Source organism: Methylobacterium sp. CCH5-D2 (assembly GCF_001556475.1).
Lineage (GTDB): Bacteria > Pseudomonadota > Alphaproteobacteria > Rhizobiales > Beijerinckiaceae > Methylobacterium > Methylobacterium hispanicum.
The window spans coordinates 1-47,383 of sequence record NZ_LSIX01000886.1 but is presented as its reverse complement, the minus strand read 5'-3'; the positions used below and the strand labels follow the sequence as shown (position 1 = coordinate 47,383).

At 67.3% G+C, this 47,383-nt stretch carries 42 protein-coding genes and 3 pseudogenes; 22 read left to right on the top strand and 23 right to left on the bottom strand.

All coding sequences use genetic code 11. The annotated features are described in order from the left end of the window. The first annotated feature begins 71 nt into the window (after positions 1–71). Together AX737_RS23765 and AX737_RS33555 are read left to right on the top strand one after the other, a co-directional pair. Complete coding sequence (locus tag AX737_RS23765; RefSeq protein ID WP_066925678.1) at positions 72–2,087, top strand: AAA family ATPase; 2,016 nt, start codon at positions 72–74, stop codon at positions 2,085–2,087. A gap of 1,021 nt (positions 2,088–3,108) precedes the next feature. Then, the gene (locus tag AX737_RS33555; RefSeq protein ID WP_156453922.1) at positions 3,109–3,258 is read left to right on the top strand and encodes a hypothetical protein; all 150 of its coding nucleotides are present in this window, start codon (positions 3,109–3,111) and stop codon (positions 3,256–3,258) included. Between the two features lie 378 nt (positions 3,259–3,636). On the opposite strand, the gene AX737_RS23760 is transcribed toward AX737_RS33555, so the two are convergent. Further along, positions 3,637–4,260, bottom strand: a complete 624-nt coding sequence (locus AX737_RS23760) for a hypothetical protein (protein WP_066925675.1) — start codon at positions 4,258–4,260, stop codon at positions 3,637–3,639. Between the two features lie 150 nt (positions 4,261–4,410). Here AX737_RS23760 and AX737_RS23755 point away from each other — a divergent pair, with 150 nt between their 5' ends. Continuing rightward, positions 4,411–4,899, top strand: coding sequence for a hypothetical protein (locus AX737_RS23755; RefSeq protein ID WP_066925671.1), 489 nt, complete (start codon positions 4,411–4,413; stop codon positions 4,897–4,899). 24 nt (positions 4,900–4,923) lie between these two features. Here the strand turns inward: AX737_RS23755 and AX737_RS23750 are convergent, their stop codons facing one another. From AX737_RS23750 to AX737_RS33550, 3 genes are all read right to left on the bottom strand, one after another. Next, complete coding sequence (locus AX737_RS23750) at positions 4,924–7,014, bottom strand: recombinase family protein (protein WP_066925667.1); 2,091 nt, start codon at positions 7,012–7,014, stop codon at positions 4,924–4,926. Between the two features lie 227 nt (positions 7,015–7,241). After that, a complete protein-coding gene (locus tag AX737_RS23745) occupies positions 7,242–7,745 on the bottom strand; it encodes a recombinase family protein (protein ID WP_197430702.1) in 504 nt (167 codons plus the stop codon). 212 nt (positions 7,746–7,957) lie between these two features. Continuing rightward, positions 7,958–8,158 carry a hypothetical protein gene (locus tag AX737_RS33550; RefSeq protein WP_156453921.1) on the bottom strand — a complete coding sequence of 67 codons (201 nt, stop codon included), beginning with the start codon at positions 8,156–8,158 and terminating at the stop codon, positions 7,958–7,960. A gap of 1,376 nt (positions 8,159–9,534) precedes the next feature. Between AX737_RS33550 and dgt the strand changes: the two genes are divergently transcribed. Continuing rightward, positions 9,535–11,127, top strand: coding sequence for a dGTP triphosphohydrolase (dgt, locus tag AX737_RS23740; protein ID WP_066925662.1), 1,593 nt, complete (start codon positions 9,535–9,537; stop codon positions 11,125–11,127). A gap of 85 nt (positions 11,128–11,212) precedes the next feature. Next, positions 11,213–11,992, top strand: coding sequence for a hypothetical protein (locus tag AX737_RS23735; RefSeq protein WP_156453920.1), 780 nt, complete (start codon positions 11,213–11,215; stop codon positions 11,990–11,992). Between the two features lie 57 nt (positions 11,993–12,049). Here the strand turns inward: AX737_RS23735 and AX737_RS23730 are convergent, their stop codons facing one another. The 3 genes from AX737_RS23730 to AX737_RS23720 all read right to left on the bottom strand — a co-directional run bounded on the left by AX737_RS23730 (position 12,050) and on the right by AX737_RS23720 (position 14,826). Further along, a complete protein-coding gene (locus AX737_RS23730; RefSeq protein WP_197430701.1) occupies positions 12,050–13,126 on the bottom strand; it encodes a three-Cys-motif partner protein TcmP in 1,077 nt (358 codons plus the stop codon). 24 nt (positions 13,127–13,150) lie between these two features. After that, on the bottom strand, positions 13,151–13,900 hold the full coding sequence (locus AX737_RS23725) for a phage Gp37/Gp68 family protein (protein ID WP_066925653.1): 750 nt from the start codon (positions 13,898–13,900) through the stop codon (positions 13,151–13,153). 212 nt (positions 13,901–14,112) lie between these two features. Beyond that, on the bottom strand, positions 14,113–14,826 hold the full coding sequence (locus AX737_RS23720) for a DNA-binding protein (RefSeq protein ID WP_066925650.1): 714 nt from the start codon (positions 14,824–14,826) through the stop codon (positions 14,113–14,115). Positions 14,827–15,118: 292 nt separating this feature from the next. Here AX737_RS23720 and AX737_RS23715 point away from each other — a divergent pair, with 292 nt between their 5' ends. From AX737_RS23715 to AX737_RS23705, 4 genes and pseudogenes are all read left to right on the top strand, one after another. Beyond that, a complete protein-coding gene (locus AX737_RS23715; RefSeq protein ID WP_066925647.1) occupies positions 15,119–15,730 on the top strand; it encodes a metallophosphoesterase in 612 nt (203 codons plus the stop codon). Continuing rightward, entirely contained in the window at positions 15,727–16,965 is a 1,239-nt protein-coding gene (locus tag AX737_RS23710; RefSeq protein WP_066925643.1) for an exonuclease SbcCD subunit D, read from the top strand. Before AX737_RS23715 ends, AX737_RS23710 begins: the two co-directional genes overlap by 4 nt. Before the next feature lie 26 nt (positions 16,966–16,991). Continuing rightward, a pseudogene (locus tag AX737_RS36310) lies at positions 16,992–17,567 on the top strand (AAA family ATPase); the annotation flags it as partial. Between the two features lie 258 nt (positions 17,568–17,825). After that, positions 17,826–20,744: an SbcC/MukB-like Walker B domain-containing protein gene (locus AX737_RS23705; protein ID WP_245293497.1), complete on the top strand. Its 2,919-nt coding sequence runs from the start codon at positions 17,826–17,828 to the stop codon at positions 20,742–20,744. A gap of 53 nt (positions 20,745–20,797) precedes the next feature. Here AX737_RS23705 and AX737_RS23700 read toward each other — a convergent pair whose 3' ends face one another. Continuing rightward, on the bottom strand, positions 20,798–21,121 hold the full coding sequence (locus AX737_RS23700; protein WP_066925637.1) for a hypothetical protein: 324 nt from the start codon (positions 21,119–21,121) through the stop codon (positions 20,798–20,800). Positions 21,122–21,336: 215 nt separating this feature from the next. Between AX737_RS23700 and AX737_RS23695 the strand changes: the two are divergent. The 6 genes and pseudogenes from AX737_RS23695 to AX737_RS23670 all read left to right on the top strand — a co-directional run. Then, positions 21,337–21,516 (top strand): annotated as a pseudogene (locus AX737_RS23695) (efflux RND transporter permease subunit); the annotation flags it as partial. A 65-nt stretch (positions 21,517–21,581) separates the two neighbouring features. Then, positions 21,582–22,058, top strand: a complete 477-nt coding sequence (locus tag AX737_RS23690) for a DUF411 domain-containing protein (RefSeq protein ID WP_066925634.1) — start codon at positions 21,582–21,584, stop codon at positions 22,056–22,058. A 127-nt stretch (positions 22,059–22,185) separates the two neighbouring features. Then, positions 22,186–22,908 carry a TIGR04282 family arsenosugar biosynthesis glycosyltransferase gene (locus tag AX737_RS23685; protein WP_082773261.1) on the top strand — a complete coding sequence of 241 codons (723 nt, stop codon included), beginning with the start codon at positions 22,186–22,188 and terminating at the stop codon, positions 22,906–22,908. Between the two features lie 23 nt (positions 22,909–22,931). Beyond that, positions 22,932–24,203, top strand: a complete 1,272-nt coding sequence (locus tag AX737_RS23680; protein WP_066925628.1) for a glycosyltransferase 87 family protein — start codon at positions 22,932–22,934, stop codon at positions 24,201–24,203. Continuing rightward, a complete protein-coding gene (locus AX737_RS23675; protein WP_066925625.1) occupies positions 24,200–25,273 on the top strand; it encodes a radical SAM protein in 1,074 nt (357 codons plus the stop codon). The genes AX737_RS23680 and AX737_RS23675 overlap by 4 nt, the downstream gene beginning before the upstream one ends. Beyond that, on the top strand, positions 25,270–26,013 hold the full coding sequence (locus AX737_RS23670) for a glycosyltransferase family 2 protein (protein WP_082773260.1): 744 nt from the start codon (positions 25,270–25,272) through the stop codon (positions 26,011–26,013). The genes AX737_RS23675 and AX737_RS23670 overlap by 4 nt, the downstream gene beginning before the upstream one ends. An 8-nt stretch (positions 26,014–26,021) precedes the next feature. Here the strand turns inward: AX737_RS23670 and AX737_RS23665 are convergent, their stop codons facing one another. The 5 genes from AX737_RS23665 to AX737_RS23645 all read right to left on the bottom strand — a co-directional run bounded on the left by AX737_RS23665 (position 26,022) and on the right by AX737_RS23645 (position 30,921). After that, positions 26,022–26,684, bottom strand: coding sequence for a hypothetical protein (locus AX737_RS23665; RefSeq protein ID WP_066925619.1), 663 nt, complete (start codon positions 26,682–26,684; stop codon positions 26,022–26,024). Positions 26,685–26,758: 74 nt separating this feature from the next. Continuing rightward, positions 26,759–28,354, bottom strand: coding sequence for an ABC transporter permease (locus tag AX737_RS23660; protein ID WP_230366168.1), 1,596 nt, complete (start codon positions 28,352–28,354; stop codon positions 26,759–26,761). Further along, on the bottom strand, positions 28,351–29,019 hold the full coding sequence (locus AX737_RS23655; RefSeq protein ID WP_066925616.1) for an ATP-binding cassette domain-containing protein: 669 nt from the start codon (positions 29,017–29,019) through the stop codon (positions 28,351–28,353). Before AX737_RS23655 ends, AX737_RS23660 begins: the two co-directional genes overlap by 4 nt. A 10-nt stretch (positions 29,020–29,029) precedes the next feature. After that, the gene (locus AX737_RS23650; RefSeq protein WP_082773259.1) at positions 29,030–29,917 is read right to left on the bottom strand and encodes a putative selenate ABC transporter substrate-binding protein; all 888 of its coding nucleotides are present in this window, start codon (positions 29,915–29,917) and stop codon (positions 29,030–29,032) included. Between the two features lie 158 nt (positions 29,918–30,075). Then, positions 30,076–30,921: a class I SAM-dependent methyltransferase gene (locus tag AX737_RS23645; protein ID WP_066925610.1), complete on the bottom strand. Its 846-nt coding sequence runs from the start codon at positions 30,919–30,921 to the stop codon at positions 30,076–30,078. Between the two features lie 94 nt (positions 30,922–31,015). Here AX737_RS23645 and AX737_RS23640 point away from each other — a divergent pair, with 94 nt between their 5' ends. From AX737_RS23640 to AX737_RS23625, 4 genes are read left to right on the top strand one after another with little or no spacing between them, the layout of a single operon-like run. Continuing rightward, the gene (locus tag AX737_RS23640) at positions 31,016–32,053 is read left to right on the top strand and encodes a radical SAM protein (protein WP_066925607.1); all 1,038 of its coding nucleotides are present in this window, start codon (positions 31,016–31,018) and stop codon (positions 32,051–32,053) included. Further along, the gene (locus AX737_RS23635; RefSeq protein WP_066925603.1) at positions 32,046–32,846 is read left to right on the top strand and encodes a hypothetical protein; all 801 of its coding nucleotides are present in this window, start codon (positions 32,046–32,048) and stop codon (positions 32,844–32,846) included. The genes AX737_RS23640 and AX737_RS23635 overlap by 8 nt, the downstream gene beginning before the upstream one ends. Before the next feature lie 46 nt (positions 32,847–32,892). Then, on the top strand, positions 32,893–33,960 hold the full coding sequence (gene selD / locus AX737_RS23630; RefSeq protein ID WP_066925600.1) for a selenide, water dikinase SelD: 1,068 nt from the start codon (positions 32,893–32,895) through the stop codon (positions 33,958–33,960). Between the two features lie 9 nt (positions 33,961–33,969). Next, positions 33,970–34,773 carry a nucleoside phosphorylase gene (locus AX737_RS23625; protein WP_066925597.1) on the top strand — a complete coding sequence of 268 codons (804 nt, stop codon included), beginning with the start codon at positions 33,970–33,972 and terminating at the stop codon, positions 34,771–34,773. On the opposite strand, the gene senA is transcribed toward AX737_RS23625, so the two are convergent. Then, a complete protein-coding gene (senA, locus tag AX737_RS23620) occupies positions 34,770–36,074 on the bottom strand; it encodes a selenoneine synthase SenA (protein ID WP_066925594.1) in 1,305 nt (434 codons plus the stop codon). The two genes, AX737_RS23625 and senA, sit on opposite strands and share 4 nt — an antisense overlap. Positions 36,075–36,101: 27 nt before the next feature. On the opposite strand from senA, the gene senB reads away from it, so the two are divergent. Next, a complete protein-coding gene (gene senB / locus AX737_RS23615) occupies positions 36,102–37,067 on the top strand; it encodes a selenoneine biosynthesis selenosugar synthase SenB (RefSeq protein WP_012457150.1) in 966 nt (321 codons plus the stop codon). A 394-nt stretch (positions 37,068–37,461) separates the two neighbouring features. Beyond that, positions 37,462–39,003, top strand: coding sequence for a CYTH and CHAD domain-containing protein (locus tag AX737_RS23610; protein WP_012457151.1), 1,542 nt, complete (start codon positions 37,462–37,464; stop codon positions 39,001–39,003). Positions 39,004–39,142: 139 nt separating this feature from the next. On the opposite strand, the gene AX737_RS36305 is transcribed toward AX737_RS23610, so the two are convergent. From AX737_RS36305 to AX737_RS23575, 6 genes are all read right to left on the bottom strand, one after another. After that, positions 39,143–39,298 (bottom strand): hypothetical protein, encoded by a 156-nt coding sequence (locus AX737_RS36305; RefSeq protein WP_230366166.1) that lies wholly within the window; start codon positions 39,296–39,298, stop codon positions 39,143–39,145. Positions 39,299–39,790: 492 nt separating this feature from the next. Beyond that, the gene (locus AX737_RS23595; protein ID WP_012457154.1) at positions 39,791–40,057 is read right to left on the bottom strand and encodes a hypothetical protein; all 267 of its coding nucleotides are present in this window, start codon (positions 40,055–40,057) and stop codon (positions 39,791–39,793) included. A gap of 201 nt (positions 40,058–40,258) precedes the next feature. After that, entirely contained in the window at positions 40,259–41,458 is a 1,200-nt protein-coding gene (locus AX737_RS23590) for a patatin-like phospholipase family protein (protein ID WP_082773265.1), read from the bottom strand. Positions 41,459–41,503: 45 nt separating this feature from the next. Further along, positions 41,504–42,742: an MFS transporter gene (locus AX737_RS23585; RefSeq protein ID WP_082773257.1), complete on the bottom strand. Its 1,239-nt coding sequence runs from the start codon at positions 42,740–42,742 to the stop codon at positions 41,504–41,506. Positions 42,743–42,769: 27 nt separating this feature from the next. After that, entirely contained in the window at positions 42,770–43,273 is a 504-nt protein-coding gene (locus tag AX737_RS23580) for a cupin domain-containing protein (RefSeq protein ID WP_063986894.1), read from the bottom strand. A gap of 133 nt (positions 43,274–43,406) precedes the next feature. Further along, positions 43,407–44,336: a LysR family transcriptional regulator gene (locus tag AX737_RS23575; RefSeq protein ID WP_063986895.1), complete on the bottom strand. Its 930-nt coding sequence runs from the start codon at positions 44,334–44,336 to the stop codon at positions 43,407–43,409. A gap of 160 nt (positions 44,337–44,496) precedes the next feature. On the opposite strand from AX737_RS23575, the gene AX737_RS23570 reads away from it, so the two are divergent. Further along, complete coding sequence (locus AX737_RS23570) at positions 44,497–45,330, top strand: 3-hydroxybutyrate dehydrogenase (protein ID WP_063986896.1); 834 nt, start codon at positions 44,497–44,499, stop codon at positions 45,328–45,330. 290 nt (positions 45,331–45,620) lie between these two features. On the opposite strand, the gene AX737_RS23565 is transcribed toward AX737_RS23570, so the two are convergent. The 3 genes and pseudogenes from AX737_RS23565 to AX737_RS36300 all read right to left on the bottom strand — a co-directional run. After that, positions 45,621–45,932, bottom strand: coding sequence for a hypothetical protein (locus tag AX737_RS23565; RefSeq protein WP_063986897.1), 312 nt, complete (start codon positions 45,930–45,932; stop codon positions 45,621–45,623). Positions 45,933–45,970: 38 nt separating this feature from the next. Beyond that, entirely contained in the window at positions 45,971–47,212 is a 1,242-nt protein-coding gene (locus AX737_RS23560; protein ID WP_063986898.1) for a cytochrome P450, read from the bottom strand. Then, positions 47,205–47,383, bottom strand: a pseudogene (locus AX737_RS36300) (FAD-dependent oxidoreductase); the annotation flags it as partial. The pseudogene AX737_RS36300 and the gene AX737_RS23560, both read right to left, overlap by 8 nt.

Here is a 47,383-nt window from a genome sequence, read left to right as displayed (position 1 = left end):
ATCCCGATCCCCCCCGAGGCCTGACCAGCACCGCGATCGCGGCCGGCTGCCTCGTTCAGGAGGCAGCCATCATGTCCCTCATCGAATCCGCACGGCGCGTCGCCGCCCAGGCCGCCCTCGACCTCGGCGACGATCGCCACCCGGCCGACGACTTCGACACCGTCTACGTTCAGGCCGGCCTGGCCGGTCGCCAGGACGCCCGGGACGCCCTGCCCGTCGCGGCCCTGCTCGACGCACTCGGCCCGGCGGGCCTGCGCCGCGTCCAGGGACACGGGGCCCTCGCCCTCGTGATCGAGGTCCCGGCACCCGATTGGGGCAGCCGGGTCGAACTCGCCCTCCGCGACCTGGGGTCGTTCGCACAGGTCATCGTCAGGATGGGCGCGTCCCGCTCCGAAAGACCCACCGAAGGAAACGGCAACGTCTCCGCCGTGCTGTCGCGGGGCGCACGCATCGCCGGCATCAGCCCGGCACCCGCGCGCTACCTGCCCGCCACACTCGTCCAGGCCGCCGACCTCTTCGTTCGCATCGGGCCGCCGTCGAACCGCGTCATCGCATCCGTGATCCGGGCGGTGACCGGCAAGCGGGCGCGCCGGCTGCCGCCCGCGGTCGCCACCGGTCTCTCGTTCGACGACATCACGGCGGCGATCCGGATGGGTACCTCCCCTGCTTCCTGCATTGCGCGGTTACAGTCGTCCACCCGGGCCCTATCGGCCGGCGACGCGCTCGGCGAGGATATCCCCGAGCTTGCATCGCTCCACGGCTACTCGGCCGCGATGGATTGGGCCCTCGCCCTCGTGCGCGACCTCGGCGAATGGAGGGCCGGGCGGCTGGAATTCTCTCAGATCTCGAAGAACTGTACGCTCTACTCGGACCCCGGTCTGGGCAAGTCCAGCCTTATCCGCAGTGTCGCCAAGGCAGCGAAGGTTCCGCTCATCTCGGCGAGCGTATCCGAACTCTTCACTTCGTCGTCCGGTCATTTGGATGGAGTCCTGAAGGCATGGGAAGCGAAGCTTGCACAAGCTGCGGCAATTGCGCCATGTATTTTATTTCTAGATGAGATAGACAGCATTCCTAACAGAGCAGCAATGGATAACCGTGCGCGCGACTGGTGGAGTCCTGTCGTTAACGGGATACTTGCAAGTCTAGACTCTACTTCATCAAATATAACCTCAAAGGTTATTGTAATCGGGGCGACGAACCATATCGGCCTCCTCGACGCGGCCCTGATCCGCCCCGGCCGGCTCCATCCGGTGATCCGGATCGACCGGCCGGACGCCACCGCCCTTGCGGGGATCCTGCGCCAGCATCTCGGTGTCGACCTCGACGGCGTCGACATCTCGGGCGTCGCGCAACTCGGAGCCGGGTCGACCGGCGCCGAGGTCGTGGCCTGGGTCAAGGGCGCGCGCTCGACCGCCCGTGCCGAGGGCCGCCGCATGGTCCTGGCGGACCTCATCGCCCAGGTCGCCCCTACGGAGACCCGCACCCCGGAGGAAATCCGGGCCATCGCTGCCCATGAAGCGGCGCATTGCGTCTGTGCCGTCGTGCTCGACGTGGCATCCATGTCCACGGTAACGATCGCCCACCGGCAATCGAGCGAGGGGGCCGCCAGGGGGACCCTGACCCCGCGGGCCTTCCTCACGCGGACCCAGATCGAGCGCATCGCGGTCGTCGCACTCGCCGGCCGCGCGATGGACGCTCTTGTCGGCGTGCCCCACACCGGGGCGGGCGGAGGCCGCGGCTCCGACCTCGATCGCGCCACCACGACTGTGGTCTCGCTGCATGTGGAATATGGCCTCGGCGACAGCCTCGTCTATCGACCCGGTGGGGCCGAGGAGGCCATGCGTGCCGATCCCGCCCTGCGCCGCACGGTGGAGGCCGACCTGCTTCGCCTCTACGCCCAGGCCTCCGATCTCGTCCGCGAGCACCGCACCACGATCGAGGCCCTGGCCGATCGGCTGGTCGAGGCCCGGGTGCTCTCCGGCGATGAGATCCTCGCCATCATCAAGGCCGGATCAGCCGCGAGGACCCGCCGGCACCGGGGTGGCCACGGCGCCCGCCGATCCCGGGGCGCCAGCCGACTTCCCTGATCCGATCCGGGCCCTTGCGTCGATGCAAGGGCCCGGCACCGTGCCGGTTCGTCCGATCTCCCGTAAGGACCCATCGGTCCAGTCTCGTGGAGTTCCCAGGGCGGCGCCCCTTTCTTCCGGGTCCGGGCTGCATCACGCGCCGTCACAGCCCCCCTGCCCGCCGACCGACATCGAGGCGGCCGGCCAAGCACGGCCATGACGATCGATACGGGTCGACGCCCCCACCCTGGTGGGGGTCGGCCGTCCGGAATGAGCCGGACCATGCGGTCCGCCGCACAATGTCGGGGTGGCGACATCCAATATCCCGCCCGAACGTCGCGGGGCGAAGCGCGAACCCTTCAAGGCTGCCCGATCCCGGAACCGGCTTGGTGCAGCCGGGATCCGTAGGTACCTGGGACCCTCCGACGGCATCCAGGGTCGCCGACGACGTAACGCCCGAATGCCACAGCTGGGGAGGGATGGGACTTGCCCCATTCAGTTCCACACCACGATCCAAAGCCGGCCGGCGGCGCTACCTCATATCGGATTGGTGGGCTGTCCGCCGACGGGGCCGCCCCCACCGGCGGCCGGATCGAGACCAACCCGCTTTGACGTAGCGCCGCCGGGGCTCGAAGACGACAAGCCGGGACGGGGCGTACCCCTTCGCACCGATGTTCCCGTCCCGCGTGGTGGCGTACTCCCCGATCCCTCGGAAGCGACCCGGGCATACCCCCCATCGACACGCCGGCTCGCATGGGGATCACCGTCCCGCCCCTTGGCGATCACCCATCGGGTCGGTGCATCACGTCCATGGCCGCCATCGCCCCGTGTATGATGCGCCGGTCGTCACCCATCGGGTTTGCGATCCGCGAGGCGGGGCCCCGACGATCCAGGGCCTGCGGACGACGTGATGCCCGGCACCTCCCATCGAGAGCCACCCTCCCGGGGGCCGCCACGAAGAAGAAGGCCGCATCGCACCTAGGGAACAATCCTCACGGATCATCGAGGGAGCGTCGTCGCGGGCTATCCGTTCGATCGATCCATGAGTGGCGATCCGGACGCCGCGCCGAACCTTGCTTCGACCCTTGCGACCGAATTGGGCATGATGGCTCCCGCCGCCCGCGATGGCCGCCGTGGCGTCAAGGGGGGCGTCACAGCGCTCGATCTCAATGCCTTCATGCACTGCAAGTAATCTGTAATATAGAAAGCTGCCAAACGCTCTGTTTCGTTTAAAAGAAACAGAGCGTTTGGCACGGGCAGCAGTATACGGAGCGAGAGGTGGACATGCAGCTGTTGCGGCCCGCCGCAATAGACCGTATGTGGGTGATGCGACGCGATTGCCGCGAGGGTGGCCATGGTCATCCTGTGTCCGACCCGGCCCAGGGTCGGCGGCGTTGATGAGGATAAGCGCATGCATGTGCATCAGGAAGCGGACTTGGCCGGCATGGATGCGGCCTCGTTTCTGAAGGGGTCTTCCGGCCCTATCGGAACGACCGTCAGAATGTCCGATGGAAGCGTCTACACGGTCACCCGTGTCGTCGGTCCATGCCCGGACGGGGATGCATCGGCGTCACCGAATCCATCGGCCACGGAGCACCATGCGCGCGAGGCGATGCACAACACCGCGGATACCGGTCCGGCGCGCCACGCCGGTTCCTGAGATCGGTCCGCACGGCTCCTTCGTGCATGAATCCCGCATGCCGATCGCCCACTTACCCGTGGAAGGGACGTAGAGGCCGGGGATTTCGAACAGCGCGTGGATCATCTTGAAGTGGGCGATGTTCTCCGAGGCGATCGGGATGCCCGTGATACGAGACAATGCCGCCAGATCCACGTCGGCACCGCTGTTCGGGATCGCCTGTTTGGGTTGCGTCATCCACAGGCTCTTTAGTTTCGGCTCGGCGCGCAACCGCGAGCATTCGACGGTGACCTCGACCGTCGGGAACACCAATCCCTCCGTCCCGATGAGGAATCTCGTCCAGGCCTGGAGCCGAAGGGCGAATTCGAGGTTCTTTGTGGCGTCCGCCGCGAAGGCTCCGGTCAGGAGCTCTTGGAGCACGCACCACGCAAGGTACCGTCGCTCGGAGCCGAGTGCAGCATACCATTCGCAGGCTTTGACGCTGAGCCCCTTGCGGACGTCGCTGTAGACGTTGGTGTCCAGCAGGAATCCCACCTCGCCATTCGTTTCGTCCATGTCGGCCCTCCCTACCTCGAAGGGTATACTTCGAACCCTTCGAGTGACGACACGCCATGCCTCGAATGGTTGACAAAGTCGAGTCTCCCTGGACCTGAATCCTTATGCCCGGACCGGATGGCCCCGGGGCGGCTTTCGGAAGGTTGCAGAGTGGACGCCGTACGCCTTCGTCGGGACCTCGACCGTGCGGCGGCCGAGCTCGAAACCATCGATCGACGCATCGCCGACCTGGCGCGGCGACGGAAGCTCGTCGAAGCGTTCATCGCGAGCGGCAAGACACTGCTGAACGACCTGTCGTCGAGTGGCGTCGAACCTTCGAACGCAGTCGTCGAAGGGTTCGAGCCGGCGCCTCGGAAGGCTCGCAGGAAGGCATCCCGGGGACCGAACGAGGTGCTGTCGGAGAGCCGTCGGTTCAACAACGAGGTCGCGATGGATGCACTGAACATCATCAAGCAGAGCGGGAAGCCGCTCTCGGCAAGGGAGATCTTCTCGCATCTCCACTATAACGACAGGATGGGCCCGGACGCCCTCTACACGCTGCTCTACAAGCGGGCCTACCACCAAAGCCACTTCCGCAACGTGGCCGGCAAGTTCTGGCCCATCGACCAGCCCTTGCCGGCAGAGGCGGGCTCCGACTGACCCACCGCCTGGAGACGAGGCCGATTATGGATTCGTCGGTTCCCTGGCGCAAAGGTCCTTATAGGACGTCGGGGTCAGCGGCGTGGCGAGGCCTTGCCACCGCCGCGGATCGTGTTCGACGAGCGCGGCGACGATGCGGTCCCATAGGCCACGTCCCTTCCACACGTAGAACAGGATCCGGATGTTGATGATGTTGCCGAACGAAGCGGGCAGGCAGTTCCAGGAAGCGCCCGTCATCTGACGGAACACCATCGCATCCACGGCCATGCGACGCTTGACCGGATCGACCGCGTTGCGTGGGAAAACCTTCAGGATCATGGACCATTCCCGATCGTCGAGAGCGTAGACACCGTCGGCGGCGCGCCTATCGGCGATCCGTCGCGCCTCGCTGAACTTGTATGCGTCGCGTTCCGTGAGGTGCATGCGGTACATGCCGTTCACGACGCGCGTACCGATGCCGGCGGTCGCGTCGCGTCCTCCTGACGCCTCGACGAGGATACCCACCCTCAGCATGACGGCCACGCTTACCTCCATGCCGACCCGGGTGACCACGACCTTCTCGACCAGGTTGCGGAAGTCCGCCATCAGCATCATTCCGGCCTCGTCCGATGCCTCGAACGGAGCGGACGCCGAGAGCGACGCCATGCTCTGCCTGAGGGATCCCAGCCGTTCGCGATCGATGCCGATAGGCTTGGGATGACGGGGCGTGCGGTGGAGGTCCCGTTCTGCGTCGGAAAGGTCACGCTCGATGCGGGTGCGCCATTCGGCAAGCCGCGCGTTGGTGAAGCCTCTGGTCAGCGCCTCTTCGAAGGACGCCGTGAGCTTGCGGTCCAGCGTAGCGACGCGGCGCTCCAGTTCGGCACGCACCCCGACATGCTCGATATCCTTCCGCGCGCTTTCCTCATTGTACCCGTCGATATAAGCCTGCGTGAAGGCCGGATCCGCAAGCTCGTCCGACACGAGGCCCACCACGAGGCGCTCGACGTCGATCACGCTCGACATCGTCTTGTCGTCGCAGGTCCTCCTCAGCGCATACGAGGCGCACTGGAACTTGGGGGGGCGGTGCATGAACCGCTGGATGCGCATCCTTCCCCCGCAGGAAGGACACGAGGCGAGGCCGGAGAGTAGGTAATCCCTTGCATGCGTCTTCGGCCGCCTGCCGGGATCCGCCCGTCGCCCCTCGGTGATCTGCTGGACCTGCTCCCAGAGCTTCTGGTCCACGATCCTCGCGTCCGGGACCTCCGTGACGATCCAGTCCTTCCGTGGACGGAGCAGGTACTGGCGCTTCCCCGTCTTGGGGTGCTTGCCGGAACGATACCGGTTGTAGACGAGGACCCCCATATATCGGGGGTTCGTCATGATATCCCGGACGTGTCGCTCGGACCAATGGCAGAGCTTACCCGTCAGGGTCCCGGCCCGGTTGAGGGCGATGGTGATCATCTTGGGGCTGAGACCGGCCGCGCGCATTCCGAAAATGCGCCGGACGACCTCGGCCTGTGCCTCGTCGACGACCGGTTCGCCCGGGCGGCCGGGGACCTTGGCGTAGCCGTAGCAGGGACCCGTCGGGAACCGACCCTCGCGGGCCATGACGTCCCGCGAGAACTGCGTCCGCTCGCTGAGGATGCGACGGTTCTCGTCGCCCATCAATCCCTGCACCGCGATGTCGGTGAGGGAAAGCCGGCCGCGTCCCGGCTGGTGCATCTCGATACCGAGGCCGAGCAGCCGCTTGTAGACGGTGCTGAGGATGCCGAGGTCGCGCGCCAGTCGGTCCACGTTCTCGACGACCACGATGCCGAACGCCCCGGTCGTGGCATCGACCAGCAGGCGTTCGAGCTCGTCGCGGCCGGCCATGGAGGCGCCGCTGCGGGCGCGGTCCACGTAGGTGTCGGCGAGGACACGGCCGGTCGCCTCGATGTATTCGCCGGCCAACTCGCATTGGCGATCGATGCTGACCTCCTTCTGGCCTGTCGTGGAGAAGCGAGCGTAGACCACCGCCTTTCGAAGGTCCGGGGCAACGAATTCCGGCCGGTCGTTCCGGCGCAGTGCGAAGTAGGTCGGCTCGGAATGGGTGGCGGGGGCGGCGCCTTGCGCCGGGGTGTTGTCGGGCGTGGTCATGGTAATGTCTCGCGAAGCTTGGGCCGGCAGCGCCATGCGCGTGCGGGACCGCCCGCTTCCCCGTGGGAAGCGGCTTGAAGGGGGGAGAGCCGACCCGGGGCCTCATCGGGTCATGCGCCGCGCCGGTCCCGCCGGAACGGGTCGCGGCAGCGCGTCGCCCTAGGCTATCGAAGCCCGGCGCATGACCTGCTCAAGTCCTTTTGGGCGCCGTTCCGTCAACGCGGGGCTCACCGGCGGGACCTCCGGCCCGGCGCGGTCGTGCCGGCCCCGGGCTCCATCATGCCCTTGAGCGAGACGTCCGTGCGGCACAGCTTTCCCCGCCCCGGGAGATGGACCTCGATCCCGAGCGAATGCAGCCGGTCGAACACCGTGAGGAGGGTGTCGTGATCGCGCGACACCCGGTCGAGATCTTCGACGACCACGATCCCGAAGGACCGGGCCTCGGCGGCTTCGAGCATGCGTCGCAGCTCGTGGCGATGATCCGTGGACGCACCTCCGTGCGAATGGTCGGCGAAGGTCGCGACATGGTCGCCGCCCACCTCCTCGACGTGGTCCACCGCCGCGGCGACCTGACGGTCGATGCCATCGGTTGATAGCCCCACGCTCGCGTAGCGGGCGTAGACGGCGACCCTGGGCCGCGCCGGGGACGCTTGTTCCGCGAGGTCTCGCGTCTTGTTCTTCCTGGACATGGCTGTCTCGCTGATTGGCATGGGCGGCAGCGCCTGGCGCATGCTCGGTCGACCGCATCCGGGCGGAGGCGGCGCTGTGACGGGATCGTCGGGGAGGCCCTGGGCTCGCATGGGCCGTACGCCGCGCCGACCCCGCGCAAGGGGTCGGGCCGAAAGGCGTCGCCCTAGCCTATGAGGGCGTTTCGCCGGTCGTTCGCGATGGTGGCGATTGGCCGGAATGGCGTCACGAGGAACGTTCCCGTCGTTGAGACCACTCAGGCATCATCGATCGCCCGGCGCGCCGCAAGTTTTCCATTCCTGCCGTCGCTGCTTCGAGCATCCCGTCCAGGCCCGCCCCGACGCTCCCGATCGTCGCCGCCGGGCTGGCGATCCCGGATCGCCTGGTAGCGTCCGAGCGCCCTGGCGAGCCTCAGGAGGCCCGGATCGGGAACGCCGCGTTCGTGGTCGTCATCCATGGTCGCAACCCTCCGCTTCAACCGCTGGTCTCATCGCGTCCGTCGTCGTCGGCGAAGCGATGGGTTTGGCTGACGAGCCGGTCCGGTCCGTCCTTGGCCGCGGCCCGGGCCGCAGGGATGGGCGCCCAGTCCGCGATGGCCGGGCGGGGTGCTTGGCCGAACCCACTGTGACGGGACGAAGCCGCACATCGGGATCCGCTCCCGCGGCGGATGCCTCGGCTGCGTCATGAGATGAGGGAGCGACCGCCCGATGATGCCGCTCGGGGTTTCCGATGCGCGTCGACACCCCGGCAGCGGCATGGCCGCCGCGCATCGGGATCCGGACCGGGCCGATGCCGGGGTGGGCCTGCCGGCGGCGGGCGCCCGACGGCGCGGCCGCTTGGCCGACTGCGGGAACGGGCGGAATGCCCGGCGGCAGCCGGGCAAGCAGGGAAGCAAGGAAGTCGACGGATCCGGGGCACCCGGGACGGCCGATCCCGTCGAGGAAGTCGAAGGGTCGCCTAGCCGTATCGACGATGCGACCGATGTGGGGGAAGATGGTCATGGCGGCGGCCTCCACGCGCGAGGCAGGCGGCCGCGATCGCGGCTGCTAGACCTCGGTGGGTTTGCGGTTCGGGCGAGGCGCGAGTGGGCCTGAAGCCATGCACGCCCATGGCGCTGTCCGAAGGACAGGCCCGGACGCGCGTTTTCGCGTGGAGCGGTCGGGTGACATGGCATCGCCTCGGATCAAGGCCCGCCCGAGCGTCAGCTACGAGGGCGGTGGCGGGCCGCGGGCGATCGCCGCGGCGCAGGTCATGCCGTCAGGCACGTCGATCACATACCGAACGACGGGAATCGGCGTCAATGCCAAACGAAGACTTGTGCAAACCTTCATAGGGTTTCGGTGGATTGTGGGGATTGCATGCCCAAACCTAGCCGAACCCGGAATGCACCGCGGGCCGGGGACGTCATGCCTTCGGGCCCGATGAGCACGCCCTCATGCCACCGCCGGACGCGGGTCCGGGCCCGCGACGGCCTCGCCGGTCAAGGACCGACCGACGGGGAACGTGATCCGCTTCGCGGCCCTGGGCCGTCGCCCCTTGGTCGGGGCGGTCGGGTCCGGCGATCGCAGGGCCGCCATGAGCGCGCCGGCTTTACCGAGATTCACGACGTCGCCCGCCGTGAGCGTATGACGACGCGGCGCGGGTCGCGTGAGCGGTCGGTCGGACAGTCGAACGGCGGGGACCCCGGACCCGCCTCCGACGTTTAAGCTCAGGCGTCGATCACCTCGCCGGACGATTGGGGCGCCCGCATCGCCCGTGATCCCCGGAAACGCCTTCGACGCGGGACCATCCGGCCGGTGATCCCGACACCCGCGCATCGTCAATGGAGACGGAATGGCACAGGCGCAAAGACTGGATTGGGGCAAGCTCCTGAGCGTCACCCGTTTGCCGAAGCCGGAAGCCGAGGAAAAGGTCGACGTCCCCAAGCCCGAGGCGCAGCCCTGGCTCGTCGACAGCCGCACCGAGACCGAGCGCGATTTCGATCGCATCCTGTTTGCCACGCCGACGCGGCGCCTCGGCGACAAGACCCAGGTGTTCCCGCTCGAACCCAACGAGAGCGTCCGCAACCGCCTGACCCACAGCCACGAGGTCGCCAACCTCGCGCGCTCGATCGGCACGCACATCGTGAACAGCCCCCTGGGGGCCACCATCCTCGACGAGGCCTGCACCAGCCTGGGCGAGGGTAAGCGCGCGGAGGCGGCCCGCGCGATCCCCGCGATCCTCGGCGCCATCGGGCTGGCCCATGACATGGGCAACCCGCCCTTCGGCCATCAGGGCGAGGAGGCGATCCGGGACTGGATCGTGCGCAACGACCCGCTGATCTTCGGTGTCGGCGATGCCGAGACCCACCGCGTCGGCGAGGAGGGCCGTAAGCGCATCCTCCGGGACCTGGAGAGGCTGACGACGCAGCATCGCGAGGATTTCCGCCAGTTCGAGGGCAACGCCCAGACGGTCCGCACCCTGACAAGGCTCCAGGTGGTGAAGGACAACCGCGGCCTGAACCTGACCTTCGGCACCCTTGCGGCGCTGATGAAGTACACCGTGTCCTCCGACGCGGTCGTCACGAAGAAGAAGGGCGGCGCGGCGCCGGTGCGCAAGGTCGGCTACTTCGCCTCGGAGGCCGATCTCGTCGCGCGCTTCCGCGAGGCCGCGGGCCTGTCCGGCGTCATCCGGCACCCCCTGACCCACATCATGGAGGCGTGTGACGACATCGCGTACCTCGTCGTCGACGCCGAGGATGCGGTGAAGAAGGAACTCGTCTCATTCGCGGACCTGATGGCCTGGCTGGAGAGCCGGCCGAAGCTGAAGGGCAATGCGCTGGCGCAGTGGGTCCTCTCGGCCGGCAAGCACGGCGCCGCCGAGGCCCGGACCGCCCGGCTCTCGCCTTCCGAGCTCAACGACGTCTCGATGCAGGTCTTCCGCGCGCATGCCATCACGGCAATGGTCTCGGCCGTCATCAACGCCTTCGAGGCCAACTACGAGGCGATCATGACCACGGGCATCGAGAAGCCCCTGATCGACCTTAGCGACGCCGAGCTTTTCGCCGCCGAGATGAAGGAATTCGACACCGAGCACGCCTACCGACACAAGGCCGTCCTCAGGATCGAACTCGGGGGCTTCAACACCATCCAGGGCCTGCTCGACATGCTATGGCGGGGCATCACCGAGCGCGAATCGTTCGAGGATCCCGGCTCGCGGCGCACCTCCCCGTTCGCGCGCTACGCCTACGGCCGGATCTCGGAAAACTACCGGCGCGTCTTCGAGGACAGGGCGTCATCCACAGGCGGTGACAACGCGCATTTGCCGGTGCGCTACCGCGAGCTACAATTGATGGCCGACATGGTGGCCGGCATGACCGACCAGTACGCTCTCGACCTGCACCAGGAGCTCCAGGAGTTTCATGTCGGCGCATCCGCCCCGCGTTAACGACAGCCGGCTTCTGAAGGGCCGGGCGGACTACTTCTTCACGACGAAGGCGTGCGCGAGGGGCGAGGTCGCCGCCTTCGCCTGCATGCTGCTCGACCACGGGCCCGCGGTCGCGATCGGAGGGTTCCTCCGCGACCTGCTGCTGGCCGGCAACAGGGCGTTCAAGTCGGACGTCGACTTCGTGGTCGATCCCCGCTCGATGCCGGCCTTCGAACGGGCCGTCGAGCGGCTCGGCGCCAAGGTGAACAAGTTCGGCGGCTACGGCATCGCGCTCGATCGCTGGAAGGTCGACGTCTGGCCGCTTGAGCGGACCTGGGCCGCGGTGAACGGGCATGTGCCCGTCGCGACCCTGCACGACCTCGTCGACGTCACGTTCTTCGACTGGGACGCCGTACTCTACTCGGTCGACGAGCAAAGGCTCATCGCCAAGTCATGCTACTTCGATCGGGTGCGCCGGCGCGTGATCGACATCAACCTCGAACCGAATCCCAATCCCCTCGGGAACGCCGTCCGCGCGCTCCGTTACGCCTACAAGTGGGAGGCCGCGATCGGCACGCGGCTGGCCCAACACGTCGCCCGGCAGATCCGGGACAACGGATGGGGACGGATGATGGCGAGCGAGCGCGGCAGCTTCACGAACCCCATGCTGGCCGACCTCGACGGGGCCGCAATCGCCCGAATGCTGCAACGCTGCGTCGAGACCGGATCCGGGCCGGTGTCCCTGCCCCTCGCGCCGGTGCAGCAGGCGCTTCCGCTGGGCGATACCGCGTCGGTGAACCCTCCGCGACCCGCACGGCCACGCCCCCGCCCGGCAATGCCGAGGAAGCGACCCGTCGCTTCGGCGTCGGCGTTATTGGCGGTCTGAGGCGATCGGCATTTCGGCCGGGCGCGGTAAGGTCGGCCCACCGGGATCGTGGTCGGACTACGCGAACCGGACGCGCGTCCCGGCGGGATAGGTCCCGCGCCTCCGGCCCTCCCGGCAAGCCTCGACCTGGATGGCGGCCGGGACCCGTGCCTCCATCCCCTTCAGTATCCCCTTGTAGTGCGTCTCCCGGAAGGCGGTCTCCTCGACCACGAAGCGTTCGATCTCGTCCACGTCGGCCGCCGCCCCGGAGAAGCGGCGCGCGAGGATGCCTTCGAGCTGGGAGAGATCGCTGCCGTCGAACAGCACCTGCTGGCCCGGGTCGGTCGCATCGGAGAAGGCCATCCCGCCCCGCTGGTCGACCGACCACATGGCCTCCTTCATCTTCTTGAGACCCTTCTGGTTCTTCGTCGCGAAGAACAGGTAGTAGTCGGTCCGCTCGCGCCCGTTGCGCATCTCGAAGTGCCGGACGAAACGGGCCCCGGCCATAGACACGAGCTGTGCGGCATAGAGGTCGCGGATGCCGGCCTTGCGCTGTGCGGGCGGCAAGGCGGCGACCTTGCGCCAGTCCGCGCAGCCGAACAGCGCATCGAAGTTGTCCGGCTGGTCGCGGTGCGTCAGGAAGCGGTTGATCTCCTCGAACATGAAGTTGACCAGCACCTCGCCGCTGGCACGGTTCATCAGGTCGCGCATCGCCGTCATCGGGATGCCGTTCCAGCCGAACGGGTCGACCAGGGCGAAGACCGGCGCGTTCCGCGGATGATCGCGCAGCGCCGTCGCGTAGACCTGCTCGAAACCCTCGCCGGAATGGACGCGGACATGGAGGTTGTGCGGTCGCGGCCGGGCCGCGAACAACGACGCCATGCATTCCCGGAGCCGGTCCGCGCGGGCCTCTTCCTTCTCGATGAAATGGAAATGGCACTCGGCGAGGATCGGCGCGGACTGGTCGAGGAACGCCTTGAGCGCGATCAGCGGGGACCCGTCGCTGCCGTCGTCGTAGATGCCCGGCCCCGCGAAGCCGTCGATGAACACCATCCGGGGGAACCCGCCGAGCGCAAGGATCGGGAACCACGCCCGGAGGTAGCGCCGCAGGATCTCGTGCTTGGCCCTGGTGTGGTCCTCAAGGGGCCACGTCACCCGATCCGGCTTCATCAGTCGCCCCTACACGGCAGCGGACATCGCCGCGCGCGCGTTCCTCGGCCACCCGTTATACTCGCGTCCGTCGAGTAGCCGCCCGCCGGACTTCGGCGATCGCCCGCCCCATTGCTTGAAGAAGAAGGGGACGTCGGCACGCCCGCACCGCTCCTGCAGGTCGACGACCCACGCCTTCTCCATCGGACGTGCGCCGGGTCCGCTCTCCCCCCCGACGATGACCCAATGCAAGCCCCGGAGATCTAAATCCCCGATCGGCCCGATCAAGGGCTCCACGGACAGGAACCGCACCGAGGCATTGGTATTCCGCAGATGGGTGACCCTGGATTTCTTCGTCCCATCCTCGACCGACACCCCGAGCCAGATGTGCGGAGGGACCGGACGAGAGACATAGCGGGCGTTGACGTAATCCCGCATGAGCGAGCTACGCTTCGTGAGTATCTGGAACTCGTGCCAGTCCGCCCGCTCCATCGTATCGAAGACGCGATCGACGAACGTCGTCGGGACGTCCTTATGGAAAAGGTCGCTCATCGAATTGACGAAGATCATCCGCGGACGTCGCCACTGGAGCGGCTGCTCCAGGCGCCGGGGCCGAAGCGTCAGATCGAACCCGCTCTCGAACGGATGGTCCGGAACGCCTCGGAAACGCTCCGAGAACCGAGCGGCATAACAGTTGTCGCAGCCGGAGCTGATCTTGGTGCAACCCGTCACCGGGTTCCAAGTCGCCTCCGTCCACTCTATCGCAGAGCTCTGGGCCATGGGAACAAAATTAGAACACATCGACGGCTGTCGCAATGACCAGCTTGGCCGATACCCAAGCCTTCCATCAGCCGGGCCGGACGGTTTTCCTCCCGCCTGTCGCATCCGTCACCGCTCGGTTCCGTGCGGCGCTCGACACCTGCGGTCATCGCGGAGAACCCGCGATGGCCTTCGTGGCGTCAGGCTTCCCTCCCGAACAAGGACGGCACGCCTCAGGCCGCCACCCCGCCGTCCTCCGGCCTGCGCCTCCGATAGCGACCGCCGCCCTCCGCAACAAAATACCGTTTGCGGTATATCCGCTCGTCGATGGCCCCCCTGACCGTGTCGACGTTCCAGGCCTGCACGTGCTCCTCCGCCTCCTGAACCAGGTCGGCGCCGATCCGAAGCGTAATGTCGCCCACGTGCAAGGCCTCGCGCTCCGGAAGGATATCCCTGACCTCCTGGATGACACGCTGCCAGAAATCCCGTGCCCGAACCGTCCTGAGGTGCTCCTTCATCCGTTCGAGCTCGTCCGCGAACCAGGCGATCTCGTTGCATTGGGCCTCGATCACGGCGTCCCGCGCGTCCACCATCCCCAGTGCCTCGTGCCGGAGCTCCCGCTCCGCCGCGATGGCCTCCGCCATGCGAAGGCGCGTTCTCTCGTTGATCGCCGCGGCCTCCGCCTGCGCCGCCTTCCACAGCGCGACGCCGGCCTTCGCCAGCCCCGTCTCGACCGCTTCCGGCAAGCCCGCGAGTTCGATGATCGGGCTGTACGCGCGCTCCCGGGTCCATTCCGCCAGGTGCCCGCCGACGCTCTGGTTGTTGCCGGCCACTCCCGCGTTCAGCTTGACCCGTGCCCAAACGGTCCGGAGCGAGACACGCTCCTTGCCTTCCGCCCGGATCTGGTCCGCCGCACGAAAGACCTCCCACCGCCGGGGATCCTCCATCCGCGTCGGATCCGCCTTCCTACCCGCCATCGCCCGCCCCCCCGCCAAGGACGCCAGGAAACGCGAACATGGTTAACGAACCTGCCGATTCCGTAGCGCGTCGCGTGTCGCGCTATCCGCTATGCGCTACCCGTGGAGTCTCCGACCTTGCGCCGGGGCCACGTCCAGGAAATAAGGAATCGTCGTCCGAGGAGCTTCCCGATGAAACGCATAGGCCGTCCTTCGCCCCCCTGAATTCCGGAGTGCAGACGACCCATGCGTCGAGCCTCCGCGCACTTGCGAGGAGCTCGAAATGCCGCCACGAACCCTGTTCACGGCCGACCATCACGTCGGGCACCGCCAGATCCTGAGCCCCCGGATGGCGCTCAATCGACCGTTCGCCACCATCGAGGAACACGACGAGACCCTGGTTGCGAACTGGAACGCCGCCGTCCGCCCCGAGGACACGGTCTGGCACATCGGCGACTTCTGCTACCGCTGCACCGAGGCCCACGCCCGCGCGATCCTTTCGCGACTGAAGGGTCGTATCTTCCTTGTTCGCGGCAACCACGACCGCATCAGCGTGAGGCTTCCATGGGCCGGGCCCGTCGTCGACGTGGCCCGCGTGGTCGTCCAAAATCTCGATGGGTCGCCACAGGGACTTTTCCTCAGCCACTACGCGCACCGGGTCTGGCCGAGGATGCACCGCGGCGATATCCACCTTTACGGCCATTCCCATGGCACCCTGCCGGGGACCGCCGCGAGCACCGACGTCGGCGTCGACTGCTTCGATTACCGCCCCGTCACCCTGGACGAGATCCGCGTGCGCCTGGCCGAGAACGCCGACGCCCTCTCGCGTGTACCGGCTTCGGACCACGCCCAAGGCCGCAGGCACGACGAACGATCGACGGAAGTGATGCCATGATCCGCGTCCTGCACACCGGCGACTGGCACATCGGGCAGACCCTGCGGGGTTTTCTGCGCGAGCATGAGCATGCGCGGGTGTTCGACGCGCTCGTCGCCCTCGTCAAGGAACGGAAGCCGGACGCCTTGGTGATGGCCGGCGACGTCTTCGACAGCCAGAACCCGTCCGGCGAGGCCCAGCGTCTGTTCTACGAGACGCTGGTGCGCCTGCATCGGGCCCGGCCCGCGATGACGATCGTGGTCACCGCCGGCAACCACGACGCGGCCGGCCGGCTGGAGGCGCCGCGCGCTCTCCTCAATGCGATCGGCGTCCATGTCGTCGGCAACGTGCGGCGTCCCGGCGGCGCCATAGACCTGTCGGGCCATCTCGTCCCGATCCGAAAGGACGGCGCGGTGGCGGGTCACGTGCTCGGGGTCTCGTATCCCACCGCCGCCTGCCTGCCCGGCCTCGCCGCCCGCCGCGTCCGCGAGGGGGCCGGGTCCCCCATCGTCGGGGCGGTGCGCGATCTCTACGCCGCGCTCCACGAGACCGCCCGGCCTGAGCTTGCCGGGTTGCCGTACCTTGTCACCGGCCACCTGCACGTCGCCGGCGGGCTGGAATCCGAAGGGGCGGAACGCCGGATCCTCGTAGGCGGGGAGCACGCCGTCCCGCCCGACGTCTTCCCGGAGGACGCCGACTACGTCGCGCTCGGCCACCTCCATCGGGCCCAGGAAGTGGGGCGCCCGATCGTGCGCTACTCGGGCTCCCTGATCCCCCTCTCGGCCACCGAACTGGCCTACCGTCACGGGGTCAGCCTCGTCACCCTCGGCGACGGCCCGGCACGGACGGAACACGTCGTCATCGACCGGCCCGTCCCCTTCCTGCGGCTGCCGGATGCAGGCGACACGACGCTGGGCGAGCTCGGCGACCGGCTCGCGGCCCTCGACCTCGATCCCGACCTGCCGGTCGAGGCACGGCCCTTCCTGCAGATCCGGCTCGCCCGCGACGGGCTGCCCGCGGCCTACCGGGCCGAGGTGGATCGGATCGCCGAAGGGTTCCCGGTGAAGGTCGTCGACGTGCGGGTCGCGAGCGTCGATGCCCCGTCGCCCGACCTCGCGCCGGTGGGCGATCCCATGGTCCGCCTTGCCGAGCGGGACCCGGAAGACCTGTTCCGCATGGCCTTCTTCCGGACCCACGGGATCGAGCCGGCCGCCCCGCACCTCGACGTGTTCCATCGCGCCAGGGCAGGCGCATGAACCGTCCGCAAGCCCGGGCCTGACCGATGCGCATCCTCGCGATACGCGGCGCGAACCTCGCGAGCCTCGCCGCACCGTTCGACATCGATCTCGCCGACGGTCCCCTCGCCGCCACCGGCATCTTCGCCATCACCGGGGAGACCGGCGCCGGCAAGTCGACCATCCTCGACGCGCTGTGCCTCGCCCTCTACGGCCGGTATCCCCGCGTGAGCGCCGGACGCAACGAGGACGTGCCCGACCCGGGTGGCCAGGCCATCAACTCCGGCGATCCGCGCGCCATCCTCCGGCGCGGGGCCGGCGAGGGCTTCGCCGAGGTCGACTTCCGAGGCCGGGACGGTGTCGCCTACCGGGCTAGGTGGACGGCCTACCGAGCCCGGAACCGGGCCAACGGGCGCCTGCAGGCCGAGACCCGAAGCCTGTCCCAAATCGGGGACGGCGCCGCAGTCGCCACCGGCAAGACCGCGGTCAACGAGGCCGTCGTCGCCCGGACCGACCTGACATACGACCAGTTCCGCAGGACCGTGGTCCTGGCCCAGGGTGAATTCGACGCCTTCCTGCTCGCGAGCGAAGGGGATCGCGCCGACCTGCTTGAGAAGATCACCGGGACGCAGGTCTACACGGAGATCTCGAAGCGGGTGCGCGCCGGCGCCGACGAACGACGCGCGGCGTTCGCTCTCCTCGTCGCGCGTCGCGACGCCATCGGTCTCCTCGACGCGGCGGCACGAGGGGAGAGGACGGCCGAGCGCGACGCGATCGACGCGGCGATGCCGGCGCTCGCGGCCGAGCATGCCTTACACGTCGCCGCCCTCGACCACGCCCGCAGGTCGGCGGCGGCCGAGGCGCGGTTCGCCGAGGCGTCCGTGCTGGTCGAGCAGGCCGCCTCCGCCGTCGCGGAGGGCCGGGACGATGCCCTGCGGTTGGCGGCGATCGAGGCCGTCGAACCCTGCAGGCGCCCCGCCGATGCCCTGTCGGCGGCCGAAGCCGAATGCGCTGCGGCCGAAGGCGTCCTGGAAACCGCCCGGGCGGACGTCGACGCCACCGGCCTGGCGCTTGCGGAAATCCGCACGGGATTGGCCATGGCGCGCGCGGCCGACGAAGCGGGCGAGGCGGCGTTCCGCGGTTTCACGCCGACGTGGAGCGCGGCCGACGCGCTCGACGCCCGCATCGGGGAACTCGCCCGCGAGGCGGACGCGGCCGTCGCCAGGGCCGAGGACGCGAAGACGACCCTCGACGGGGCCCGTACCCGCCGACTGGACCTGGACAAGGCCTACGACACGGTGTCCGCATCGCGCGATGCGACGGCCGCGCGGATCGCGGCGGACGTGGCCATGAGGCCACTCGCTGACAGGGGGGCCGAGATCGCCGGCCTATTCGAGAAGCGGAAGGCCCTGGCCCTCGAACGCGATGCCGCCCTCGTCGCCCTCAAGGACGCGGAAACCCGGATCGAAGAGGCCGACGCCGCGACCGCCTCGGCCCGGGAGCGGGCGACCTCGGCCCGCGAGACCCGCGACGGGCACATCGCCGAACGCGCCATCCGCGAAGAGGAATATCGCGCGTTCGACGTCGACGGCACGGAGGCGGTCGATGCCCATCTCCGGAGCCTTATGGAGCGCATGACCCTCGTCTCCGACCTGGCACGGCGACACGACCGGGCCTGGGCCGAACAGGCCCGCGCACGCGCGAGCCAAGCCGATGCCGGCGCGCTGCGCGAGGCAGCCGAGGCGCGACGCATCGAGGCTGAAACCACCCTCCGCGTGGCTACCCGTGCCCGGGCGGAGATCGCGGCGATGGCGGACCTTGCAGAACGCGGCGCATCGGTCGAGGCCGCGAACCTGCGAAGCGTCCTGGTCCATGGCCAACCCTGCCCGGTCTGCGGCTCGACGGAACATCCCATCGACGGGGGGCACGGGTCTGACGCCCTGACCCTTCTGGCCGAGACCATGCGCGGACGGCGGTTCGAGATCGACGCCGAACTGGCCGGCGCCGGTCGGGCCATCACCGTCGCCGCGACCGCATGGGCCGACGCATCGGCACGTTTCGAGGGCGCCGCACGGGAGGATGCACAGGCAGGGGTGATCCTCCTAAGCTGCGCCGAAGCCTATGCCGGACACCGTCCCGACCTCGCGGCGGCATGCGTCCGGGCCGGGATGTGGGAGCCGCCGGACGCGTTGGGGTCCGGGGCCGTCGATCACCTGGGGTCGATCGCCGAGGCCACGGCAGGCCTGCGCGCGTTGCTTGCCGCGAAGCTCGAACGGGCGCGTGCCTTGTCCGCCGAGATCCGCGTCGAGGGGAAGGCCATCGCGGTCGCAGAGGGCGTGATCGCCGCCGCGGACCGGGTCGTCCTGGCGGAAGCCGCCCCGCGTCAGGCCGCGGCCCTCGCCGCCGAACGCGAACGGACCCGGGCCGCGGCGGCGATCACCCGCGTCGAATCCATCGTCCGCGAGCTCGGACCGATCCTCGCCCCCGCCGGCCTCGACGAGGCGCACCTCGCCCGCAATCCCGACGGCACGGCCCGTCGCATCGCCGAGCTCGGGGCCGCCTACCGCGCGGCACGGGAGAACCACCACGACCTCGTTGCGGCGTTGAACGACCTCGTGCCCGACAGGGCCGTGGCGATCGAGGCCGAGGCCACCGCCACGGGCCTTCGGGAAACGGCGGTACGGGCCGCCGACGATCGGGCGACGGCGCTCGGGGATGCCCGGCGGGACCGGGCCGGGCTTCTCGGGGGCGAACCCACGGACAGCCATCGTGCCCGCATCACGTCAGACCGCTACGTGGCCCGCGAGAACCACCGGATGGGGCTTGAGGCGTCCGGTATCGCCGCCGCGCTCCATGCGACGGCCACGGGCTCCGCGGAGCATGCCGATGCCCAACACCGACGCGCCCGGAACGTCCTGGCGGAGGCGCAGGGTCGGTTCCTGGCGAAATGCGGCCTCCGTGAACCCGATACCGTGCTCGACCTCCTGGCGGTGCCCCCGGAGGCCCTCACGGCCCTGCGCGAGGCGCGGGACCGGTTGCTTCGGGCGCACGAGGCAGCCGAGGCGGGATTGGCCGCCCGTCGCACGGACCTCGACGCGCTGCGCTGCCTCCCGCCCGTCGACGTACCCGGCACGGAGGCCGCCGCCGTCGCGGTCGCCGGGCTCATCGCCACCCATCAACGGCGCAGGGGCGCACTCGACGCCGAGCTCGCCCGCGACGACGATGCCTGCGGCAAGTCCGCGGACCTTTCGCGCGAGATCGCGACCGCGCGCGAGGGTCTCGACGGGTGGGAGATGGTCGATGCCGCCGTGGGCTCCGCGAACGGCGATCGGTTCCGACGCTTCGCGCAAGGGGTCACGCTGGAGCACCTGGCGCATCTCGCGAACGAACAACTCCGCATCCTGAGCCCACGCTACGCCCTGGTTCGCGGTCAGGACGCCGACCTCGCGTTGCACGTCCTCGACCGCGACATGGGCGACGAGCTGCGCGGCACCCGCAGCCTCTCGGGCGGCGAGCGCTTCCTAGTTGCGCTCGCCCTGGCGCTGGCGCTCTCCGGCCTGGAAGGACGGCAGGCCTTCGTCGACACCCTCTTCATCGACGAGGGGTTCGGCTCATTGGATGCCGAGACGCTGGACATCGCCGTCGACGCACTTGAGACCCTGCAGGGCCAGGGACGCAGGGTCGGGGTCATCACCCACGTGGCCGCGATGATCGATCGCATCGCCGTCCAGGTGCGCGTCGAGCGGCGCGGCAACGGGCGAAGCACCGTGCGGGTCGTCGACGGATGCTTGCCGGGTTAAGCCCATTTTCCAGGGGCAGCACCTCGTCGCCCCGGGGTAGGCCGGGCATGTCTTCAGCGCTGGGGCGGCACGTCGTCCTCGTCGAACGACGTGCCGTGCTTGAACCCGGGTCGCACCTCCTGCACGAGACGCAAGCGGGGTAGCCGGTCGAGCAGGGTCCGCTTCATGGAAGGGGGGATGGGCATGTCCCGGAGCGTATCCGGCCATCGATCCAGGGCCTTCCCGACAGTGACCCTCACCTCCCTTTCGAGGAGCCCCGAATCGAAGCCGATGGCCGTCGCGGCGTCGCGGAACTTGCCGAGCCCCATGACGAAGGGGTTTCTTCGTCTCCCGAACTGCAGCGCCATGGTGTCGTCGCTGAAGAGACTTTCCTCCATAGCGAAAACCTCCCCACTCTCTTTTTCATCATAACGAAAATCCGTCCATCGCAACTTTTTTCTTCAAAGCGAAAGAATGAAAGAGAATTTCGTTATAAAGAAAATTATTTGGACCGCGATTTCTTTTTTAATGCGAAGTTTCGATGGCCGGGACGGATCGGGCCAACCATGCAGTCGTCGCGGCACCGCGGTCACCGAGGCCGGACCCTTCTCAGGTTGCCATCATGGCTGGGCTCCTACCCATCCTGTGGAGCACTGGCTCAGGCTCCGAGGTCATGCAGCGGATCGCGGTCCCGATGATTGGCGGCATGGTCTCGTCGACAGTCCTAACCCTGGTGGTGATCCCGGCGGTCTATGGCTTGGGTGAAAGGCTGACGGCTCGCGTAATTCGATAGTTCGATGGAATCCTTCAAACATCGAAATTTGTCATTGGCGGCGGAATGAGACCGGGAGATCGACCATGAACGAGACGATGTGGATGACCCGACGCGCCGTGGTTCTGGGCCTAGCAGCATCGACCGCATTTGGGCGCCATGCCCTCGCTCAAGACCTGACGACGGTCGCGGTGACCAAGGACCCGACCTGCGGGTGCTGCGAGAAGTGGATCGCCCACCTTCGCGAAAGCGGGTTCACCGTGGCGGTGACCGAGGGGCCCGTGAACCCGCTCAAGGTCCGCCTCGGCGTGCCGCGGGACCTCGCCTCCTGCCACACGGCGCAGGTCGGCGGCTACGTCATCGAGGGGCACGTCCCAGCCGGTGCGATCAAGCGCCTGTTCGCCGAGAAGCCCCAGGGCACCGGGCTGGCAGTTCCGGGCATGCCCTCAGGCTCCCCCGGCATGGACGTCGAGGGGATGGAGCCCGACACCTACGACGTCGTGCTATTTGGCCCAGTGGTGCGGATCATGTTCGCGCGCTATCGTGGATCGGAACCCCTGTGAGTGTCGCCTCCTCTTTAAAGACGGATAAAGCGCTTTCGGCTGACAATGGAAATCAAAAACTCGCTCGTCATCGCATCCCCGATCCTGAGCGATCAGGTGCACTTCCGGATCGCCTGATGGCCCGCGCGTGCGCGAGGAAGCCATGACGATAGCTCTTGGCATCATGTGCAAGGCCCCACGTCCCGGTCATACCAAGACACGACTGGCGGCCGTCATCGGTGCGGAACAAGCGGCCGCGTTGTCCGGCTGCTTCCTTCGCGACGTTGCCGACACGATAGCGGCGATGCATGTCCCTCTCGGCTGCCAGGGATATGGGGTCTATGCGCCGAGTGGTGCGGAGGTCGAGCTTCAAGGCTTGTTGCCCACCTCGTTCCGACTTTTGCTGCAGGAAGGCGCCGACTTCGGAAAGGTTCTGGCAACGGCTGCGCGCAGGCTCCTGACCTCGCCGGATCACGATGCGGTGGTGCTGATCAATTCGGATTCCCCGACTCTTCCCCCGGCGCTTCTGGCCCAAGCGGTAGAGGCGCTACGTCGAGACGGCGATCGCGTGGTCCTCGGCCCGGCCACGGACGGCGGCTACACGTTGATAGGCGTCAAGCGGGATCACCCTGAACTTTTCGCGGATATCCCATGGAGTACGTCCGATGTGTTTCGTTTGACCTTGGAGCGGGCGGCATCCATCGCCTTGGCGGTCGAGACGTTGCCGATCTGGTATGACATCGACGATGCGCTGACCCTACAGTACCTTCGCGACGAGATTACCGGCAGCGCCCTTCCATTCGCCTTGCCTGACCTTATCGGCGGACCGGCCTTGGCGACGCGGACGCTGCTTGCCGGAATGCCCGTGTGATGGGACCTGCGTGGCGGCTCTCCATGATGGGCATAACCGCGACGATCCTCGTCGCGCTCGGCATGCCGACGCTGCAGGGTCTAGGCGACACCGCCTTCCTACTGACCGCTATCCCGACAGGGATCTTGGCGGCATCGGCGGCACGGATCGAGGGCGTTGACGAGCGCCGGGCCGTTGCCATCATCGTAATCGTCGGCCTCGCCATGCGCCTCATCGCGCTTCCCGCTCCACCGCTCCTCTCGACCGACATCTTTCGCTACGTCTGGGACGGGATGGTCCAAGGCGCCGGCATTAATCCCTATCGCTACGTCCCGGCCGATCCGGCCCTCACCTTCCTGCGCGACGAGGCCGTCTACCCCTTCATCAATCGCGCGGACTACGCGGTGACCATCTACCCGCCGGTGGCACAGGCGTTCTTCGCGCTCGTCACGCGGGTCTCGGAAAGCGCCCTTGCGATCAAGTTGGGGCTCGTCGCCTGCGAGGTCGTCACGGTGTTGGCAATTCTCGCCCTGCTGCGGCGGCTGCGCCGGCCAGCGACGCGGTTGGCGGCCTACGTTTGGCACCCTCTGACCATCTGGGAGATCGCGAGCCAGGGCCATGTCGATGGGCTGATGGTCGCGCTGGTCATGCTCGGGCTCTGGCTCACCCTTGCTGCCCAACGAAGATATCTGGGAACCGCCGCCGTCACGTTCGCAGCCATGGTGAAGCCGTTCGCCCTGATCGTGATGCCGGCGCTGTGGCGTCCATGGGATTGGCGAATGATTCTACTCGTCCCGGCCCTGATCGCGTCGGCATATCTGCCTTACCTCTCGGTCGGCTGGGGGGTCTTCGGCTTCCTGACCACGGGATATGTTCAGGAGGAGGGGCTCGCCTCAGGCTGGGGCTTCACGCTTCTGCGACTGTTCCGGGAATCCGTCGGGGAGTGGAGGTATGACACGGCGGTCTATGTGGCTCTCTCACTCGCGACGCTTGGGGGATTAGCGCTGCGAGCCGGGTTCCGGCAGGAGCGCACGCCGGCACGAAGCCTGGGCGACATCAATCTCATGGTGCTGACGTTACTCTTTCTGTTTTCGCCCGAATTCCCTTGGTATTTCCTGATCGCGGTGCCCTTCCTGGCGCTCGTCGGGTCATGGCCCGGATGGGTCCTCACGGTCGGTGGCTTCATGCTTTACAAGGTGGTCGATACGGTGCCGTCCTACGATGTCCGCTCCGCCATCCTCGCCGGCCTCGTCGCCGCGGCAGCCGTGGCCTCCCGCGTTCGATCGCCCGCTGGCCGGAAGGAATCGCCGCAATGACCGCTGCCACGCAAGGCATCCTGCTAGCCCTCGATCCCCGTCGCTACCACGAGGCCGCGCCTGAGGCGGTGAGCCGGGAGGCCGAGCGGCCGCCGGTCTGTCTCTACCTGGAAGTGACAAACCGCTGCAATCTCCTCTGCACGACCTGCCCGCGCACCTACGTGGAGCTGGAGCCCCCCGCCGACATGAGCTGGGAGCTGTTCACGTCCATCGTCGACCAGGTCCCCAACTTAGCGCGCGCGGTCCTCCACGGGGTCGGCGAGCCGATGCTGGTCAAAAACCTGCCGCGGATGGTCCGCTATCTCAAGGATCGCGGCACCTACGTCCTCTTCAACACCAACGGCACCGTGCTCTCGGAGAAGAACGGCCGCGCGCTAATCGAGGCCGGCCTCGACGAGCTGCGCGTTTCCCTCGACGCCTCGACCCGCGCCTCCTACCTCGCGGTCCGCGGCAAGGATTACTTCGAACGCATCCTCAAGAACGTCCGCGCCTTCCGAGCCATGCAGGAGCGGGAGGGCCATGCCAAACCCCGCGTCTCGGCTTGGCTCACGGGCCTGAAGGAGACCCTGCACGAGCTTCCCGCCTTCGTGCGGGTCGCGGCCGAGACCGGCGTCAAGGAGGTGTACCTTCAGCGCCTCGTCTACTTCGAGGACGAGGCCATCGGTATGGCCCGGCCCGACCAGGCCCTCTACGAGCGCATGGACCGTGAGGAAGCCGGTATCCTCGAAGAGGCGGAGGCCACCGCCCGAGAGCTCGGGCTCACCTTCTCCGCGTCGGGCGCGGCGAGCGAGCCCGGCATGAGCCTGAAGCGTAAGGACGACGGCTCGCCCTGGTCGCTCTGCCGACGGCCGTGGAACGTAATGTACTTCACCGCCAACGGCCGGGCGCTCCCGTGCTGCATCGCCCCCTTCTCGCAGCGCGGCTACGAAAATTACACACTGGGTGACGCCACCCAGCAGTCCCTGCGCGAGATCTGGAACGGCGCCGCCTACGTCGATTTCCGCGAAGCGCTCCTGTCGGACAAGCCGCCTCAGGCCTGCGGCAGCTGCGGTATGCGCTGGAGCCTATGAGCGGCCAGATCCGGCCGCAACGAGACATGGCGGTGGTCTCGGCCATCGTCCCGTGCCTGAACGAGGAGGCCGCCATCGGCGAGGTCGTGGCCGGCCTGCTGGCGAACGGAGCGGATGAGGTCGTCGTCGTCGATGGCGGCTCGCGGGACGCGACCTGCCAATTGGCGGAGGCTGCCGGCGCGAGGGTCGTCGCCGAGCGGCGTCGCGGCTACGGCCGGGCGATCCAGGCCGGCATCGCCGTTGCGCGTCCGGATGCCGGCATTCTCCTCTTCGTCGACGGCGATGGCAGCGACCGGATCGACCGGGCGCCGCTCTTGATCGGGCCGATCCGTGCGGGCCGGGCCGATTTCGTCCACGGTTCACGTGTGCGCGGTGACCGTGAGCCCGGTGCGATGAGCCTGCCCCAGATCGTGGCCGGTCGCCTCGCCGGCGGGCTCCTGCACCTCGCCTACGGGGCAAGCTTCACGGACATGTCGCCCTTCCGTGCGATCCGCCGCGACGCGCTGGACCGGCTCGGGATGCGCGACGAAACCTACGGTTGGAATCTGGAAATGCTCATGCGTGCCGCCGCCGGCGGCTTGCGCTGCGAGGAGGTTGCGGTCGGCCAGCGGCCGCGACGGGGCGGAGTCTCGAAGGTCTCGGGCGATTGGCGCGTGTCGATGCGGGCGGCCTGGGTCATCGCCACGACGTTCCTTCGGTTGGCCCGTGAACTCTCGCGGGAGCGGTCCGCAAGCACGTGAGGGTGTGCTCAGGTCGCCAGTCGCACGAACGCGCCGATGGCGCCGTTTGTCATGTCGGGTGGGTAGCGTCGGCGCAGGTCGCCGTCGAGGCCGAGACTGCGGCCAGCGCCGAAGACGCTGAACAGACCCATGAGGCCCGCCAGGAAGACGTAGGTCCAGGGCCATTCCATGGGATGAAGGTAGAGGCCGAGCCAGAGCTGCGCGACGAACAGGACCCCGATCACGCCGATGACGCGCACGCCAAGCCCCAGGATGAGCGAAACCGCGAAGGCGAGCTCGGTCAGGAAGACCAGGACGTCGAGGACGTAAAAATTGGGCAGCGGCAGGAGCACGTGCTGGACCAGGTCGCGATGCCACTGGAAGGCGGCGTTCTTCACTTCCTCGCCGGTCCAATAGAAGAGACCGTTCTCGGTCGAGAGGAAGGGCAGCTTCCAGAGCATGTTCTGGAACCACATCCCTCCGACGAGGCAGCGCAGGAACCACATGGTGAGGTCCCGGCCGTTGCGCTGAAGTGGATCGGCAACCCATTCCCGAGCTGCGATTAGGATGCTCGTCAGGATCAGCCCGATGAAGAGTGCGACGACGAGCCACCGCCAGACGCCCAACGCCATCTGGTCCCCGTGCTGCCCGCTGAGGAACAGCCAGGTGTCGTAGAACGGATCGGTGCGCATGGGGCTGTTCCTTCTGTCTGGGTTGGAGGCCGATGCGTGGAGATGCCCTTCGTTCGCGGGCCGTCCATCGCGCGTTACGTCGAACCGCGTGCCGGAAGGCACCCTTCCGCCTTGAGGGGTGCGGTGGCACCTAGCCCGTCGCAGCGCCGGTCGACATCGCTGCCCTCGGTCGAGAGCCGTGTTGGCAGGTCATTGATGCGCAGCGCCCTGCGAAGGAACCGTGACAGGGCATCGACCCCGGCGGCCATCAAGGCGGTCGCGACGATGAGCACGACGGCGACATCGAGGCGTAGCTCGGCGATCGCGGCGTCCACGTAGTAGCCGAGCGTCGTGACACCGAGGATGCCAAAGATCGCGCTCTCGCGCAGGATCAGCTCCCAGCGGTACAGCAGGTAGGCAAGGAACTGCCCGTAGAGCCGCGGCACGGTCTCGTAGGCGTAGAGGTCGAGGCCCGAGGGCGCGTCGGCACGGTAGCTCAGGGCATCGGCGTGACGGCCCATGAGGTAGCCGATGATGCCCGAGTTGTGGATGGTGAGGGCCAGGATGGCCGGCAGCATCGAGGGGCCGAGGACCTGGAGCAGCACGTAGGCGAGCATGTATTCCGGCGTCGAGCGCACGACGACGAGAATAACGCGACCGAGCGGATGGCCGATAGGCCCGGCAAATCGCCGAGAGACGAGCGGAAACAGCAGGAGCGCGCCGATGGCGGTCGCGACCAGGGCGATCTGCGAGAGGATCAGCGTCTGCGCGGCGCCCGGCAGGATCTGCTGCGTCAGGATCGGCCCGAACCACCGGCCGAGACGCATCCATGTCTCGACATCGAGCAGGCTTGCCGCGCGTAGGGGGGCAGGGACGATGTCATGGGTGAAGAAGCGAACGAGGCTCGCGCCGATGTTCGTCGAGCCCACGGTTTGGGGCAGGACGAGGAAGCTTCCGACCGCGAGGAATGGCAGCGTCGCCGTGCGAACCCAGAGCCGGCGCGAGCCGATCAGCGCGTAGAAGACGAGGAGCAGTGCGCCGGCCTCCGCGTAGCGACCCTGGCGGAAAGCCGATTCCAGGTAAAATCCCATCGTCGGCAGACCGATGAAGCCGAGGATCAGCGTCGAGCGCATGGCGCATTCGAGACGGTAAAGCGTGTAGTTTCGGAAGGCCGAGGCGACGTCGGGCAGGCGCGCGTAGGCGAAGGCGGAGAGCGCGCCGGTCCCGTCCGGCAGAACGCGCAAGGCGGCGAGGTCGGCCTCCTCGATGATCTCGGAATAGACCTTGGCGCAAATCCCGGCATAGGGCAGCGCGATGGCGAGGATGCCGGTGGTTGCCGAGAGGCCGAAGACCTGCATCAGGAGCAACGCCCAGAACAGCTCGTGCACGGACCGCAAGCCCGTGCAGACGACCCGCACGAACCGCGACCGCGCGAACGGGATCGCCAGCAGGAAGCCGGTGCCCGCGCCGAGGCCGACGCCGAGCACGGCGAACGCGACCGTGTAGACGACGCTCCAGACTTCGACTGAGAGTAGATCCGGGCGAACCAAACCGTCGAGCAGGCGCCGCAAATCCGCCCACGGATGCAGGCTCGTCACGGCGAGGTCGGCCACAAGCAAGGCCGCAAGCGCGAGGGCGAAGAACAAGCGGCTGATGGCCCCGTAGCCGAAGGTGCCCAGTCGCGCGCTCATGCAGCCGCCCGATAGAACGGAGCGAGGGCATCCGCATCGAGGTCGCGGGTGGGTCGGTCGAGGACGATGCGGCCGCCGTCGAGCACCACGATGCGGTCGGCATGGGCGAGGGCCAGCGCGATATCGTGCAGCGCGAGGATCAGTGTCTCGTGCCGCTCGGCGAGGCGGGCCAGAACCGATCCGCCCTGCGCCTGGTCCAGTGCCGAGACCGGCTCGTCACCGATCAGGATCGGCCGCCCGTTGTAGAGGGCGCGCGCAACCGAGACACGCTGCTGTTGGCCGCCGGAGAGCGCACCCGCCTTGGCGTGGAGGGCGTCGGCCATCCCGACCCGCCCGAGCACCTCGGCGACCTCGGATACGTCCGCGCGGGCCGGAAAGGCTAGGGTGCGCAGGTTGTGAAGGGTCGAGCGCCGGTCGAGACGGCCCATGTAGACGTTGTGGAACACCGAAAGCGTGCGCACGAGGGCACTCGCTTGTGGGATCAGCGCCGCGTCACGCGAGACCTGCGCGTGGATGAGGGCGAGCAGCGTAGACTTGCCGGACCCCGACCGTCCCATCAGCGCCACGCGTTCGCCGGTCCGGATGGTCAGGTCGATCCCGGAAAGAACGGTGGTCCCGCCGTAGGCCGCGTGGGCATCGGCAAGGACGATGGCGGGCGTTGTCACTGGCGCGCCGTCAATCTAGCAACCCAGTCGATTTCGCGACGCGTTCCACGGGTTCATAGTCGGCGTTCGTCGCGGAGATGAACTTCGTTCGGGCGAAAGGCGCGAGGATGGCAGGGTCGGTGATGCCGAGAAGCGCCTGCTTCAGCGTCTCGGTGAAGCCGGCGCCGTAGGTCTTGTCCACATCGCCTCGCACCGTCCACTGGTAGTCGGGGAAGGTCGGGCTTTCCCAGATCACTGTGACGTCCTTGCCCTCGACCTTGCCGGCCTTGCTTTCCAGATCCCAGACCGAGTAATCGACCGCCCCGACCTCGAAGGCGCCGGACTGGACGAGTTGGATCGTGCGGCTGTGATCGCCCGAGAATCCCACGCGGGAGAAGATCTCCTCCGGCGTCTTGCCGGGAAACGCTTCCCGGATGAAGTGCTCCGGCATCAGGCGGCCCGAGGTCGAGGCGCGGGAACCGAAGCTGAACGTCTTGCCGGCGACATCCTTCGGAAAGTCCTGGGATTTGACGAGACCCGTCTTGGTATTGGCGATGAAATAGGTTTTGAAGGCGGCATCCTCGGCACCCTGGGCGATTGCCTGCGAGCCGGGGACCGCCTTGCGGGCCTGGACGCCCGTGAACCCGCCGAACCAGGCGAGCTGGACCTGCCCGTTCGTGAAGGCCGTGACGGCCGCCGGATAGTTCTTCACCGGGATGTACTTGACCGGTACGCCGAGCTTGCCTTCGAGATAACCGGCGACCTTGCCGAAGCGCTCGACGAGACGGCTTTCGTCCTGATCGGGGATGCCCGTGAACACGAAGACGGGCATTTCTCTATCCTGCGCCTGAACCGGACCGCAGCCGAGGACGTAGCCGACCGTCGCGAGGACCGGCCATATCTGCTTCAATCCGAGCATCCAACTATCCCTGCTTGATCCGCCGCAGCCAATGCGCAGCTTCATTCCTGGCGTAGCACATACGGGTCTACCGCCGGCAGCTCCGGACGGTGCGATAAGGCCACGCAATCAGCTTGGCCGCAAATCACGGAGGGCGTTCGTCGGTGCCGATCCGGCGGTTACGGGCGGGTTGCCGAATTTACCGGAGGGGCGCAGGCGACACCGAGGAAAGCTATGGCACGCAGGGCGACGGGTCCCTGGCCCTGGTCGCGCTCCAGGTCCGTGACGAAGCGTGCGAGGACCGCCGCTCGATCCTCGCCCTGGGCCGCCAGCAAGGCCGCGATGCCCGGAGCGAAGTCCAGTCTCTCGGAGAGCCAGAGGGCCGAAGGCGCTTCGAGCGCGGCCTCGATCCGCGTGATGCCATCCACCTCCAAGCTCGCGGACCCGAACAGGGTGCGGAAGGCGGCGTCATCGCTGAAGCGAAGCTGGGCCGGGGTGCCCGGAAGGGAAGGCTGCGGTCCGCGCACCGCTGCGATGGCGGCCAGCAGCCGGGTGATGAGTTCGTAGTTCTGCGGCTCCGTCCAGGTCACGATGGCGATTTTCCCGCCGGGCCGGACCAACCTGGCCGCCTCCTTGAGCGCACGCACCGGGTCCGGACACAGGATGATGCCGAAGATTGATAGGGCTGCGTCGAAGCTTCCGTCATCCAGGGCGAGGGCCTGCGCATCCATCGATGCCGCCTCGACCGGCAGCCCGCTCCTCATGGCTCGCAATCGGATGCGGTCCACCATGCCCGGCGCCGCATCGATGGCCAGGACGGTGGCCCCTTCTCGTGCGGCCATCAGGGCCGCGCCGCCGGCGCCCGCGGCCACGTCGAGGCAGCGCTGGCCCGGTGCCAGGCCAAGGGCGGCGACGGCGGCTTGCGCGAAACGGTCGGTCAGGGGCTCGAAGACGGCCTCGTAAGCGTCGGCATGCTCGCTCCATAGGTCTGGCTGCTGGTCGGGTTGAAGGCTCGATGTCACCATTCTGGCCTCTGGCGCGAACAACCCTTTATAAGCCTTCAGGCCGCGTGTCTCGCGGTCGCCTTCTCCCTTTGTCCGCGGTTATCGGCAGGACCGAATGACAGCCACGCCCATGCCCGCGCCCGATCCAGTCCGCACCTTCTCGCTAGGCCTGGGGCTGACGAACGAGTGCAATCTCGCCTGCAGCTTCTGCTATCGCGATCCGGACAGGGTGGACCGCCTGGGTCCCACGCAGGTCCGTGCGGTCCTCGACCGCTTGCCGGTCCGGTCGGTCAATCTCGGCACCGGCGAGAATGGGATGCATCCGCAGTTCCCGGCCCTGCTCGACCTGCTGCGGGCCGAGCCAATCAAGCTCACCATCACCTCGAACGGCCACTCCATCGCGATGATCGACGATGCGGCCGTGCAGGCTTTCGCCGACATCGAGTTCTCGATCGATTATCCGACGAAAGCCGAGCAGGATGCGCAGCGGGGCGACGGCAACTGGGACCTCGTCATGGAGCAGGCCTCGCGCTGCAGACGGCTCGGCGTCGGCGTCACCTTCATCGCGGTCATGATGCGCACCAACTTCGACCGCCTGCACGAGATCGCTGCCATCGCCAAGGCCTTCGACGCACCGCTGCGCATCAACGTCTACCAGGCCGTGCGCACCGACGCCTTCGCCCTGACCTACGAGGAATACTGGAGCGGGTTCGAGCGCCTGTTGGCCGAGACCGACGTCATTGCCATCGGCGAGCCCCTCGTCCGGGCCATGGCCGGAATGCCAGCGCGCAAGGGTGGATGCGGGGTCGGGACCGTGCGCGTGACACCGCGCGCCACGGTGCAGCCCTGCGTGTACTGGGGCGCCGGGCAGAGCCTCGACACGCTGCTCGAAGCCGGTGCCGGCATCCTCGACACCGCGCCCTTCGTGGCGGCCAGGTCCCTGCCCGAGCCGTGTCGCGGCTGCATCCACGAAGCGTCCTGCCACGGGGGCTGCGCCGGCCGGCGGCGCCTCCTGGATCGCCTCGACGAGGTGGACCCTTATTGTCCCATCGTGCGGGGAGAGGATCGTCCGCTCGCAGTCACGATGGCGGCGACCCGCGACCTGCCGAAGCTTGAGAGCGCCTGCACGACCATCGTCCAAGCCCGTGGCTGACACGGCCGAGCCGATCTCCGGTCTCGGCGAACTCACCGGGCGCTACGACGTCCTGCTCTGCGACGTCTTCGGCGTCCTGCACAACGAAGGGCAAGTTTTCCCCGCGGCTACGGCAGCCCTGACCGCGTTCCGGGCCTGCGGTGGGACGGTGGTGCTCGTTTCGAACGCCCCGGAACCCGGGACCCGGCTCCTTGGGTCTCTGGCCGCCCGAGGGGTCGCGCCTGCCTATGACAGCGTGGCCACCGCCGCCGACGTCACCCGAATCCTGCTTAAGGACCAAGACCGGCGAGCGGTCCTGCATATCGGCCCGCTTCGCGACCGGTGCCTCTTCGAGGGGCTGGCCATCGCATTCGCTGAACCGGAGACCGCCGAATTCGTCGTGTGCACCGGGTATCCCGAAACGGACCATAACCTGGACCTGGTGCTCGCGGTCGCCTTAAGGCGCGGCCTCCAGATGCTTTGCACCAACCCTGACACCAGCCTCGTGGTCGGCGACAAACGTTTGCGGTTTGCCGGCCTCGTCGCCCGGCGCTACCGCGACATCGGCGGCGTGGTCGTGGAGACCGGCAAGCCGGGAGGCCTCATTTACGGCAATGGCATCGCTCAGGCGGAAGCGATGCTGGATCGCGCCGTCGACCCAAGCCGCGTATTGGGCGTCGGAGACACCTACGCGCTCGACGTCCTGGGAGCACTCGCACACGGGTTCTCAGCCTTGCATATCGGCACTGACACGCCGACGCCCCCTGGCGACCGCGTTGGTCGCCTGTACCGGATGCCCGCCCTGGTCTGGTAGGACCAGCCTTACGACAATCCCGTGTTTCCATCTGTCAGAGGTCGCAATGTCTGAGGATCCCAAGCTCGATATGCCCCCGGTCCGGCTGACGAGCCTCGCCCATGGCGGCGGCTGCGGCTGCAAGCTCGACCCGGAGGTCCTGCGCACCTTGCTGGCCGATCAGCCGGCGGCGGGTCCGTTTGAGCGCCTGCTCGTCGGGAACGAGACGGCGGACGACGCCGCGGTCTGGGCGCTCGACGACGGCACCTGCCTCATCGCCACGACCGACTTCTTCACGCCGATGGTCGACGATCCGCATGACTTCGGACGCATCGCAGCCACGAACGCGATCTCGGATGTCTACGCGATGGGCGGCAAGCCGATTCTGGCGCTCGCCATCCTTGGCATGCCCGTCGGTAAGATCGCCCCTGAGGTCGTAGCCAGGATCCTGAAAGGCGGTGCGAGCACCTGCGCCGAGGCGGGCATCCCGATCGCCGGCGGCCACTCCATCGATACGCCTGAGCCGATCTACGGCCTCGCGGTCATCGGGCTGTGCGACCGTGCCCGGGTCAGGCGCAATGCCGACGCGCGGGCCGGGGACGTCGCGATCCTGACCAAGCCCCTTGGCGTCGGGATCTACTCCGCCGCGATCAAGCGCGAGGCGCTGGACAGCGAGGGCTATGCCGACTTCGTCGCCACCACGACGCGCCTTAACAAGGTCGGGGCGGATCTGGCGTGCGATGCGGAGGTCCACGCCATGACCGACATCACCGGCTTCGGTCTCCTTGGACATGGTCTGGAACTGGCGCGAGGCGCCGGCCTGACCTTCGTCATCGACGGTGGCGCGATCCCGCTTCTGCCACAGGCCGAGGCCTTGGCGCAGGACGGCTTCGTCACGGGTGCCTCGCACCGCAATTGGGCGAGCTTCGGCGGCCAGGTCACCCTTCCCGAAGACCTGCCGGACTGGCGCCGGCATATTCTCACCGATCCCCAGACATCCGGGGGATTGCTCGTGACCTGCACGCCCGCGCGCGCCGAGGCGATCCTCGTCCAAATCCGGGCCGCGGGCTTTGCCCAAGCCGCCGTCGTCGGGCGGTTCGAAACCGGGACCGCCGGCATCCGGGTCGAGGCCTGAGGCGCCCCGATGCAGCCGAGCGATGCGGAACTCGCCCCAATCATGCGCGACAAGGCGCACGAGCGGGCCTCGGAGTTCACGCCCGAAAGCCTCCTTCGTGAGGCCCGGCGGCAGCGCGGGCTCGCCGCGCGATCCGTGCCCGCCCTATGCGTGCTCGACCCGGACGGCGACATGGTCCGCTACCTGCGTGCGACGGACCAGGGGCGGCTCGATCCCGACTGGGCCTGCTATCACAGTGAACTCCACCGGTTCGAACGCGAAGGGCATGATGTCGGCATTGTCGGCTGCGCGGTCGGCGCGCCCTATGCCGTGCTGGTGGCCGAGCAGATGTTCGCCGCGGGCTGCGAACTTTTGATCAGTGTGACGTCATCCGGTCAGATCACGGACTTGCGGGCCCCGCCCTACTTCATCCTGATCGAGGCAGCGCTTCGCGACGAGGGTACGAGCTATCACTACTTGCCGCCGGCCGAATTTGCGCAGGCGTCGGCCGGCCTCGTTGCCACCATCGCCCCCGCCCTGACCGAGATCGGCGAACCGGTGGAGCGAGGTGCGACCTGGACGACCGATGCGCCCTATCGGGAGACCCGGCAGGCCATCGACGCGGCCCGGGCGCGGGGCATTCTCGCCGTCGAGATGGAAGCGGCAGCGCTCTATGCCTTCGCGCAAGCGCGTGACAAGGCAGTCCTATGCTTTGCCCACGTCACCAACCAGATGGGGCAAGCCGGAGACTTCGAGAAGGGCGAGGCCAACGGCGCGACGGCGGCGCTCCGTCTCGTTGCCGCCGTCGCCAAGGCCTGGTTCGCGAGGCGTTAGAGCGCCACTGTCCGGAAGCCCGCGAAAACGTCGCGACGCTCCGGGCCGAAGAAGTTGCGATAGGCGTTGTCGACCATGCGCGAGCGGGTCACCCAGGCGCCGCCGCGTAGCACCTTGCGCGTCCCGAAGGCAGGCTCCGAGTATTCCTTGTAGGCGTCGGGCGCGAAGCCGGGGAAAGGCAGGAACGGGCTCGCCGTCCATTCCCAGACGTTCCCGATCATCTGTCGGCAACCCCAGGCGCTGTCGCCCTCGGGATGGGCCGCGACATCGACGCAGCCAAGGTGACCGCCATCGAGATTGGCAAGCTCGGGCGTCGGAACCTCGACGCCCCAAGGATAGGCGCGCTTGGTCTCGCTCAAGGTGTCGGGGAGCGCCGGCGCACCTGCGGCGGCGGCCTCCCACTCGGCTTCCGTCGGCAAGCGGCGGCCCGCCCAGCGGCAATAGGCATTCGCCTCATGCCAATTGACGTGGATGACCGGCTGATCGGGCGCCAGCGGCTCCTCGCGGTCGAACCTCCGCACGGTCCACTCCCGTGCCCCACGGCGCGTCCAGTAAACTGGGTGTTCGGCGCGGCAGCCTTCGCGCCACTTCGCCCCCTCCGGGTCCCAGTAGGCTGCCTCACGGTAACCGCCATCGGTGACGAACGCCGCGAACTCAGCGTTCGTCACCGGCGCGCGAGCGATGCGAAACGGCGTAACCGGTACGGGATGCGCCCATTTCTCATTGTCGAAGACGAAGCCGTCGCCAGGCTCCGACCCAAGCCGCCAGATGCCTCCGCTGACCGGGACGTCGCCGGGCCAGGGGCCGGAACCCGCGGCCCGTGCTGAGGTGGATACTGCGAAGGTCGGCGCCGGATAGCCGAGGGTTTGGCGCGAATAGGTGAAGGCCTCGTCGTGCATGTCCTCGTGGTAGGTGACGAGCTGGTAGAGTTCGGCCTCCTGCGGCGTGGGCTCGCGGCCAGCGAGGCGCCGGACCAGCGCGTCGTGAACGCTCGCCATGTAGGCGAGGGTGTCGACCAGTGGGGGCAGCGGGATCGACCAGCGCGTCCCATGGGGCACCCGCGCGGAATCGTAAAGCCCGTCGGCCTCCGACATCAGGGGCGGCTGCCCGTCGAGACCGCGAAGGATGAAATGCTCGTGAAACCAGGCGAGATGCCCGATTTCCCACAAAAGGGGATTCACGATGTCGAGCTGCGGCCCCATGAGACGCTCACGGTCGAGGCCTGCCACCAATTCAAGCGTTCGCGCCCGGGCATCCTGCAGCATAGCCACGAGACCGGCGGCGGAAACCTGTGCGTTCATCAATCGTCCCGGAAGCCTGTCGAACCCATGAAGATCAGCCTCATCACGCCGGCCGCGAAGACATCCCGCGCCGGCAACCGGACCACGGCAGTGCGCTGGGCTCGCATCCTCGGCGATCTCGGCCATCAAGTCGATGTGGCGACGACGTATGAGGACGATGCGGACGCCGATCTGATGCTGGCGCTGCACGCCTGGCGCAGCTCCTCGTCCATCGCGCGGTTCAAGGCGCGCCATCCGGAACGGCCGCTCATCGTCGCCCTCACGGGCACGGACATCTACCACTATCTCGCCGCGGATCCCGAGCCGACCCTGCGCTCGCTCGACCTCGCGGACCGGCTGATTGGCCTGCACGATCTGGTCCCCGCCGCACTTCCTGAACGCCATCGCCAAAAGGTCGACGTGGTGTTCCAATCCGCCTTGCCTCGTCGACGGCGCTGGGCGGCCTCCGAGGAGGCTTTCGAAGTCCTGGTGATCGGGCATCTACGCACCGAGAAAGACCCGTTCTGCGCCGCCCGTGCGGCCCGGAGGCTTCCGGTGCGGTCCCACATCCGCATCGTCCATCTCGGTGGTGCCCATGAGGAAGTCTGGGCGACCCGGGCACGGGCCGAGATGGCTGACAATTCGCGATACCTATGGCTCGGGGATCGTCCCCAATCCTTGGTGCGGCGCTGGCTGACCCGTGGCCGGGTCATGGTTCTGAGTTCGCGTCAGGAGGGCGGCGCCAACGTGGTATCGGAGGCTATCGCAGCCGGACTGCCGGTCATCGCCTCCGGCATTCCCGGTACCATCGGTCTGCTTGGTCCCGCATATCCGGGCTACTTCCCGATCGGTGACGACGCCGCCCTCGCCGGCATGCTTCTGCGAGCCGAAGAGGATCCACAATTTCTCCGAGCTTTGAGCAATGGAGGTGCAGCGCGCGCATATCTGTTTTCACCGGCGCAGGAGCGCGAATCTCTACGACGCGTCGTCGTGTCGATAAGCATAGAAGTTTGACCCCAGTAGAACTCGCTCTAAGAACTTGAAACTTCGGGAACATGAAAAGTCGAGGCAGGGTCACGATCGACGTCGATCGTGACCCTGCCTAGCTATCCGAAATTCTTAAGCCCGCAATGGCTTAGCCCTGCTCTAGGGTAGGGTCAATTTTTGGAAGCAGTTTCAGACCCGCAGGAAATTTAGACCGATAAGGCGCCATTCTGGACCCGTGTCGGTCAGCCTCAGGGACCCCGGGCAATCGAGTGCCTCCACCACGCAGTCGATGCTGGGTCGACATCACCATCGAAATGCAAGATCCGTCGCCAGCTCCCGAGCACCTCATTCCCAAGGGGATTTTCGCCTTTCGATGGCGCTCCCTCTTTAAGGGTCGCGTTCAGAGCGATACAACGATTCGATGACAGCACCGAAAGAAATCGAACTTAAGTTGGTCTGCGACGCGTCCGACCTGACCATTCTGCGGGAGCACCCGCGTCTTCGGGGCGCCGTCGGCGAGGAGCGGGATCAGCTGAACTCCGTCTACTTCGATACGCACGACGGGCGGCTGCGCGAGGCCGGATACGTCCTGCGGGTGCGGGGCACGAAGGATGGATACGTGCAGACCGCGAAGGGCGCCGGCGACGGATTGCTCGAACGGTCGGAGTGGGAGCGGCCGGTCGAGGGACCGGAACCCGACCGCGACGCCCTGGAAGGTACGCCCCTGGCCAAGTTGCTGGGAAAGAACACGAAGCTCGCGCCTATGTTCACGGTTGCCGTCGAGCGCCTCGCCTATCATGTCGAACAGGGTGCCTCGCGCATCGAGGTCGCGTTGGATCAAGGCCGCATCACTCAGACCGCCGGGAAGCGCGCTTCCGACGCCGTGACCATCAGCGAGATCGAACTCGAACTGAAGGAGGGTTCGCCGGCCGACCTCTTCGACCTCGCCCACGAGATGTGTTCCCAGGTCTCTGTGAGGCTCGGGGTCCGGACCAAGCCGGAGCGCGGGTTCGCCCTGATCGACGGTGAACCGAACGGCATGCGCAAGGCGGAGCCGGTCCTGCTTTTGGAAGAGATGACGGCGGCCGACGCCTTCCGAAGCATCGCCCACGCCTGCTTGCGGCACATGCGTCTCAACGAGGATGTCATCCTCGAACGTCGCGATGTCGGCGCCCTTCACCAGACGCGTGTCGCGATCCGCCGCCTGCGGTCGGCGTTCTCGCTCTTCGGCGACATGATCGCGGACGGCCGGAGCGAGGCCATGCGGGCCGCCCTCAAGCGGCTCTCGGCGCCGCTGGGCCGGGCACGCAACCTCGATGTCTTCCTAACCAGGACCTTACCCGCCGAGCGTGCGCGCCATCCGGACGAGGGTGGGCTGCTCAACCTGGAGAAGCACCTCGAAGCCCAGCGCACCGAGGCCTATGAGGCCGTCCGGAAGACCCTGGCCTCGGAGGAATGGCGCAGGTTCATCCTCGAACTGGTGGCCTGGATCAACGCCGGATCATGGCTCACGTCCGGCGACGACAGGGATGCCCGACGCCGTGATCAGCCGGCGATTGCGTTCGCGGCCGGCGTGCTGGAGAAACGCAGGCGTCAGGTCAAGAAGCGTGGTCGAGACCTTGAGAGCCTTAACGCCGAGGAACGCCATAACGTCCGCATCGCGGCGAAGAAGCTGCGTTATGGCGCCGAGTTCTTCGCGGGCCTTTACATTGATAAGAAAGCCAGCAAGCGCCACATGGCGTTCGTTGCGGCACTCGAAGACCTGCAAGACAGCCTGGGCGATCTTAACGATATCACCACCGGTCACGAGTTGCTTAACGAGTTGACCGAGGCCGGTTCGGGCTCGGCGTTGTTCGCGGCGGGGATGACGGCCGCGGATATCGAGGCAAGGGCAACGAAGCTCGTGGCTTCGGCAGCGAAGGCGCATGAGGCATTGATCGACGTGCGGCCATTCTGGCGTTGATGCAGTGCCCAGCCAAAGACGGTGCCGGCGAGGACGTGCGTCAATGCGGGCGGCGGATGCCTGAGGTGGCTTACTGCTCGGCATGGGACGAGGGCAGTTACGAACCGTTCGCCCGTGTATGCATCCAGATTGGCGCTTGTCATGTGTGGGGACGGCGGCCGGCGAGGGGCGTCCCCACACGAGCCTCGATCCAGCTCGGGGACAGGATGTCGCCGGCCTCTGTGATGATCCAGGTCCGGACGTCCTCCGCCGCCATGGCCTTGCCGGCCGCATCGAGCGCCTCGCGAAGGGTCACATAGTCCTTGCTCCGCGCAATCCTAGCGGGAGTCGTACGAGGCCAGACCGTTAACGCGGCCGCCTGATCGAGGTCATGGATTTGCATGGCATCACGATCCTGGCAGAAGTGCTATGGACTACAATGCTCACGTGACCGGTGTTTGACGCCAACGAAGAGCAATATGATCTTGCAGGACGCGGACGCGCCTAAGTGATCCGTCCTTATTAAGCAGTAGTCCACCATGCCCCCGCGCCCATGGGCGCTCCTAAAGCCGTGCGTTAGGTTGAACGAGGCCAGGCGGAAGTGCGTCCACAGTGCGTGCCCCGTGAACCGCGCACCGACCAGGGTGACCATGTCGTCGAGCACAGGTGGATGCCTAGCGCTTCAGAGCCTGATCCTGGCCACGCACCCGATCTGGATCAGAACAACGGAACGGGCGCCCCGAGAACGTTCGAAGGCGTTTTCATGAGGCACCCGAACCATCAGGGATGAGTGAGCCCTAAATCCGGCCTATTGGACCATGTCGTCCTGGGCCATCTCGGGCATGCCCTGCATGCCGGTGATCGGCGAGATGGCCATCATCTTCCCGTTCTTCAGCTTCACGACGTTGAACTTTCGCCCCGTCTTGCTGTCGGTCGCGACGCCGACCATCATCTGCTGGGGCGCGAACTGCGAGACGGTAAAGTCATGCCCCCACGCTGAAAAGGTTTGCTGGGCCAAAGCATATCCAGATGTTGTGACAATGAGCGCGCCGGCGAGCGTCAGTGTTTTCATCATGACATAACTCCAAAGTTATTATTGGATTTAGACTTTCGAGGAATGTACCAGCGCCGTGAAATGCCGATTGCGCATCAAGACGATGCCCTCCGGCTTCGAACTTCGAGGACGTGCGGTCCAACCCGACGCGGCTGATCCCGCGCAAACCTGCTGGAGCGGGCCAAATCGTATGCACTTCCGATAGGAAACCGCTCCGGGATCTCAGAGCGACCCGACGGACGGATCGGACGCGTTCTCGTGGAGGACAAGCCCTTCCACCTCGTCGACCGCCCGCTCCCAGGGCGCGTCGGCGAGTGCCTTACGGGTGTTCTCGTAACCAGCCTGCCGCCGCGCCGCGATGCCGTCGCGGCTGAAGTCGACGTCGCCCGTATGGTCCTGGCCCTCCACCGGCTGTGCGAGGAGCCGCACCACATGCATGCGCGTCAGGCATCCGAAGCTCTCAAGCTCCCGCACCTCCGGCGTTTGTCGCTCCTCCTCCGGCAGGCGCCTGGCGAGCTCCGCGACGACGTGGCGGAGCCGGTGCAACTGCTTCTGCCGAGTGATGTGGGTATGGGCGCGGCTCGCGTATTGCAGGTCCTTTTGGCGGCCCATCACCTCCCAGATACTGGTTGGCTCCGCTCCCTCCGGATTCCAGATATGGATCGCGAACACCAGGGAGTTCCGGCGCGGGTTGTCGTCGAACACCGCCTCGACAGGCGTGTTCGAGAGGATACCTCCGTCCCAGTAAAGCTGGCCGTCGATGCGGACCGCCGGGAAGGCTGGAGGCAGCGCTCCGGAGGCCATGACATGGCGTAGGTCAAGACGCATGTCCCGGCTGTCGAAGTAACGCATCTGCCCGGTGCCCACGTTCGCCGCCCCCACCGTGAGGCGGCAGCCGCCGTGGTTCAGCGTCGGTTGGTCGACGAGATCCCGCAGCGTCGCCTCAAGCGGGCGGGTCGAGTAGTAGCCCGCCTGCTCGGCACCAAGCGGCACATGCGGCCCGGCAAAGGCAAACGGGTTGGGAGTGAAGAACGGTTCGATCCCTTGCGTGATCGTCAGCCAGTTGGCGGCGTAGGTGCCGAACACCGGCAGCGCCGACAAAGTCCGATGCAGCGGACCATGCTCGACCCGGCTCCAGAACGCATCGAGACGTTCGAGGCGGCGCTCCAGGGGATTTCCCGCGATCAGGCTGGCGTTGATGGCACCGATGGAGGTGCCGATGACCCAATCGGGCTCGATCCCGGCCTCGTGCAGGGCCTGGTAGACGCCGACCTGGTAGGCGCCGAGAGCCCCGCCTCCCTGTAACACCAGCACGATCTGCCCGAATCGCCTGCGCAGGCCATGGGCGAGCGACTCGGGTTCGGGTGCCGTTGGCGCGGAAGACGAGTTCGTGGGAGGTTGAGGTGGGACCGTATCGAGCATGGCATCCTCCATCGCGGTCCGGGCTCGATCCGCCGGGCTTCGGATTTATGTCACACCTCGGGCCGAACTCGGCTCGCGCAGGCCCAATGTCAGGGCCGCCGCCAGGGCGAGCGAGGCCGCCACGCCGAGGACGCAGGCGCCCCAGCCCCAGCGCTCGAACACCTGTCCAAGGACGGCCGTGCCAGCGAGGCCGCCGAGATAGTAGAAGAAGAGGTACAACCCGCTCGCCGACGTCCGCTCTCCCGTTGCGGACCGGCCGACGACGCTCGTGGCGATGGCTTGCGCCAGGAAGGTGCCGACCCCGACGAGGACGAGACCGGCCAGGACGAGCGGGAGGGCCATGGACGTCAGCAGCGGCAGGCCGAGCCCGGCAATCAGCAGGCCCACGGCCAAGCCGCGTCGGAGCCCGAGCCGAGCGCTCACGCGTCCGGCCAGCGGCGTGATCACCAACGAGGGCAGAAAGACGAAGTAGACGAAGCCCAGCATCATCGGTCCGACCAGGAAGGGCGAGCCGATCAGGACGAAATTCACGAAGGTGAACGTTCCCAGGAAGGCGAACAGGATGCAGAAGCCGATGCCGAAGGCGGCCAGTAGCGTCGGGTTGGCGAAGTGTTCAGCCCAGACGGCGAACGGCGAGGTTTGCCCGTGCCGGCCCATGTCTGCGCTCGGTTTGGGCGGGGGGGCTCTCAGCACGAGCACGGCGAGGCCGGCGCCGGCGAGGTTCAGCAGCGCGAAGGCGATGAAGTTCGAGACCAGCCCGAGGTGGTCGACGAGGGCGGCGGCGACGAGCCGGCCGACAAGGTTGCTGGCAACGTTCCCGGTCACGTATGCCGCGAAGGCACCGGCCGCGGCCGACGCGGAGCAAGCCTCGCCCAGGTAGGCGAGGGTCAGCGTGAAGGCCGCCGCCATGCAGATGCCCTGCAGCACCCGGAGCGCGGCAAAGGTCATGAGGTCCGGCAGGGTACCGAGCAGCGCTGTCGGGATGGCGAGAAGCAACAGGCTGACGACCACGCCGCGGCGTCTGTCGATACGCCGACCGAGCAGGGCTACTCCGAGACCGCCGAGGGCCATGCCGAGCGTGGTCGCGTTGACGGCGAAGCTGATCGTGGCGGCGCTCACCCCGTAGGCCTGGGCGAGGGACGGCAGGATGGCCTGGGTTGCGAACAGGTCCACCACGGTCAGGAATGCCATCAGGCCGATGACCAGGTTGCGGACGAGGTCACCCGCGTAGCTGCCCTCGCGCAGCGTAGGCCCGTTCAGGCCGACCGTACCGGGATGGGTCATGGCCCGCCTCCTTGCCTTCTCGCGGCCTCACATCTCGTGAGGATCGCCCTTCACGTGGAAGAGGTCGGCCGACAGAAGGACGGCGGTCGTGCTGCCGGTGTTCTTCCACCAATGCGCGGTGGCGTGCGTCTCCGTCGTCGCCTCGCCGGCCTTGTGGGTGATCGGCACCGCGCACGTGCTCGCGTATTCGACCACCTCGCCTGCGACGACGTATATGATGGCCGGGCGGTCGCCGTGGCTGTGCCAGGGGACGATGCCGCCTGGCTCGATCACCAGCCGCCGCAACCGGAACTGCCGGTCCTTTATGCCAACCGGCTCCTTCACGAGGTCGGTCGAGGCGATCACGGTGTCGGTCACGCCCTTGGCCAAGGCCTTGCTCTCGGCCTGCCCATTGCCGCTCGCGGCCACCTTGTCCGCCGGGCAGGAACCAGCCTGTGCCGTGCTGGCGCCGAGCGCGATGGCCGCAATCGTGATGAGTGAGCTTCGCAGGTTGCATCTGACCGCATTGCGGATCTTCGGGATCGTGGCCATCGCTGCCCTCCTGGATGGACGTCGGAACCATCCCGGTCGGGATGCGCCTGGATCATCCGAGGGTAGCGGCCGCGGCAGAAATGCCGTTACGGCGTAGGGACGATGCCTTGCGGTTATCGGCTCGGCGCCCGCCTCACGCGGATACCAGCGGCTCAGGAGTAACCTCCTCGCCCAGATCGAACCGGCTGGGAGGCCAGCGATATCGGCCGAGCGCCGCCACGAGCGCCGCGAGTGGCGATGACCAGCGCCGGCCCGCAACCGTGACGAGACAGACCTGCCGGGACACGACCGGGTCCATCACCGGCAGCAAGGCGATGCCCGGCAGGGTGACGGAGAACTCGGGCAAGAAGCAGACTCCCATCCCGGCCGCCACCATGCTCTGGATCCAGTCCTCACGCTCACTGCGATGGGACCGAAGAATTCCGGTGCCTTGCTCGCGCAGGAGTTCGGCGAGCCGGTCGCGGTACTCGCAGTTGATCCGCTGCAGATAGATCTGACCTTCCATGTCGCTCATCGAGATCGCGTTACGGCGGGCGAATTCGTGGAGCAACCCGCAGGCGACCGTGAAGCGCTCCTCGTAGATCGGGCTCGCTCGCAGATTGTCGCAGAACCCGTCCGGTTGCGCCATGATCGCCACGTCGAGCTCGCCCGCGAGCAGCATCTCCGACAGGCGGGCCGGTACGCCCTCGATCAAGGTCAACTCGATGCCCGGATGAGCCACCCGAAAGTGGTTCAGGAAGCCGACGAAGCGCATCGGCCCGATGGTGCACATCACGCCGAGCGTGAGCTGCGCCCCTTCCAGGCGCAGGAAGCGAGAGGCGGCCCGCTTGGCGCGCTCGCGTCCCGCGTTCATCTCGCTGAACTCCGGCTCAAGCAGACGTCCAAGATCGGTCAGGTGCACGTGACCGCGCTCGCGCGAGAACAGCAACCCACCGAGTTCGTCCTCCAGCTTCTGGATCGCCCGGGTCAGCGCGGGTTGCGTCACGCTGCAGCGCTCGGCCGCCTTGGTGAAGTTGCCTAACTCGCTGACCGCGAGAAAGTAACGGATCTCGTGGATCTCCATCGCCGCCTCCTACCCCCCGTTGCTTTTCAACTCGCCCTCGACACCGGCGATTGCGAATAATGAAAACGCATCGACCCAATTACGCCTCGGCATTGGCGCGCACGAGACTTGAGCGATCAATCTCCATCGGAACCCGCCATAGTCCATCAGGGCAACAGCAATGTTACGGATACTTCAGTCGGCCGGGCTCGACCGGACCGGAACGACGCGTCCGCTCGACGGGCGCGTGGCCATCGTCACCGGTTCCACGAGCGGCATCGGGCTTGCCATAGCCAACACCTTGGCCGAGCAGGGCGCCTTGATCGTAATCAATGGCCTCGGCGACGAGGCCGAGATCACGCGCCTCTGTCACGATCTGAGCGAGCGGCACCAGACGTCCGTGCGCTACGACGATGCCGACCTCTCGCAGCCCGGCGCCGTCATGGACCTCGTCGACCGTTCGGCGCGCGCACTCGGGCCCGTCGAGATCCTCGTGAACAATGCCGGCATCCAGCATGTCAGCCCCATCGAGGAGTTCCCGCCCGAAAAGTGGGACGCTATCTTGGCCATCAATCTTTCGGCGGTGTTTTACGCGACGCGCTCGGTGCTGCCCGACATGCGTCGGCGCGGCTGGGGCCGGATCGTCAACGTGGCCTCGGCGCACGGGCTGATCGGATCGCCGTTCAAGAGCGCCTACGTGGCGGCCAAGCATGGCGTCGTGGGGCTGACCAAGGTCACGGCCCTGGAGACTGCCGAGGTCGGCATAACCTGCAACGCGGTCTGTCCCGGCTACGTCTGGACCCCGCTCGTCGCGGATCAGGTGCACGCGCAGGCGGCCGCGCACGGCATCTCGGAGGAGGAGGTCGTGCGTCAGGTGTTCCTCGCCGAGCAACCGAACAAACGCTTCGTCACCGTCGAGGAGATCGCCGGTACCGTCGCCTTCTTATGCAGCCCGGCAGCGGCCTCGATCACGGGCGCCTCGATCAACGTCGACGGTGGCTGGACGGCCCATTGAGGAGGCAGCGCGCCGACCCTTCCCCATGCAACGCTGGCCTTCCTCCAACCGGCGGCTTTTAGGCTGGGGAGGTCCATTTTCGGCCTCGCGGTCATACGGGTAAGGAACGCTGCTCCCCCTGGCGGGCATCGGCGCACCTCAGGCGCCCGGAACAAGCACGCCTGAACGTCGGGTTGGCAAGTCTTCCTGAGCGACGGCTACGAACGAGCGTCCGGCGGGCCGGAGGCAGGGCGGCGCCGTGCGGCGATATCTGTCGCCACACGGCGGATCTTAGCTCCCCGGGACGGATGTCAGCGGGTTGAGCCGGTATGGTTGCCATACATCATTTCCGAATCGTCCGCATAGGAGAGCCGGTCTCCCAGTTTCTCGATCGACTGCATGGCCATCATCTTGCCGTTCGGTAACTTGACGACGTTGAACGTCCGCCCGGTCTTCTTGTCCTTGGCGGTGGCGACGGGAAGCTGTCGGGTCTCGAACGGGCTGAGTTCGACGTCCGAACCGGCGACGCTCAATTCCTTGAGCGTCTCGGAAGTCGCGGGCAAGGCCGTCAGAGCGCCCATCAGGGCGAGAGCGGCGACGGGAATACGGAAATTGCGAGACATTTCATTTTCCTATCAAGGGCGACCTTTCGCTGGAAAGGTCAGGTAATCCCCGCGATGGTGATCCCGAGGTTCTTCGGGCCGCGGAGGGAAGCGCCCGGCCGGTAAGGCGGCGGGTCATCTAGGAGCCGGGGGGCGACGAGGCGCCGGCAGAGCGTCACGAGAGCGATCTCAGCCTCGATGCGCGCCAGGGGTGCCCCGGCGCAGTAGTGAAGCCCGCCGCCGAACCCGAAATGCTGGTTGTCCCGGCGATCCGGATCGAACCGGTCCGCGTCCGCGAAGCGTGCCGGGTCACGGCTCGCGGACGCGAAGAGCAGGATTACTGGCGATCCCGCCGGGATCGTCACCCCCGCCACGTCGATGGCACCCAGCGCCTTGCGGGTGCGAAAGTGGACGGGGGGCTCGTAGCGCAGCATCTCCTCGATCACGCGGGGTGCTCGCGCGGGGTCAACCTTGAGCCTTTCAAGCTCGTCCGGGTGCCTGAGCAGGGTGAGCATTCCGTTGGTGATGAGGTTCACCGTCGTCTCGTGGCCCGCAACGAGAAGCAGGATCGCTGTCGAGATGAGGTCGATGTCCCCCATCGCCGGACGACCTTGGCCGCCACGGGCGGCGAGGCCGCTGAGCATGTCGTCAGCCGGCCGCCGACGCTTCTCGCGGATCAGCCGGCGCATGTAGTCCGAGATCGCATCGAAGGTCGCGGTGATCTCCCGCCGCCCCGCCTCGTCGTGGCGCGCGTCGGGCTCCAGGGCCGTCGCGAGGCGGATCGCCCAGGCATGGAACTGCGCCTCGTCGGCCTCGGGCACGCCGAGAAGCTCGCAGATAACAGCGACGGGAAGGGGATAGGACAGGTCGTCCACGAGGCAGACCGTGTCGCGGCCCCGGCACGCGTCGATCAGGGTATCGACGAGCCGGGCGACCTTGGCGTGGGACTCCCGCACCCGGGCGATGGTGAACTCCTTCATCACGAAGTCGCGCAGGGTGTCGTGGTCGGGCGGGTCGCGAAAGATCAGCGGACGGTGGGCGTTGACCACTCGGTTCCTGATCGGGTTGAGGATCCAGTCCCTCAGGGGGTTGCCCGTGGGGGGCCGCCGGGAGGGCGGCAGGTCTTCGGAGCTGAGCCGGGGATCGAAGATGAGGCTCCTCACTGCGGCATGGGTACTGACGACGAAGCTGCCGTCGGCTTGGCGGGAGACCGGCGTCTCGCGTAACCTTCCGTACAGCGGGTAGGGATCCGGCCGGTTCCTCGGGTCGAGGACCTGCGCAAACAGCGTGTCGTCACCCATGGGCCGCCTCCAGGGTCGGCGCGGCCTGGTCGGTGGAACGCCGCGGGACGGGGAAGCCAGGCTCCAGCCACTCGATCCGCGGCTGGTCGGTGGCGCCGAGGATCGGCGGGAAGGCCGACCCTGCGGCGACGGCCTCGGCATAGGCGGGTAGCCAGCGCGCCTGATCGAAGG

Coding starts and splice junctions, on each gene's coding strand:
- AX737_RS23765 (WP_066925678.1), top strand. CDS start 72: ATGTCCCTCATCGAATCCGCACGGCGCGTCGCCGCCCAGGCCGCCCTC.
- AX737_RS33555 (WP_156453922.1), top strand. CDS start 3,109: ATGAGTGGCGATCCGGACGCCGCGCCGAACCTTGCTTCGACCCTTGCG.
- AX737_RS23760 (WP_066925675.1), bottom strand. CDS start 4,260: ATGGACGAAACGAATGGCGAGGTGGGATTCCTGCTGGACACCAACGTC.
- AX737_RS23750 (WP_066925667.1), bottom strand. CDS start 7,014: ATGACCACGCCCGACAACACCCCGGCGCAAGGCGCCGCCCCCGCCACC.
- AX737_RS23745 (WP_197430702.1), bottom strand. CDS start 7,745: ATGCGCCAGGCGCTGCCGCCCATGCCAATCAGCGAGACAGCCATGTCC.
- AX737_RS33550 (WP_156453921.1), bottom strand. CDS start 8,158: ATGGATGACGACCACGAACGCGGCGTTCCCGATCCGGGCCTCCTGAGG.
- dgt (WP_066925662.1), top strand. CDS start 9,535: ATGGCACAGGCGCAAAGACTGGATTGGGGCAAGCTCCTGAGCGTCACC.
- AX737_RS23735 (WP_156453920.1), top strand. CDS start 11,213: ATGCTGCTCGACCACGGGCCCGCGGTCGCGATCGGAGGGTTCCTCCGC.
- AX737_RS23725 (WP_066925653.1), bottom strand. CDS start 13,900: ATGGCCCAGAGCTCTGCGATAGAGTGGACGGAGGCGACTTGGAACCCG.
- AX737_RS23720 (WP_066925650.1), bottom strand. CDS start 14,826: ATGGAGGATCCCCGGCGGTGGGAGGTCTTTCGTGCGGCGGACCAGATC.
- AX737_RS23715 (WP_066925647.1), top strand. CDS start 15,119: ATGCCGCCACGAACCCTGTTCACGGCCGACCATCACGTCGGGCACCGC.
- AX737_RS23710 (WP_066925643.1), top strand. CDS start 15,727: ATGATCCGCGTCCTGCACACCGGCGACTGGCACATCGGGCAGACCCTG.
- AX737_RS23700 (WP_066925637.1), bottom strand. CDS start 21,121: ATGGAGGAAAGTCTCTTCAGCGACGACACCATGGCGCTGCAGTTCGGG.
- AX737_RS23690 (WP_066925634.1), top strand. CDS start 21,582: ATGAACGAGACGATGTGGATGACCCGACGCGCCGTGGTTCTGGGCCTA.
- AX737_RS23680 (WP_066925628.1), top strand. CDS start 22,932: ATGATGGGCATAACCGCGACGATCCTCGTCGCGCTCGGCATGCCGACG.
- AX737_RS23675 (WP_066925625.1), top strand. CDS start 24,200: ATGACCGCTGCCACGCAAGGCATCCTGCTAGCCCTCGATCCCCGTCGC.
- AX737_RS23670 (WP_082773260.1), top strand. CDS start 25,270: ATGAGCGGCCAGATCCGGCCGCAACGAGACATGGCGGTGGTCTCGGCC.
- AX737_RS23665 (WP_066925619.1), bottom strand. CDS start 26,684: ATGCGCACCGATCCGTTCTACGACACCTGGCTGTTCCTCAGCGGGCAG.
- AX737_RS23660 (WP_230366168.1), bottom strand. CDS start 28,354: ATGAGCGCGCGACTGGGCACCTTCGGCTACGGGGCCATCAGCCGCTTG.
- AX737_RS23650 (WP_082773259.1), bottom strand. CDS start 29,917: ATGCTCGGATTGAAGCAGATATGGCCGGTCCTCGCGACGGTCGGCTAC.
- AX737_RS23645 (WP_066925610.1), bottom strand. CDS start 30,921: ATGGTGACATCGAGCCTTCAACCCGACCAGCAGCCAGACCTATGGAGC.
- AX737_RS23640 (WP_066925607.1), top strand. CDS start 31,016: ATGACAGCCACGCCCATGCCCGCGCCCGATCCAGTCCGCACCTTCTCG.
- selD (WP_066925600.1), top strand. CDS start 32,893: ATGTCTGAGGATCCCAAGCTCGATATGCCCCCGGTCCGGCTGACGAGC.
- AX737_RS23625 (WP_066925597.1), top strand. CDS start 33,970: ATGCAGCCGAGCGATGCGGAACTCGCCCCAATCATGCGCGACAAGGCG.
- senA (WP_066925594.1), bottom strand. CDS start 36,074: ATGAACGCACAGGTTTCCGCCGCCGGTCTCGTGGCTATGCTGCAGGAT.
- senB (WP_012457150.1), top strand. CDS start 36,102: ATGAAGATCAGCCTCATCACGCCGGCCGCGAAGACATCCCGCGCCGGC.
- AX737_RS23610 (WP_012457151.1), top strand. CDS start 37,462: ATGACAGCACCGAAAGAAATCGAACTTAAGTTGGTCTGCGACGCGTCC.
- AX737_RS23595 (WP_012457154.1), bottom strand. CDS start 40,057: ATGATGAAAACACTGACGCTCGCCGGCGCGCTCATTGTCACAACATCT.
- AX737_RS23590 (WP_082773265.1), bottom strand. CDS start 41,458: ATGCTCGATACGGTCCCACCTCAACCTCCCACGAACTCGTCTTCCGCG.
- AX737_RS23585 (WP_082773257.1), bottom strand. CDS start 42,742: ATGACCCATCCCGGTACGGTCGGCCTGAACGGGCCTACGCTGCGCGAG.
- AX737_RS23580 (WP_063986894.1), bottom strand. CDS start 43,273: ATGGCCACGATCCCGAAGATCCGCAATGCGGTCAGATGCAACCTGCGA.
- AX737_RS23575 (WP_063986895.1), bottom strand. CDS start 44,336: ATGGAGATCCACGAGATCCGTTACTTTCTCGCGGTCAGCGAGTTAGGC.
- AX737_RS23570 (WP_063986896.1), top strand. CDS start 44,497: ATGTTACGGATACTTCAGTCGGCCGGGCTCGACCGGACCGGAACGACG.
- AX737_RS23565 (WP_063986897.1), bottom strand. CDS start 45,932: ATGTCTCGCAATTTCCGTATTCCCGTCGCCGCTCTCGCCCTGATGGGC.
- AX737_RS23560 (WP_063986898.1), bottom strand. CDS start 47,212: ATGGGTGACGACACGCTGTTTGCGCAGGTCCTCGACCCGAGGAACCGG.